Origin of the sequence: Reyranella sp. (assembly GCF_004297405.1) — a bacterium.
Classification (GTDB): domain Bacteria; phylum Pseudomonadota; class Alphaproteobacteria; order Reyranellales; family Reyranellaceae; genus Reyranella.
In genome coordinates this window covers 1-56,275 of the sequence record NZ_SCVC01000033.1, presented here as the reverse complement: position 1 = coordinate 56,275, position 56,275 = coordinate 1, and the positions used below count along the sequence as shown (strand labels likewise).

The following is a 56,275-nucleotide window of genomic DNA, read 5'->3' as shown; positions in this document are numbered from 1 at the left end:
CAGCGATCGTCGTGATGGCGACTTTCTTGGCACCAAGACGTCCGGGCGTCTGTTGGAGATTTCCTGCCGTCACTTCGCCCGGCGCAAAGTCTTCTGCCTGGAAGAGCGTCTGATCAACCTTAAGGCAGTGCCGGAAGCGGAGGCCGAGAGTTTTGCCGAGGTGTCGCCGGGCCGGTGGCTGCTCGACACCGTGCCGTGGACCGAAGCCGAGCACCGCATCCGCGCGACGGCAGCGGGCCGCGCCGAGGCTTTGCGGCTCGGGGTTCCGCAGGGCACGTCCTGCCTCGTCGTCGAGCGCCGGACCTGGCGCGGTAAGATGCCGATCACGAACGTGCGCCTGCTCTATCCGGGCGACGCCCACCAGCTCGTGGCCCACTTCACGCCATCGCAGCGGTAATTTACCGGCGGAGTTTCAGTCATTAGGATGTGCCTCAACTATAAAGCAGTGGAGGCACTTTCAAGATGGCAAAATTGTCTCTTCGTCGCCGGCGCGCGCTCGCCCTGTCGGGCGGTCTGCTCGCAGCACCCATGGTCGCATCCGGCGTCGCACGGGCGGCCGATGATTGGCCCAATCGGCCAGTGCGCTACATCGTGGTCTTCCCACCGGGTGGGCCAACCGACACGCTCTCCCGTATCGTCTGCGCCCAGCTCTCGGAACTGACCGGCCAGCAGTTCATCATCGAGAACCGGGCTGGCTCCGGTGGCAACATCGGCGCCGACGTGATCGCCAAGTCCACGCCCGACGGCTACACGATCGGCCTCTATACAATCGCCGCGCACGCGATCTCGCCGACGCTCTACGCCAAGCTGCCGTTCGACGCGGCCAAGGACTTCACCGGCATTGCCATGCTCTGGTCGGTGCCGAACTTCCTCATGACGCGGCTCGATTTCCCGGCGAACACCATTCCCGAGCTGATCGCGCTCGCGAAGGCCAATCCGGGTAAATACTCCTTCGCCTCCTCGGGCGCCGGCACCAGCCCGCACCTGACCGGCGAGATGTTCAAGCAGATGGCCGGCGTCAATATCCTGCATGTCCCCTACAAGGGCAGCGCACCGGCGCATCAAGACATCCTGGCAGGCCAGGTCGACATGATGTTCGACAACATCCCCGGGCCGCTCGGCCTGATGAAGGGCGGCAAGGTGAAGGGCATCGCCGTGACCTCCAAGACGCGGCACCCCGCCGTGCCCGACAAGCCGACGATTGCCGAGTTCCTGCCGGGCTTCGAGATCAGCTCCTGGGGCGGCGTCTGCGGTCCGGCCAATCTGCCGCCGGCGATGGTCGAGAAACTCTCGGCCCTCACCAAAAAGGCACTCGAAACGCCGACAGTGAAGACGGCGTTCGAGCAACAGGGCGCCACCAACATGTGGCTGTCGCCCAAGGACACCGCCGCCTATCGCGCCAACGATGAGAAGAAGCTGGCGCCGATCATCAAGGCGTCCGGCGCCAAGGTCGAGTAGCCGGTCAGTCGTTCAGCGCCGTACGCCCGAGCACCACGTCTTCATAGACGTGGAGCGAGGGCAGGCCGCCCGTGTGCATGAACAGCACCTTGGCATTCGGCTTGAAGTGACCCTGGCGGGCCAGACCGATCAGGCCCGCCATGATCTTCCCGGTGTAGACCGGGTCGAGCAGGATGCCTTCGGTGCGCGCCAGCATCTGGACGGCTTCCACCATCTTGGCGTTGGGCACAGAGTATTTCGGCTGCCAGTAGCCGCCGAAGCTCTTCACCGCCTCGCGCGGCACCTTGCCGATGCCGAGAAGATCGGCCACGGCCTGCGCTTCCTTGTAGACGAGCGGCTCCTGGTCGGCCGGATCGCGGCTGACACCGATGCCGATCAGCGGGATCTTGATGCTGTTGCCGAAAAAGCCTGCCGCCATGCCGCCGTGTGTGCCGGAGCTGCCAGAGCCCACCACCACGGCATCGAACGCCAGCCCCATGTCGTACCACTGCTGCTGCATCTCCTGCACGCAAGCGACATAGCCCAGTCCGCCGATGGCGTTGGAGCCGCCGCCCGGGATGATGTAGCCCTTGCGGCCCAGCGAGGCGACTTCCTGTGCCACCTTCGACATCGCCGCGCCCATGTCCGAGCCGCCGGGCACCACAGTGATGGCCTCGACGCCCATCAGTTCGAACATGAAGTTGTTGCCGCCGGCTTCCTTCTTGTAGCTGCCGGGCACGCGCTCCTCGATCACGAAGCGGCACTTCAGCCCCTCCTTGACTGCGGCCGAGAGCGTGATGCGGCAATGATTGGACTGCGGGGCGCCGCAGGTGATCAGCGTGTCGGCGCCCTGCGCCAAGGCGTCCGCCGCCAGGAACTCGAGCTTACGGGTCTTGTTGCCGCCGGGGAAGAGGCCCAACAGATCATCGCGCTTGATCCAGATTTCCGGACCGACGCCCCCCGGACAGCTTGCCGCCAGCGCCTTGGTGAAATGCGGCAGCAGCTCGATCGGCGTGGGAGCATGCGTGTAGCGACGACGCGGAAAACGGGCCAAATCCATTCTATCGACTCCAGTCCTGGACTGCGGTGACGTTCAGTTATTCGACAATGACGCCGCAGGCGATGCGATCGCCGGCATTGCCTGTCGGGTCGGTCTTATAGTCGTCGGCGCCGGCATGAATGATGATGGCCGAACCATCCGCATCGAACACCGAGTTCGGTTGCCCCTTGGCCAAAGTGACCATGTGATTGGCCACGTCGACCGTCAGCTCGCCATTGGCCGGCACATAGAGGTTCGGCATGTCACCGGCGTGCGAGCCCTCTTTGGCTTCCATGCCGTGCTTCTTGTCGGCCGGATTGAAGTGGCCACCGGCGCTGGTGAAGGGCGGTTCGCACTTGCCGACCGCGTGGATGTGGAAGGCATGCTCGCCGGGGGCAACGCCCTTCAGGGCCATCTTAAGCAGCACACCATGCGGCGTCTGGATGAGCTGGACCGTGCCCACGTCCTTGCCGCTGGCGTCCTTCAACGCCGCCTTGGCGGTCTGGGCGTGTGCCGGAAGCGACGCAGCGATGCCCAAGGTGCAGGCGACAGACAAGGCAGCGAAAAATCGGCCAATACGCATCGTGTCCTCCGGTTGTTCAGGCCAGGTAAGGTGAAAAGGAGACTACTCCAGCATCTTCGGGGGCCGGTAGAGCGGAAAGCCGTTGAACGGCTTGGACCGGTTGTGATCCGGCACTTCGTAGAAGCTCGACTTGCCGGCATTGTGCAGGCCGCCATCCACGCGCAGCGACGTGCCGGTGACGTAGGCCGCGGCATCGCTCAGCAGGTAGACGATGGCAGCTGCGATCTCCGACTCAGTGCCGTGCCGTTTCAGCGGCACCCGGGTCTTCACACCGCGCAGCACATCGTGGGCACGTTCGGGATAGCGGTCGAAGCCCGAGGACGCGATGAAACCCGGCAGCACGGAATTCACGCGCACGCCCGAATGCGCCCATTCGACCGAGGCGGTGTAAGTGAAGTTGGTCTGGCCGGCGCGCGCGGCCCCGTTGTGACCCATGCCGGGATTACCGAGTTCGAAATCGGCGCCGACATTCACGATGGCGCCACCGTGCTTTTCCATCGAGCCGAGATAGACCGCCTTGGAGACCAGGAAGGTCGCAGTCATGTTGTTGTTCACGACGGCATTCCAGCCGTTCAGCGAGATGTCCTTGAGCTGGGCTGGGAACTGGCCGCCGGCGTTGTTCACCAGCCCGTCGATGCGCCCTCCACTCCAGGCCAGCACGCCATCGACCATGGCCTTGACCTCCTCCTCGCGCCTGAGATCGGCGGCGAAGGTGAAGGTATCGAGATCGCCCAGCTCCTCTTTCACCTGGTCGAGCTTCTCCTGGGTGCGGCCCGCGATCGCCAGCCGCGCGCCGAGTGATTTCAGCTCGTGTGCAGTGCACCGCCCCAGCCCGGAGCCGCCACCGGTGACGAGGATAGTGCGGCCAGCGAACAGGCCGGGACGAAAGACGGACGCGTACTGCAGATCATTACTCATCCCGACAGCCTAGAGCGGCTTTCGATCAAGTGGAACCGCGCAAGCGGTTCCACTTGATCGGAAACGCACTGTTTCAAACATCTTTGCTTCAGGCATTTTACGTCCGGCCGAGTCCGGCCGAACGCAAAATGCTCTAGCCCTGACGGCTGCGCAACGCGAGGCGGCCGAGCCGATGCTGCAACAGCCGCATCAAGGCAAAGCCTGCCTGCAGGGTGATGCCGAAACAGACGATGCCAATGGCGAACAGCACCATCTTGTCGCCAAGCGTCGGCATCCGCTCGGCCTCGCGCAGGATCACTGCAATGCCCTCGCTGACACCAATGGCCGCCCCCGCACTGGACGACATCACCAGCACGAAATAAGCGCGCGTGACGTTGGGCAGGAAGAGCAATGCGCCGAGCGGCGAGCCGTCGCGAAGCTGCTTCAGGGCCTCGCTGCCATTGTCAGCGACATAGGCCGCTGCATAGGGCACCAGCGACAGGGCGACCGTCATGACGCCGGACGGCGCGACATTGACGCCGAATAGAGTCGCATCGGATGGGATGATGTTCAGCAGGAAGAACATCACGACGAAGGTCGGCGCCGCCCGCATCAAGCCGATGAGCGTCACGGCGATCGCTCCCACCACACCACCAACCAGCTTTGCCCAGGTGAGCAGGCCGCCGACGGCGAGACCGACAAGAAGCGCAATCGCTGCGATCTCGAAGTTCACCACCATGCCAGCGAGGAGCTGCGGCAGGAAATCGGGGGAGACGCGGCTCATGCTGTCACCTGACGGCGTTCGAGCCATATTTGCAGCTTGCCGCAGAGCCAGACCACGACGATCACGACCGCGATATAGAACACGAGCAGCAGCGAATAGGTGCTGGCGCGCCCGCTGGCAAAGGAAGTGATGTCGGTCAACGCGCTGAGCAGCTCTGGTGCGCCGATGAAGCTCGCGATGGGTGTGCCCTTCGCCGCATTGATCAGGAAGGACACGATCTGTGTAGCCGACCGGCTGACGGCGCGGCCGTACAGCTCGGTCGTGGGCGCGGGTGGCCCGCCCCTCTCCGTCCGAAGCGAATGCAGGGCTTCGGCGATCGCCTGACCGGCATTGCTGCCATTCATCAGACCAAGCGCCACGATGGCCGCACCGATCGCCACAGCGGAGGAGTACGGGAAGAGAGCGTGTGCGACCGCAGCGGAGATGACCAGGGTCAGGACGACTGGCGAGGATTGCAGAACGACGATGAGAAGCCGAGCCGGCCAGCGCAGTACGAAGGAGCGCGAGCTCTGCACCGCACCCAGCGCCAGGGCGAAGATCAGCGTCGCCGCCAGCGCGCCGACCACCAGTATCAGCGAATTGATAATGCCGGCCTTGAAGAGTTGCCACGCCGGCATGGTCTTGAACATCGGGAGCTGCAGGGCGATGCCGGTATGCTGCTCCATCCAGGCTTCGAAAGCCGCGACGCGCCCAGCGAACGGCGTCGGCTCCAGCACCGCGGTGAGCGCGGGAAGAACACAGGCCGGATCGGTGTTGCCGCTCGCCGTGTTGCAGTCAGGCCGATTCCAGACGATGCGTTGGCGTTCGAGGAAGCCGGTGCCAACGTGATTCTCCTTCGCGATCTTCAGGAACTCGCCGTCGCGATGGAAGATCTGGCTGATCAGATCGAGCGCCTTTGCCAATCGATCAGTGCCAGACTGGGCAACAGCCACTCCCCAGGGCACCTGGGCAAAACCGAACTTCTGGTCGAAGCGCGCGGTGAAAGCCGGGTCGGTGAAATAGTAGGCGAAGAAGCTGTCGTCCTGCGCCGCCAAGGTGCAGACCTCATCGCGTAGTCTGTCCGGCAACACACCGGCTTCGTCGAACAGCATCAGGCGCGCATTGTGCGAGACGATCTGCGCGTTGGAGCCATTGCCGATCGTGACGCAGATCGTGCGGTTGGAGACGTCGGGCCAATCCTTGATGTCCAGCGACTTCGGACCAACGATCGTCGTTTCGGACTGGTAATAGTGCGGACGGATGAACCGCACCTGACTGTCACGCTGGGCATTGTGGCCCATCGTGGCGATGGTGAGATCGATCTTGTCGTCTGCCAGCAGCGGAATACGGCTGGCGGCGTTGACGCGTGTGAATTCGGGCGTGAGGCCCAGACGTTCGGCCATGGCTCGGCCGACATCCACGTCATAGCCGAGACGCTCCCGGCCCTCGCGCGTGCCGAACAGCGGATAGTATTCGCGCACACCGATGCGAATCTTACCGGTGCAATAGAGCCGGACGAGCCGATCCAGACCGGATTGGCTGCAGGCGCCGGGCACTGCCGCGGCAGCACGCGCCTCGGTGAGCAGCGTGGTGAGCGCGGCGTCCGGCGTTTCCGCCTGGACGACCGGAGCCACGAGCAAAACAAGCCACGCCAAAAAGACGAACAGACCACGCCGGATGGACATCTCAGCTCTGTGTTCCGACGGGAGCGATCTCCACGATGTGAAGGTCGGCGAAGACATGGGGGCCGTAGCGATGGATCGACTTGCCGTCCTCCGCCAGCAGCACCGACGGCGTCATCAGCGCGAGCTTCTCGTTGGCAATGTGGACTAGCACCGAGGCAAGAACCGTGAGCGCGAGCCCGTGACGCGCGGCAAGGACACGTGAGCGCTCGACATCGACAAAAGCATTATGGGTGAGAACCGCCCGCGCCTTTGCGGTGAAGTGGTCTGCCAGGCCCTCGAGGAAAGAATCGAGAAACTCCCGGCCGTCGACACCGCCCGAGCTCCAAGTCGGCAGACGACCCGCGACTTCGACATGCTCCATCGGGAAGTGCGGGAGGTTGGCGACGATCAGGTCGAAGCGGCGACCCGCCACGGGTTGCCACATGTCGCCACGGAAAAGCTGGGCATCGTGGCCAAGCTCACGCAGCAACAACCGCCCCGTGGACACGGCCTCGTCCTCGATGTCGACGCCACTCAACGAGGTTGCCCCCATCGCGCCCAAAGCCGCCAGCACGACGCCGCTGCCGCATCCCATTTCGAGGACCTTCGCGCCCTGCACGCACTCGGGGCGACGCCGCAGGACATGGATCAGGGCTGCCGTGTATTCGCTTGGTCGTAAGGCCGCTGTGGCAGGGGAAGGCTTGGCGATATCCAGCATGGTTGGCGATCTATCTGTCGGTCAGCGCGACATCTGGCGCTGGACGCGTGGCGTGGTTTCCGTAGCAACGAGACGCTTGGCCATCTCGTTGGCTACCGTATCTTCGGGATACTCGATCAGGATCTCGCGATAGCGCTCGAGTGCCAGTGCGAAATCTTCGGACATCAGTGCCTCGTAGGCCACGCGCGTCATGCGGCAGAGTTTCTCGGTGGCGGCATCGGGCTCGAACTCCTCGCCGATCCCATAGGCGCCAACCAGTTCGTAGATCGGCACCTTCGAGCGGCGCCCTTTGACCACGACATCGTCGACCGGCCGGACACAGAGCCGCTCGCCAGCTTCCTTGAACACCGAATGGCTGATGCAGATGCGCGTGCCGTACTCCTTGTTGATGCCTTCGAGGCGCGCAGCGACGTTCACACCGTCACCCATCACCGTGTAGCTCATGCGTTCCTTGGAACCAATGTTGCCGACGAGGACGGCGTCGCTGTGGATGCCGACTCGGATGCGCATCGGCTTGCTGCCTTCGGCTTCCCAGCGCGCATTGAGGGCGGCCATGCTCTTGCGAATGCGTAAGGCCGCGAAGCAGGCGCGCAGCGCATGGTCGTCGAGTAACGCCGGAGCGCCCCAAAAAGCCATGACGCCATCGCCGATGAACTTGTCGATGGTGCCGTGCTCTTCGTTCACGGCCTTGGTCACGATCTCAAGATAGGCCGAGACGCGCAACAGCAGCTCTTGCGACGGCAACTCCTCGGACAGCGACGAGAAGGCTTCGAGATCGGAGAAGAAGATGGTGAGGAAACGGCTGTGGCCGCCCAGTTCGAGTTTCTGGTCGGACTCGAGCAGCTCACGGACGAGCCCTACGGGCACGAAGGCAGAAAAGGACTTCACTGCGGTGTCGAGCGTATCGATAGCACGCGACAGCAACGCCACCTCGCGAATGGGCGAATGCAGTGGAGGCAGGTTCTCGCCCCCGAGATCCTGGATCCGCGTCACCTTGCGCGCGAGATTCTCCAAGGGAGAAGAGATGACGCTCGATAGGAAATAGATAATCAGGATCTGCAAGGCGATGGCGATCAGACCGAAGATGAACAGCTTGTTGTTGTGCTCGGCAAAGATGCTGGTGAAATCGGCGAGCGGCGTGACGACGAAGAGTTGCCACTTCTTGCCGAATGAAGCTGGCAAGGTCGTGAGACTCGCGACGTATTCCTTGCCGCCATGGGAGAAGGAAAACATCTTCTCGTCGCCACGCGGACGAAAGCCGAAGGCGACCGCCGGCAGTTCATTGCCCAGCGAGGTGACGTGCTGCAGCTCGACGCGACCGGCGTGGCTGGCATAGGTCTTGCTGCGCTCCGAATTGGCGATGACCCTGCCCTGGTGGTCGAGAATGTAGGAGAGCGTGCCCGGGCTCACCTTGTGGTCGGCGAGATAGCTGGAAAGATCGTCGAGGGTAATATCGGCAGCGGCTACGCCCTGCAGCTTGCCGTCCTGGTAGAACGGCGCACCAACCGTGAACCCGACCAAGCCGAGCGTCGCGAAGACATCGACGTCGCTCACGGAAATAGCACCCGTCTGCTGGGCCGTGCGATACCACAAACGCGCCCGCGGATCGTAAGACGTGGTCTGCTCGGAGCTGCCCAGTTCCCGACGCTCGGCGTCGAGGAATATATAGTGGTCGATGGGCGCGGCCCGTAGCGACGGATCGATCCAACGTTCGGCATAGCGCGTGCCCGGCGGTGGCAGCTTGCCTTGAATCTCGACCGCCGGATCGATCTGGCGGGCCTGGCGGAACGCACCATCGGTCAGGCCGACATAGGCACTGATGATCCGTTCGCTGTGCTGGAGAATACTGAAGAGATAGGCAACCGATCGCTTGCTGGCGAAGAACTCGGGCTGCTCGCTGCCGACGGCAGCTGCGCTACGGACCAAGGACTTGATGGGCTCGAAAACGTTCTGGATGTTCTCGACGGCCTCGACATTGAAGCGCTTCAGGAGGCTTTCGGCGTTGTCGCGCGCGATTCGCTCATTCGAAACGTAATTCACCGCCACGATCGCGATGAAAACAGGCACCGTCAGAAGGACGAACAGCGTCAGGATGCTGGGACGCAGGCGCAGATTTGTATCGTGAAGAAGTCTCATGCACCCACTGCCCCTGCCCACCTCCCCCAAGGCGATTCATTCACTATAATTGAAAGGAGATTCAGCGTCCAACGGGTGCAGAGAGTCTTCTCAGAAGACCGTCTCAGGAGGGAGGGCGCTTCAGATGCCAGTCAGTGACCTGCTGATAGGCATGGCCTGCCGCCAGAATGGACCCTTCGTCGAAGGCACGGCCGGCGATCTGGAAGCCAGCGGGCACACCATGGCGTGTCATTCCGCCCGGCAAGGTGAGCGTAGGATGACCGCTCATGTCGATCGGAGCCGTGTAACGCAGCCGCCCAGCCACGGCCTCGACATCGCGACCGCCCTCCGCCAAGGCCTCGAGTGACCAGACGGCCCGACTCATCACCGGCAAAAGGAGCAGATCGACCGAGGCCAGGAGCTTGTCGAGTTCGCCTTTCAGTGCCGCGCGCCGCAACAGCAGCTTTTGGAGATCGACTCCTGAAAGCTTCAAGCCGGCGTCGAGGAGACCTGCGAGCACGGGCCCATACTCACTGGCGTGCTTCGGATAGGTTTCGGCATGCGCCACGGCAGCCTCGACCGCGCACAGTGGCACCCAGTCGTAGGACGCCTCGAAGAAGCTCGCCGGCAAGGTCGTGTCGACAATCGTGCCCCCTGCCTTCTTGAAGACCTCGACGGCACCGGCGAGCGCGCGTTCGGAATCCTCATCGAGGTCGCGAAAGTTCGTCGGCAGGCCGATGCTCTTGCCCTTCACGCCCGATGAAATGGTGGCTGCGTAGTCAGGCACCGGCATGCCAGCCGCTGTCGCGTCGTCTGGATCGGCGCCAGCAATGACGCCCAGGACGAGCGCTGAATCGAGAGCGCTGCGCGCCATCGGGCCGATATGGTCGAGGGACTCGCCCAGCGGGAAGACGCCGGCGCGACTCACCCTGCCCCAGGTCGGTTTGAGACCGCTCAACCCGTTCATCGTCGAAGGAAAGCGGATCGAACCTCCCGTATCGGAGCCCAGCGAGGCAAAGCAGAGACCGGCCGCCGTCGCGGCGCCGGATCCCGACGAGGAGGAACCCGTCCAATAGGCAGCGTTCCAGGGATTGAGCGGCGCCGGGATGCTGGGATGGTGTGCGCCATAGGCGCCCTCCGTCATCTGCAGCTTGCCAAGGATGACGGCGCCCGCTTCCTTGAGGCGCGTCACGACCGTTGCATCCTTTGCAGGCACGTTCGCACGGTGGATGGCCATGCCGGCGGCCGTCGCAACACCTGCCGTGTTGCAAAGATCCTTCACCGCGATCGGCACGCCATGCAGCGCACCGCGCGACTTGCCCGCCGCTGTCTCGGCATCGAGGCGCGCCGCATCGGCCAACGCGCGCTCGGCGGTCAGCGTCGCGTAGCTCTTGAGTTTGGGGTCGACCTTGGCGATGCGATCGAGCATCGACTGTGTCACTTCGACGGACGACAGCTTGCGCGCCTTCAGGCGCCGCGCGACCTCGTCGAGCGACAGGTAATGCAAATCGGCCGGCATGCGTACTCCTTCACAACGACTTATCCATCACCTGGATATGTTCGCCGCGATAGTCGCGCTGCTCAAGCGCTCTCCAGCCGAGACCGGTATAAAGCGCTGGGGCCGAAGACGTAAAAAGATAGAGACGCGAGTACCCGAACCGGCGTGCAGCATCCTCGACGGTGCGCACGAGCGCCGACGCGATGCCCTTCTTGCGATGTTCGGGAGGGACGAAGACGCTCGCAAGCCACGGATTGCGAGGATCGCCGTCGAGGTCGTCGAAGATAAGAGAGGCGGTACCGACGATGCGGTCTTCCTCGTCGAGGGCGACGAACGCGACCGGGACACGATCGACGTTCATCTTTCCCCGGATCCTGGCCGTGCGCTGTTCGAGCGTCTGATCAGGATTGAGATGGCCCCACTCGGCGAAACCCCAGGCCGAGACTTGTTCGACCAGATCGGGACGTTCGACGAGCGGGGCTACTCTCATGCCGTTAGTCGGCGGCCTTCAGGTTGACCGCTGCCGAACGACCACGCTCGGTGGCGATCTCGTAGCTGATCTTCTGGCCTTCGTTGAGGCCGTTCATGCCCGAACGCTCCACCGCGCTGATGTGGACGAACACGTCCTTGCCGCCATCGCTCGGCTGAATGAAGCCGAAGCCCTTGGTGGCATTGAACCACTTGACGGTGCCTGTAGCCATCTCTCTCTCCTAGGCTGGTAGACGAGCACATACATATGCGCGCAAACGGAGCGCTCGCTGCAACCGTCTGCGACAACCGTGGAATTTGGGGAAAAGCTCGTGGTGGAAAGTCCGTGGCCGCTGTGGGCTGGGCCGCCAAAGCAAGGCCAAGTTCGTGAGTCGTAGGGCCGCATATGGGTGAGTAACGTTTGGAAGTCAAGTTGGCTCCCAAGGAACCTTCACATTGTAGCCCCGATCTTCCATGGCTCGAATTCGTCGTCACCAATACCCAAAATTTCCGACTTGGTTTTCTGGCCCGACGCCGTGGCGAGAATAAGGTCGAAGATGCGCCGGCCGCTCTCCTGAATTGTTTCTTCACCGTCGACGATAGTTCCGCAGTTGATGTCCATGTCGTCAGTCATGCGTCGATAGAGGGAGGTATTCGTTGCAAGCTTGAGCGATGGCGTTGGCTTACAGCCAAAGACGCTGCCGCGCCCCGTCGTGAAGCACAAAACATTGGCACCACCGGCGACTTGCCCTGTAGCGGACACCGGGTCGTAGCCGGGCGAGTCCATATAGACGAACCCCTTTGCGGTGATCAGCTCTGCATATTTGTACACGTCGACCAGATTCGTCGTGCCGCCCTTCGCGACTGCACCCAGCGACTTTTCGAGAATGGTTGTCAGGCCACCGGCCTTGTTACCCGGTGACGGATTGTTGTTCATCTCACCGCCAGTGCGAGCACAGTGCTCCTCCCACCAGCGGATGCGCTCGACGATTTTCTCGCCGACCTCCTTGGTGACGGCACGGCGTGTCAGCAGATGCTCTGCACCATAAATCTCGGGCGTCTCGGACAGCACCGCGGTGCCGCCATTGCGCACCAGAAGATCAACGGCCGCACCCAGCGCCGGATTGGCGGAGATGCCCGAATAGCCGTCGGAGCCGCCACACTGCAGCGCCAGGATCAGCTCACTGGCCGGCAGCGGTTCGCGCTTCACGTCGTTGGCTTCGGGCAACACTTCCTTCAGGAAGCCGACCGCACGGCCCACAGTCTTCGCGACGCCGCCTTCATCCTGAATCGCCATCGGAATGAGCTTAGGGCCTTCTTTCAGTCCCTCCGCATTCATCAGGCCGGAGATCTGGTTGGTCTCGCAGCCCAATCCCAGAACGACGACCGCCGACATGTTGGGATGTCTTGTGTAACCGGCGAGGGTGCGGCGCAGCACATCCATCTCGAGGCCCGACGCCGCCATGCCGCACCCGCCGCCATGCGTCAGCGGCACTACGCCATCGATGTTGGGATACTCGGCAAGCAACGGCTCGAGCTTCGCGGCGATCATGCGGCTGGTCGCGGCAGAGCAGTTCACCGTCGTCACGATGCCGATGTAGTTGCGCGTCGCCGCCCGGCCATCGGCGCGGCGATAGCCCATGAACGTCGCGGGCGGCGCGATGTAGTCGGTCGGGTGCGCATCGGCGCAGAAGGCATAGTCACGCTCGAAGTCGCCCATCACGCAGTTATGCGTATGGATGTGCGTCCCCGGCGCCAGATCCTCGGTCGCGAAGCCGATGATCTGATTGTACTTGCGCAGCGGCTCACCCTTCCTGATGGCCCTGGTCAGGATCTTGTGGCCAGGCGGCACACGCGTCGCGGCGGCAACCTCGCCCTCGACCTTGGTGCCGGGCAAGATGTCCATGCGCGCCACGACAACGTTGTCAGCCGGATGCAACCGGATGGTAAGCGGTGCTGTCATTGTCGTTTCCTCCAGAACTGACAAGCACGCTACGCGGCGCGCTTGCTTCTTATCGCGTCGATGGTCGCAAACAGGTCCACGCACTCGGCCTGGCCAAGCGACCTCAGCGGCGCCCGCATGCGCGACCAGGCCGCCGCATCGTTGCGGCGATGCCCCACCAGCGCTTTGACAGCCGCCGTCACGGCGAAGGGCAGCACGGCTTCGACCATCGCATTGACACGTGGTTCTTCGATGCCGTCGAGCAGCGCTTGCATCAAATCGGGGGCAACGTTTGCTAGTCCCGTGATCGCGCCCGAGGCGCCCAGCTTCATCGCGCGCGCCAGCAGGCGTTCGTCGCCGATCAGGATGTGCAGGTCGCCATGCTGTTTCAGGAGTGCCTGAGCATTGTCCCAATCACCAGAAGAATCCTTCACGCCCTTGATCTGCGCAGGGAAGGCTTTCTTCAGTTGGCCGATCAGGTCCATCGACAACCCGACCGCCGTAACCTGCGGGATGTGATAGAGGATGACGTTGCTCGCCTTCGGGCCGAGCCCCATCAACACCGCGGAGATCCAGTCGAACAGGCCTTCATCGTCGGGGTTCTTGAAATAGAACGGCGGCGCCAGAAGGAAGCTCGAGCACCCCAGCATCAGGCCGGCGCGGCCCTGAGCGATCGCATCCTCGACCGAGCTGGCAGCAATGCCGACGACGAGCTGAGTCCTGGGATCGATACCGGCGCCGACCAGAGCACCCAGTGCCCGTTGCCGTTCGTTCAGCCCAAGCGAGGCGCCCTCGCCTGTCGTGCCGAACGCCGTGATGCTGTTGCAGCCATCCGCCAGCGACTGTCGCGCGTGTGCGACGAGCCGTGGCAGGTCGATCGACCGGTCTTCGGCAAAGGGTGTGGCAAGGGCGACGGAAAGGCCAAATCGATCGGTGCGCATGGCGGCATGATAGGCCGCCCCCTTGGAAAGGAAAGCGGAGGAAAGAAAGCGGGGCGCCGAAGCGCCCCGCCATAGTTAGTCAATTCACCTAATCGTGGCCCCAACCCCAGCCGCGATTCCAAGCGGGCTGCGGCTGCCAGGGGTTCGGCGTCCAATAGGCGGCCGGCGGCGGTCCACCCCGCCAGCGGCCGTCGACCCAGACCTGACGGCCATGATGCCAACGCCAATAGCCTGGCACCCAGACTCGCTGGACGGGTGGCGCGTAGTAACGCGGCGGCGCCGGCCTGCCGATATAGATGCCGAACGACTGGGCGCTGGCCGGTGTGACGGCCGCGGTACCGAGCGCCACCGTCAAGAAACTGGCGGCGGCGATCGTGGTGAGAGCGATACGCTTCATCATAGTCAGCCTCCGTTCCCGGCGGCATCACACCGCCTCAAAGGGAGATACGCATCGACCCCTGTGAAAGTGTCTCCCCATCTGGGGAATTCGCGCGCCCATTCCGCCGTCTTTTGGACACGCTCATTTCCCGCCGAGCAGCAGAAGAATGACACCGGCCACGCTGACCAAGATTCCCAGCAGGCCGATCGCGTGCAGCTTCTCGTCGCGCAGGAAGAAATAGCTCAGCACGACTGCGATGAGCGGAAACAGCGCGACCAGCGGCGCCACCAGGGCGATCGAGCCGAGCCCCAGCGCTGCATAAAGAAGAAAGGTCGCCGTGCCGTTGGCAAAGCCGACGCACAGGAACCAAAGAACGCCTTCGCGAATCGCAGGGCCTTCGCGAAAGGCGCGACGGCCAACCAGGAGGAGGATCACAGCGGAGGAAAGCGTGTAGCCGATGGCCGCCGCCGCCAAGGGTTCATGCCAGATCGCGAGACCCGCCTTGATCGCGGGCTGGATCGAGCCGCGCACCAACGCCGCCGCCAAGGGCAAGCCGAGCACCCAGACCGACCACTGCCGGCCACCAGCCCCACCACGCAGCGCCAGCAAGGCGACACCGCCCACCACCATCGCGAGTCCGGCGAGTTGCGCGAACAGCAAGTGCTCGCCCAGGAACAGCACGGCCCCCAACACGGCAAAGAGCGGCGTGACATTGCCGACCGCGCCGGCCACGGCTGGCCCCAGTTTCTCGTTGGAGCGCACCGAGAGGATCGACACGACCACGGGGAAGATGCAGCCCACTCCGGCGAAGATCGCCACGGCACGCCAATCGAGCGCATCCCAATCGACCAGAGGTAGCGCCAGCAACCACGCCACCACCGCCGAACCGATGATCGAATAGAGCGGCGAGCGCCAGGACGGCATGGTCCGGAGCCCGAATTGCGTCAGGATAAGTGCCAGGGCGAAGCAAAACGCCGCGCCGAGGGCCAGAAGGGCTGCCCCGCTCATGGGAATCTGCTATTCCCGCCGGCTTCCAAGAACGAGGAAAACTATGGACACGCTCACCTACTGGAACGGCACCTGGCACGAGGGCAACCCGGCTATCCTGGGCCCACGCGACCACGCCTTCTGGCTGGGCTCCATGGTATTCGACGGCGGCCGCGCCTTCGAGGGCTGCGGACCGGATCTGGACCTCCATGCGGAACGCGTCGTGCGGTCGGCCCGCGCCATCGGGCTGAACCCCACCCAGACACCGCAGGACATACTTAAGCTGATGCACGAGAGCGTGCGCCGCTTTGGTCCCAAGGCCGAGCTCTACGTGCGGCCGATGTTCTGGGCCGGCAAGGGTGGCGCCGGGCCGATCTCGGTCGATCCCGACTCAGCGCAGTTCCTGCTCTGCACCTATGTCTCGCCGATGCGCGCCGGCACACCGCTGACCCTGGGCCTCTGCCGCTCGATCCGTCGGCCGACGCCGGAGAGCGCACCGACCGATGCCAAGGCGAGCTGCCTCTATCCCAATTCTTCGCGTGGCGTCGCCGAGATGATGAAGCGCGGCTTCAACAACGGCATCGTGCTCGACGCAATCGGCAATGTGGCGGAGACCTGCAGCTCCAACATCTTCCTCGCCAAGAACGGCACGGTGTCGACGCCGGTGCCAAATGGTTCATTCCTGGCCGGCATCACGCGCAATCGCACGGTGAAGCTGCTGCGCTCGGCCGGCATCACAGTTGAGGAGCGCACCGTCACGACGGCCGATCTCGAAGATGCTGACGAGCTTTTCACCACCGGCAATGCCGGCAAGGTCCAGCCGGTCAGCCGCTACGAAGATCGCGACCTGCAGCCCGGCCCGATCGCCGCCCGCGCACATGAACTCTACATGGCGTTCTCGCGCACGCAGCGAGTGATCTAGCGACCAGAACAGGGAAGGTGTTGGTCCAGCCAGCACTGGACCTGCACATCCGTGTCTGGCGACCAGTCCGAACCGCGCGGGATGCGCTCCAGGTAAAGAAACTGGATCGTCTTGATTCCCAAGGTCGCCAGGACCGCCTTTAGATACGGCGTCAGGAAGTCTGGTTGCCGGGCGCGTTCGCCGGTGATGAACCCGCCCGTCGCGACGACCACATAGGTCGGTCGATCCGTCAGCAGACCGACCTTTCCGGTCGGCGTCGACCGGAATGTACGTTCCAGGCGAAGCACCTGGTCGATCCAGGCCTTCAGCACGGCGGGCACGGTGAAGTTGTTCATCGGTGTGCTGATGACGAGACCGCCTGTTTGTTCGAGCTCGCTAATCATCGTCTCCGACTCCGCAAGTGCCTGACGCTGTCCCTCGTCCTGCTTGGCCGCAGGCACATACATGGCCTCGGTGAAGGCCTCGTCGATCAACGCCGGTGGTACTGCCGCCAGATCACGCTGAAGAACACGCAGCGCCGGCTCACGCACCTTCAGACGACAGATGACGTGCTCCGCTGCGGCGCGACTCTGCGAGCGGCCGAAGCGCGGGCTGGCCTCGAGCAGCAGCACCGTATTCATCGCAGAGGTTTTCCAAAGTGCAGTGCCGTCGAAAGCATGCCCCACCGGAAATAGAACCTCTGCCCCAATGAATTGTTGAGCGCGGTATCCAACGTCAACCAGTCGTAGCCAGCGCCCTTGGCGATCCGCGAGACCTCGTCCAACACGAGCGCGCCGATTCCGCACCGGCGTTCACTGTCGAGCACGACGAGGTCGTCGACATAGACGAAGCGGCCCCGGACCAGGTTCTCCTGGAACCGATAGCCGGCTGCACCGACGGGATTGCCGTCTCGCCAGGCCGCAAGCAGCCGGTAACTCTCCTTCTCCTGCCGGCGCACCCGTGCAAGCAGCTCCACACCATCAGCAAGATGCGGCCGCAACTGCTGCATCAGCGGAAAGCACGCCCCGAGATCTTCGTCGGTATCGGCGTGACGCAACTCAAGCGCGCTCACGGACCGCCTCCACTCTGGCGACCGGATGCTGGTTGCGCATGCCAATCGCGACCCGGTTCCAGAGATTGATCATCCCGATCAGGATTGTGAGATCGGCGATCTCCTTGGCCGAAAAGTGCTTTTGCAGGAGTTCGTAGTCAGCATCGGGTGCATGAGTCTCGGCGATCAGTGTCAGAGACTCGGTCCAGGCCAGCGCAGCACGCTCGGCCGGCGTGTAGATTGGCGACTCTCGCCAAGCGTTGAGGAGATAGAGCCGCTGCTCCGTTTCCCCCAGCTTGCGGGCGTCCTTGCTGTGCATGTCGAGACAGAAGGCGCAGCCGTTGATCTGTGACGCGCGCATCTTCACCAGGTCGACCAGGCTTACCGGCAGACCGCTGCGCTGGATGTAAGTTTCGACGGCGGTGAGAGCCGCGTATCCCTCGGGCGAGGCTTTCGGGATCGAAAGGCGCTGAACGGACATGTGTTACTCCTAAAAGTGACGTCCGTTAGATGGCACTCTTATGGCCTATATAAATGGTCCAAGATTTGAGAAAATCACTAGGCCATGCCTCGCCATACCGAACGCCTCGTTTCCACTCCCCTGGCGCGGTCCGCGCTCCCTTTGCAGGAGCAGCTTTACCAGCGGATCCGGACGGCAATCGCCAAGCGGCAGCTCACGCCCGGAGAAAAGCTGCCTTCGGTCCGCACTCTGGCGAGTGAGCTGGGCGTAGCGCGCGGCACCGTGGACATGACCTACGCGCGGCTCGTCGGCGAAGGCTACCTCCTCTCGCGTGGACCCGCCGGAACGATCGTCTCGCCCGATCTGCAGATCGGCGCTCTGCCCGCGCGCTCGGTCCGCGAGAAACTGCAGCCAGCGCCCGAGGAGGAATCAGGCACCGAGCCGCGACCGTTCCAGTTGGGCCTGCCCGCCCTGGACGCGTTCCCGCGCGCTCTTTGGGCGCGATTGACCGCACGCACCGCCAAGCGACTAAGCGGCGGCGCCCTCTCCTATCCCGCCTATGCAGGCCTGCCCGATCTCCGCGAGGCAATCGCGTCGTACCTCGCCGTCTCGCGCGGCGTGCCGTGCCACGCGTCGCAGGTGGTCATCACCAGCGGCTATCAGGACGCCCTCAGCCTGATGGCTCGTCTGCTCCTGCGGCCGGGCGACGGGGTGTGGTTCGAGGAACCCGGCTATTTCCTTGCACGCCATGCCCTGGAAGCGGCATCGGCCCGGCTGCTGACCATCCCTGTCGACGATCAGGGACTGAACGTGGAGTTCGCGCAAGAGAACGCGCCCCGCGCCCGGCTCGTAGTGGTGACGCCCGCCCATCAGAGCGCGCTCGGCGTCGCCCTCTCACTCGCCCGCCGACAGAGGCTCCTTGCCTGGGCCACCGAGACGAAAGGCTGGATCGTCGAGGACGACTACGATGGCGAGTTCCACTATGTCGGGCGAAAGCTCCCGGCACTGAAGAGTCTCGATCTCGCCGACCGCGTGATCTACGCCGGCAGCTTCAGCAAGACCCTCTTCCCCGGCCTCTGCCTCGGCTATCTCGTCGTGCCTCATTCCCTGATTCAGCAGGTCATCGAGGCGAAGCGCGCCACCACCCATGGCGAACCTGTGCTGGGTCAACGCGTCGTTGCTGACTTTCTTTCCGGAGGACACTTCGGCCGGCATCTCAAGCGCATGCGCGGCCTCTATGCGGCCCGACGCGACGCTCTCGCCTCGGCACTGCGCAGCACCTTTGGCGATCGGCTGGAGATGACGCTGCGGCCAGGCGGCATGCATCTGCTCGCCCGTTTTCCCGAACAGGGCGACGACGTCGAACTCGCACGCCGCGCCCTCCGGCATGGTCTCCTGCCTACCGCGCTTTCCGCCCAGTACCTCGGACGGACACGCGATTCCGGCCTGATGCTGAGCTTCACCAACATTCCGGAGGAACAGGCTCTCGCGCGAGCGAAGGCCCTGGCACGCGCCATCGCCTAGGTCGCAGCCTAGGTCAGCGCGAAGCCTTCGTAGCCGTTCGCCACGATCTCCTCGCACTTCTGGCGATACTTCGGCGCGCCGCCGGCATAGGCCATGAAGGTGCGCTTCTGACGGCCGGCGACATTCTTGTTCACGCCAGTCATCCACGAATCGACTTTCGTCAGCAGCAATCGTGACGCGGTGTCATGGACATGCGCCGTCCAGGTCTCCTCGGCATCCGGCGTCGCCTCGATGCGCGTCAGCCCCTTGTCGCGCATGTGCTCCAGAAGATCGCTCACGAATTCGACGTTCTGCTCGATGCAGCGCGGCAGGTTGCAGAAGGTCGCGGCATTGTGCGGACCGACCAGGGTCAGCATGTTGGGGAAGCCCGCGACGTTCATGCCGAGATAGGTGTGCGGGCCGTCGGCCCACTTGTCCCGGAGCTTCTCGCCATTGCGGCCGCGGAAGTCGATGCGATCGAACGCGCCGGTGATGGCATCGAAGCCGGTCGCGTAGATGATCATGTCGAACTCGTACTCGGCATCACTCGTCTTGAGCCCCTTTTCCGTGATGCGCTCGATCGGCGTCTCGCGCAGATCGACGAGCTTCACGTTGGGCTGGTTGTAGACCTCGAAGTAGCCGCTCTCGAGCGGCACGCGGCGGGTGCCGTAGCCGTGGTTGGTCGGGATCAGCTTGTCGGCGAGCTTCTGATCCTTTAACCGGGCCCGGATCTTCTTGATCACGAACTGGGTGAGCGCGTCGTTGGCCTTCTGGTCCATCAGCACGTCACGGAAGTTGCCCTGCCAGAAGGCGAAACCCGGCATGTTGTAAAGTTCCTCGAAGAACGCATCGCGCTCCTCGGGCGTAACCTCAGTGGCATGGCGTGGGTCGGCGGTGTGAATGAAGCAGCCCCAGTTGTCGCGGCACTGCGCGAAGATCTCATCGTAGCGGCCGCGGATCTTCTCCATCTCCTCCGGCGCGATGGCGCTGTTGCGCAGCGGCGTGCACCAGTTGGGCGTACGCTGAAATACGGTGAGATGGCCCACCGTCTTGGCGATCTCTGTGATGGCCTGCACACCCGAAGCGCCGGTGCCGATCACCGCCACGCGCTTGCCGGCGAAGGTCACGGGACGATGCGGCCACAGGCCGGTGTGCCAGGACTCGCCCTTGAAATCCTCGACGCCGGGGATCACCGGCATGGTCGGCGACGAGAGCGGCCCGATGGCCGTCACCAGGAAGCGGGCGCGGGCGCGCTTGCCGTCCTCGAACGTGGCTTCCCACTCGTTGGCGGCCTCGTCCCAGTGCGCGGACTTCACGCGCGTGTTGAAGGTGATGTCGCGACGCAGGTCGAACTTGTCGGCAACGAACTCGCAGTAGCGCAGGTTCTCGGGCTGGCCGGAGAAATGCTCCTTCCAGTTCCACTCTTTCAGCACCTCGGATGAGAAAGAGTAGCCATAGGTCCAGCTCTCCGAGTCGAAGCGCGCACCTGGATAGCGGTTCCAGTACCAGGTGCCACCGACACCGCCGCCGGCCTCGTAGACATGCGCCTTGAAGCCGAGCTGGCGCAGCTTCAGGAGCTGGTACATGCCTGAAAGGCCCGCGCCGATGATGATGACGTCCCAGCGCTCGATGTCGGCGGTCATGGGGGCTTCCTCCTTAGATTTGGCCCCAGCATACAGGCCGCCATGGCGACAGGGCAGAACCCACTGAGCGTTCCCTGCCGACCTGCAAAAGGGCAGAACATTGCCAAATGGCGGGCAACCGGACGATGGCGGGCGGCGTTTGTCGAGCAGAGGAGGGTTTTCCCCATGTTCCTCCGCGTTCTTACATCCCTCGGCGTGCTGGTTATGCTCGTGAATGCCTGCGATCCGGTGATCCAGATCGCCCCGTCCAGCAACTATGAGGTCGTTGCCCTGACTGCCGAGTAAGGGCCGGCTCTCAGCCGTGGTGCCAGAATGCCCAGGCCGCAACACACGCGATGCCAAGGGCAGTTAGCCCGAAGAAGATAAAGAAGCTCAGGAAAGCCCGCTTGAGGTGGTGCCGACCGTCGTCGGTCAATTCGTGCCACTGCAGCCTGCGAGTCAGCGAGAATTTGGGAACGTGGCCTGCAGCATGGGCACGGGCGTGCACCACGACAAATCGCAGGCCATGCCAGAGGGCCGCCAGGATTGCGACCGTTCCCAGCAGCCAGAATGGCAGAAACATCAACCAGACTTCGAGATCCTGATTCACCGGCTTCTCCCCCCGAGGGCGGGAGCAGTGCCACATCCTGAACCTGTGGCCAAGCTGCCCTAACGGCCAAACCGGGGGTCGAAGGGGAAGCGGCGCCAGCGCCGGTCGTCGAACAGAACGAGAAAGAGTTGGGCAAACAGTGGACCCAGCCGCGGATCGTCAGGCCCCGCCGCCTGGGTCCAGGCGGTCGTTTGCGACAAAGCGAGATCGTCGCGGCAATAGACGCCGAAGACATAGAAGCGGCCCGGCGTCGGCGGTTTCAGGAAAGTCTGGCCGGAACAGACGCGCGCGGCCGTCAGATCGTTGGCCGGGTCGAACACGAGCGCCAGCCGATAGCTCGGCCTGACCTCCTCGGGTGGCGTCTCGTAGGTGAAGGTAAGGTTGGGACGGGGCTTGTTCGCCTGCATCACCGGCAGCAGGTGGTGTTTCACCTCCCCTATTGGCAGCGCCGGGAAGGGATTCCCGGCCATGACGACCTGAAACCGCCGGCCGTCCGTGGCGGCCCAGAACTCCGAAAAATCGTATTGCGGCGCATAATCGGCGCCGCCGACGGTCTGCGCCTGCCCGGGAAGGGCGGCCGCAAGCATCAGGGTCACAGGAAGGACACAGCGCCAGGACCGCATTTGTGAAACTTTCCACCCTGAAGGTCGTTAGCGTGTCTAATCGAACGCGAAGCGGTGGGGCCATGTTCCCGCCAAGTCACGTCACTGGGAGTTTGAGAGTATGCTGAAATTCATCGCCCTTTCCGCCATGGCCTTTGGCCTTGCCGCCTGCGGTGAGACTTGGGGCCAACGAGCCGTCACCGGCGGCGGAATTGGCGCAGGTACGGGTGCCCTCATCGGCGCCTTGACGCCCATCGGCCTACTGCCAGGCGCACTGGTCGGCGGCGCCGTTGGCGCTGGCGTCGGTGCCGCGACGGCACCCCGGCGATAATTCAGGAGCAAGTCTAGGCGCGCGCCCGGTCCTCCCACCCACCCACCACACGGCCCGATTGCGTGCTTAGGCGAGCGAGAGGGGCGCGGATCGCAAGGTCCGCGCCCCTTCTTTTTTGCCCACCCCTCTGCACCACCCAGTCTCCAGGCATGCCGGCACCGCGTGCCTAGGCCGGTGAAAGCGTGCTTTGCCCAGCCGCCAAATCCGCTCGCTTCTTGATCTCGGCCGTTGTCAGGCCTTTGCCGTCGGGCCGCCAGCCGGGCGGACCAAACAGATACATCCAAGCCTCGTTGGGTGAGCGCGCGGAGGCGAGATCCTGTGCAAGCCCGATCCACGGATGCACGTTGATCAGGAAGGGATTGCGCGAAGACACCGCGGGCGAAACCAGGCCGAAGTCGCAGGGCAGATCCTTGCGCTCCGCGACGTAGGTGCCGAACAGCCGATCGAAGACGATCAGCACACCACCGTAGTTGGCATCGAGATACTCGGGATTGCGGGCGTGATGGACGCGGTGGCTGGACGGCGTGTTCAGCACATATTCCAGCCAGCCGAGCCGCGGGACCCAGTCGGCATGCAGCCAGAACTGGTAGAGCAGATTGAGGAACAGCGCCGTCAACACCGTGACCGGCGTGAAGCCCAGCAGGACCAGCGGCGTGAAGAAGAGCGACGTCCCCGTGAACTTGCCGAACCAGCCTAGACGGTAAGCTGCGGAAAGGTTGAGCTGGTTCGGTGAGTGATGCACCGAGTGAGACGTCCAGAACCATCGCACGGTGTGACTGGTGCGGTGATACCAGTAGTAGAAGAATTCCAGCCCGAGGAAGAGCAGCAGCACCGACCCTATGTCGTCGAGCGACTGCGTGAACAGGCGATGCTCCCAGACCCAGTCGAGCCAGGGTGCCGCGAAGGTATAGGGAATAAGCGCCAGCAGTCGACGGCCGCCAAGGTCGGCCAGCGAGCAGGCCCAGCTCTTCCAGTCGTAGCGTTCTGCCCGCCTCTTCGACAGGACCAGCCCTTCGACCAGAGCAGCGCCAATCACCACCGGCAGAATGACGAAATAGAGCGAAGCGAGCTGATCCATGAAGCGCTCCAGAGGCTTTGCAGTCCCAAGAATATGAGCAATGCTCACATTCTTAGACTCGCCTTTTCTGTCGGAGCAACGCCATGGCCACACGCCGCCAATCCGTTGGAAACAAACGCCGAATTCCGCGTCAGGCACGCGCGACCGAGACAGTGGCTGCAATTCTGGAGGCAGCGGCTCAGGTTTTGGAAGCCGGCGGGCTCAGCGCCTTTACGACCAACGCCGTCGCTGAGCGCGCAGGCGTCAGTGTCGGCACGCTCTACCAGTATTTCGGCGACAAGACCGCGATCCTGCTCGCCCTGGCTCAGCAGGAACTCGAACTGGCGTTGAGCGATGTCGGCCGTGCGCTCCAGGCCGAAGCCCATCCCTTAGTCGAGGGCCGTGTACGCGCCATGGTGCGTGCGATCGTGAATGCCTTTCGCGGACGCCAGCGCGCCCGCAAGGCCGTGCTGCAGGCAATCCTGGCGCAAGGACGCGGCTTGGAGACGATGGCGCCTCTGGCAGCCTTTATCGCCCACGCCAGTGAGCAGGTCGGCCGCGGACCGAAGCCGATGCTGGCCACGCTTTCGCCAGAGCAGGTGTTCGTGCTGTCACGCAGCATGATGGGCACCATCCGCGCCGCGGTGCTTGAAGAGCAGCCCTTTTTCAGAAGCCGCGCGTTCGAGGATGAAATCGTGCGTCTGGTGACGGCCTACCTCGATGCCGTCACGCGGTCGGCGGTGGAGCGTGAGGCCTGAGCCACGCCGCGGGCGAAGTCGGCCACCTCGTCCTGCCAGTCGACGCGATGGGAATCGGGAGAACTCGACGTCGCGGCCAGCGTGAAGTCGAGATGGACACCCGTCTCGTGCGCGAAGACGCGACCGGTCAAGAGCTGGGCGTAGGCGGCGGCCGAACGGTGCGGCGTGCTGGCGCCCGGCATGACGTGCGCCAGCAGCGGCATCAGGTTCGACCAGGCCCAGCGCTCGACGGTCGACCGCTCGCGCGCCAGGCCCGTGCCTGGCATGAGACCGGGATCGAAGGCAAAGAAGCGCGGCCCTTCCGGCAGCCCGCGTCGGGCCAGCGCGTAGACGTCGAGAATCGCGCAGAGCTTGGAGGTGGCATAGCGGTCCATGCCTTGCTGCTTGACCGGCACTGCCGCATCGAGATCGCCGTGCGCGACGCGATCGATGCCGACATAGATGCCACCGCGAAAGCCGAAGCGGCGGGCGCCGACATCCGCTGGATCGTGCGTGCCGCTGGCGGTGATCGCCACTGGCGCCCGAGGCGCCATCGACGGTCGCAGCCGGTCGATCAGCACGGCGTGCGCGAGCCAGTTGGCCTGAAAGGTTTCCTCGTAGCCATCCGTGGTCAGGCGTCGCGGGCCCACGATCTGCAGGCCTGCATTGGCAGCGAGCGACGCCAGCGGCGTATCGGCGAGCCGGGCTTCGACGAGATCGGCAAAGGCATGGGTCGAGGCCAGCGAAGCGAGGTCCAGTGGCAATATGGCGAGCCGGTCCGGGCCGGCCAGTGCGCGCAGCGTCGTTGCAGCCGCCGGACGGCGAGCCCCGACGATCAGGCGATGCGAGGAGTCGGCGAGCAGCGCCCGGGCGAGCTCGAGGCCAACGCCCGAGGTAGCGCCGGTAACAAGATGGACGATCGACGACATGGCTTTGACTCCGGCTGATCTCAGTCGAAGATGGGAGCAGCCCCTACCATCGTCCATTCGCATGGGAGCCGCCGCCGTGCCGAGCGCGTTGAAGCCGCGCAAGAAGCCATCGCAGGATCGTTCCACCGCGACCGTGGACGCCATCGTCGAGGCCGCGATTCGCATTTTGCGCGAGGGCGGATGGACCGCTTGCACCACCACGAAGGTGGCGGAGCTGGCGGGCGTATCGGTCGGCTCGCTCTACCAGTACTTCCCCAACCGCGCCGCAGTCGCCGTCGAGATCGTGCGCCGCCGCACGCGCAAGCTCATGTCGGCCGCGATCGGTGTCGACCTTGCGGGCGCAGCGAATCTCAAGGAAGCGATCGGTCGTGCCATGGCCGCGTTCCTCACCGAGAAGCGTACCAGCCTCGATCTGTCGCTGGCGCTGCGCGATGCGCTGCCCGAGGTACAGGGCCGCCAGGCCATCATTGAGGAGGCGCGGAGCTATGCGCCGGCGTTCCGGGCCAAGCTGGCGCCCCTGGCCGAGGGCGTGCCGGATGTCGCACGTCTTGCCGTCGCGATGGCCGCCGTCGAAGGCACTGTCTGGGAGATGCTGGCGCAGGACGCCGCAGCGCTCGAGCAACCCGAGGCCGCGTCGGCGCTGGCCGGCGTCTTCATGGCCGCGGCTGGTCTCGATCCCGGTCGAACCAGATCTTGAGGCGGTCGAGCATCGCAAACAGCGTACGCTGGTCCTTCTCCGACCAGTCCGCGAAGGCACGCTGGGTCCACGGTGTCAGCGCCGCCACTGCGGCGCGATGCTTGGCAAGCCCGGCCGGTGTAAGAACCAAAAACTTGGAGCGTCCGTCAGCGCCGTTGCTGCGTTCGCGCAGGAAGCCCAGCGCCACCATCTTCTGCACCGTCTTGGTGACGCCCGGCTGCGGTTGTTGCAGCGCGCGGGCGATCGACGTCACGGTCTTGGCTTCGTCCGGGCGATGGCTGAAGTGGTTCAGCACCACGAGCTGCGGCAGCGGCAAACCGAGCGGCTTCAGGAGGCGGTTGCCCTCGGTCGTGGTCAACTGGTCGATGATGGCGATCCAGTTGACGATGCGAAAGGCAAGCGGCGGTTCTGTCATGCGGCCAGGAAGCTCTGCAGCGCCCGTCTTGGCGACGGGCCGGGATCGGCAGCATAGCCCAGCCGGAAGAGCATCTGCAGCGTGGCGTCGCCTGCTACATCGGTTTCTTTGTGCATGGCCCTGCGTAGCTCGGCCATCTCGGGATATTCCTGCAGGGTCTGGCTGTGCGGTTGCAATGCCACGCCGAGCGACGTCGCCTTGAGCTGCAGACGCACGAAGGCGCGGCCGACGGCGATTTGCGTAGCGCGCGTATTGTCGGCGCTGGCGATCCATCCGAAGGCCCGCGCGCTGGCATAGCCTGCCAGGGCATAGTCGCGGCCGCCGCTCCAGGCGAGTGTGCCGGGAGTCATCGCCTTCTCGGGCGTCATTTGCCCGGCTTGGCGCAGCGCCCAGATCATCGGTCCCTTCAGCGCAATGCCATCGCGGTGGGCCGCGATCTCGGCAGCGCCGATGCGCACAACGTCGATGCTCTCCTTGTGGGTGAGATACGTGTTCATCTCGAGCTCAGAACCAGCGATGGCGAGCGCCCGCAGGCGCTCGACCTTGTCTGCCTCGTCGACGATCGACAGCGGCAGTGCGGTCGCGGTGTGAGCCGCAAGCAGCGCAGCGCGATGCGCGGGATCGAGCGGCCTTGCCTCGAACTTGGTCTTCACGGTGCGCCGGCGCGGCACCTCGGCAAACAGCGGATCGACCGCAATGCCGTATTGCCGCGTGAAGACGATGCGCGCGACCGGCCTGTCCAGCGACCACTCGCCCGCAGGGAAGATCGAAACGTCGGCGCGCCAGCCCTCGGCCGCCGCTGCCATCGTCAGGATCTCGAGGAAACAACCATGGCCGATCAGGATCTGGCGCGAGAACGGGTCGGTCGCGGGCAGCAGTCGCCTGCCGTCGACATGGAGCAGGATCGTATCGGGCTGAGAGAGGTCGACCGCCCAGGATTGCAGATTGTGCGGATTGGGCGCCAGCAGCGCCCAAGCCAAAGCGCGCCGCCGCGGGTCGGTATCCGACGGTCCGGGACCAGCCCAGCCTTCGATCGCGCTGGCCGGCATGGCGTCCAGCCGTGGGATCCCCACGACGGCTCCCGCCGCGACCACGACACCACCGCCCAGCACTCGGAGGAGAGCCTTGCGTGAAAGAGCCATGAAAAACCCTCTAAATATTCCAAGGAATATTAATATATTCCTTGGAATATAAATAGACAAGCACAAAAGAAGCGCCGATGGCTGTCGTTCTAGAGGCTGTGGGGAAGCGGCACGGCCAACAGCACGCCGAACTCACGGGCGAGGTCGCAGCTCACGCGCGCATGCACCTTGCCCTGCTTGTCGAAGAAGCGGCCTGTCGGGTTCACCGGAAACACGCCTTCGTGCCAGACGCCGGGATTGATGTAGATGCCGAAGCTGCCATCCGACCAGAAGGCCTTGAACGCTTCGGGCTTCAGATCGTCGCCCGGCAGCGACACCGGCACCACGAACGGCCGGCCATCGAGCGGCCAGAAGAGCTGGCCGCCGTCCGGATGATAGTTGCAATGCCACAGGAGCACGCGCCCTTCGCTCAGCTTCACGCCGGGCCGCGCCGTTTCCGGTAGATCGCGGAAGCCAATGACATAATGGCCACCCACCGCCTCGTTGCGGCCGATCAGCTCGTTGCCCCGCCATTCGCAGGCGAAGGTGCCTTCGGTCGTACCGCCTTCTATGCCAGTGCCGGCATCGAGCCGCCGCCAGCCAGTCAGCGGCCAGGGTACGATCTCGATCCGGTGCTTCTTAGGATCGCGCACGACCTCGCCATACCCTTTGAGCGACTTCGCATCGGCACGCACCAGCGGCACATCGAGGAGACGCAGCCCTGATGGAACATCCGGATTGAGGTAGTCGATGACGACGGTATCGGACACGCTCAGGCCGCCTTGCCCAGATCCTCGCCGGCGAGCGCGCGTTCGATCAGCTTCACGACATTGTCGCGACCGTAGAGCTTGATGAACGCGCCCATGCGCGGCCCCTGCTCGCTGCCCAGCAGCACCTCGTAGAGGGCCTTGAACCACTGACGCAGCTCTTCCTTGGCGAAGTGCCGCTTGCCTGCCTCGTAGACCTCGTCCTGGATGACCTCGGCTGTCGCCGTCTCATCGATCTTCCGTAGAGTCGCGGCAAGATCCTGCAGCGCCGCGCGCTCCTTGTCGTTGGGCAGGCGGAACTTCTTCGAAGCCTTGACGAAGTCCTGGTAGTAGGCGACCGCACCGGCCAACAGCCGGTCGAGATACGGCGCATTCTCCGGCGTCGCGCCCGGCACATAACGGCGCAGGTATTGCCACAGCACGTTCTTGTCTTCGGTATTCGCCACACCGGCAAGATTCAGCAGCATGCCGAAGGTAACGCCGGCGGCCGAATTGGTCGGCGCCGTGCCGTTGTGAATGTGCCAGGCGGGATTCTCCAGCGCCTTGGCGGGTTCATCGGCCGGCAACTTCTCGACGGCGGAAAGGTAGTCGTCGACGGCACGCGGGATCACGTCGAAGTAGAGGCGCTTGGCGCGTCGCGGCTGCTGCTGCATGTAGAGCGCCAGCGATTCCGGCGGCGCATAGCGCAGCCACTCCTCGACCGAGAGCCCGTTGCCCTTGGACTTGGAGATCTTCTTGCCCTCTTCGTCGAGGAAGAGCTCGTAATTGAAACCTTCCGGCGGCTTGCCGCCCAGGATCTTCACGATCTTGGCCGAGAGCTCAGCCGAGGGGATGAGATCCTTGCCGAACATCTCGTAGTCGACGTCGAGCGCAAACCAGCGGCCGGCCCAATCGGCCTTCCACTGCAGCTTGACGTTGCCGCCGGTGACCGGCGTCTCGACCAAGGAACCGTCCTCGTCGTGGTAGACGATCGTGCCGGCATCGGCATCGACCTTGACTAACGGCACCTGCAGGACGCGGCCGGTCTTGGGCGAGATCGGCAGGAAGATCGAGTAGGTCGCGCGACGCTCCTCGCCGAGTGTCGGCAGCATCACCGCCTGCACCTCGTCGTAATGCTGCAGCATGGTCAGCAGCATCTTGTCGAAGCGGCCGGACTTGTACCAATCGGTGGCCGACTGGAACTCGTATTCGAAGCCGAAGGAATCGAGGAAGGCGCGCAGGCGCGCGTTATTGGCCGCGCCGAAGCTCGGATGCTCGTTGCTGAACGGATCCGGCACCGCCGTGAGCGGCTTACCGAGATGCTGCGCCAACATCTCCTTGTTCGGCACGTTGTCGGGCACCTTGCGCAGCCCGTCCATGTCGTCGGAGAAGCAGAACAGCCGCGCCGGCACGTCGCTGAGGCGCCGGAACGCCTGGCGCACCATCGTGGTGCGCACGACCTCGCCGAACGTGCCGATATGCGGGAGCCCCGACGGACCGTAGCCGGTCTCGAGCAGCACGTAGCCTTTCGCCGGCGTTTTGCCGCCAACGCGGGCGACGAGCTTGCGGGCTTCTTCAAACGGCCACGCGCGCGCGGCCTCGGCGAGGGTACGATCAATCTGAGACATGGATTGGTCAAACTAGGTGCGGGGGCCATTTGCGTCAATCGCGCGAAGCGCCCAAAGTGCCGCGCCTGCAATGAAAAAACGCCCTCTCCTGCTCGCAATCGGCGGCCTTCTGGCGATGGCGGCCGGCCTCGGCATCGGACGCTTCGTCTACACGCCGATCCTGCCGCCGATGGTCGAAGCGCTGCAGCTCACCAAGGGCCAGGCCGGCCTGATCGCCTCGGCCAACTTCATCGGCTATCTCGCAGGCGCCCTGCTGGGAGCGTTGCGGCTTCCCGGTTCGCGCCGGACCTGGCTGCTGGCGGCACTCGCCGTCAACGCGATCTGCCTCGCCGGTATGGGCGCGGCCACGACCATGCCGCCCTTCATCGCGCTGCGGCTGATCGCCGGTGCCGCCAGCGCCTTTGTCCTGATCTTCAGCTCGGCCCTGGTGCTCGATCGGCTCGCGGCCGCCGGCCGCGCCTCGCTCTCCGCCGTGCACTTCGCGGGCGTCGGCAGCGGCATTGCGCTTTCTGCAATCCTGGTAGCAACGCTGCTAATGGCGCACGCCTCCTGGCAGATGCTGTGGTTTGCCAGCGCCGTTCTTTGTTTCGCCGCGGTCATCGCTGTTGCCGCTTTGGTACCACCCGACGAGGCGGTGCCGCGGACCGTACGGACCCAGAGCGTGACTGGGGTCTCTCCGGGGTTCATCGCGCTGATCGTGGCGTATGGTCTGTTCGGTTTCGGCTACGTGATCACGGCCACCTTCATCGTCGATCTGGTGCGTGGCGCACCGGCAATCGCCCATCTCGAACCGTATATCTGGCTGGTCGTGGGCCTGAGCGCCGTGCCGTCTGTGGCGCTCTGGACCGCCCTCGGCACCCGGTGGGGCGTGATGCGCGCCTATGTCGTGGCCAACCTCGTCGAAGCCATCGGCGTGGCGGCCAGTGCGCTTTGGGTGCAAACGGCCGGTGTGGTCGTCGCGGCGATCTTCCTGGGCGGCACGTTCGTGGGCCTGACGGCGCTCGGCCTGGTCGCGGCCCGCGAGGGCAGCACGGGTGATCCCCGCCGCAGCATCGCGTTGATGACTGTCTCCTTCAGCCTCGGCCAGATCCTGGGCCCGATCTTCGCGGGCTATGTCTACGACGCCACCGGCAGTCTCTCGACGCCATCGCTCGTTGCGGCGGCGGCGCTGGTGGTAGCGGCGCTGCTCTCGCTGCTTGCCGAACGGCAGCGCCGCCTCAGCCCTTCCCAGCTCAACCTTTCCAAGTGAAGGGGAAGAGCTGCTGGCGCACGAAGCCCGGCGGCATGTAGTCACCCAGCACGCCGTATTTGCCAGGGAAGCGGCGCTCCGACTTCACCGCGGTGCCGAAGATATAATCGATGAAGGCGAAGTGGGCGGCATAGTTGCGGTCGATCGCCTCGCGCTCCGAACTGTGATGCCAGTGATGGAAATCGGGTGTCACGATCAGCCATTTAAGCGGCGCCTTGGCGAAGATTATCGGCACCCGCACGTTGGCGTGGTTGAACACCGCCTGGAAGCCAACGATCACGATATAGATGTCGGTCGTGGTCTGGTTGAAACCCAGGACATAGAGCACGCCCAGGATCGAGACGCGCGTCGTCAGCAGTTCGAAGAGATGCAGCCGCGACCCCGCCATCCAGTCCATGTACTCGGCACTGTGATGCACGGCATGGAAGCGCCAGAGGAAGGGAATCTCGTGATAGGCGCGGTGCGTCCAGTATTGCACCAGGTCGGCTACCAGAATGACCAGGAACAGCTCGGCGAAGAACGGCAGCCCGCCCACCCACTTCTGCAGGGGTGGCCATACCATCCAGCCGAACAGCCGATGGATGGCAAAATTCACGATCAGCAGCGCCAGCCCGACCAGCAGATGGTTCACGATGAAATGCGTGAAGTCGGTCTGCCACCCCGGCCGGAACACCGGCTGGTCGCGATGCAGAGGAAACAGCTTCTCGATCAGGATGAAGATCATGCTCGAGCCGAGCAGGTCGAGGATGAACCAATCCAGGCCGACATAGGGCGTGTTGTCGGGGAAGTCGTCGACCGGCACGCGATGCCCGCCCAGCGCCGCGGCGAGCAGGATCAGCGCCAGCGCCGTGCCGTTCAGCCAGCGATTGCGCAACCGGATCAGGTTGGCGAGCGCCATGCCGCCTGCGATCACCATGCCGACCAGCATGATCTCGCGCAGGATGGCGACGTCGTACTTCTTCCGGAGGTCGGGCGTCGTCAGGTACTGCGGGAAATGGAATGCCAGCACTGCCAGCACGGCAAGGCCGCCCAAGGTCAGGGCGATCACCCCGGTGACCTTGCCCTTCCCTTTGTCCATGGCGCCGGATTGACGGAAGACGGCAGTGATCCTGCCGAGGAGAGCGGGAGACTTCATGAGCCGGGATTCTAGGGGCAACCGACGGTCGCTGCATCGGACAATTGGGCTGTGCTATGCACCGCCCAGTGACTTCCTCCGCGCTCCCTCCCTGGCCGGCCCTGGTCGCCACGGCGCGCGGCGCGCTCTGGCGCACACCCGACGGCACGATCGAACGCCTGTCGGGCAGAGACGCCAATCTGCGCGCCATCGGCACCTTGCCCCTGGTCTGCCATGCCCCCGCCGTCGCGGCCCGGCTCGGGCTCGAGGACATCCAGGCCCGTGATCTGCTGGCACTTTTCGCCTTCGTCCGGCCCGCGCATTTCTGCCTGCCGACGGTGCGCGGCCTGTGCGAGGCGCTCGACCTCAACGTCCCGACAACGCCGGAAGAAGAGGTTACGGCCCTCCCCGAGGTAGCGCGTAGCCTGATCGACGAACTCGAAGATATGGCAGCCCTCGCCTCACCCGAGATGAAGGATACCGCACTCGCCATGGCGCGAGGCCAGTGGGAGTGGGGCGATATCGTCCTGGCAGCTCTTGGCGTCAGCCAAAGCGCGGGCACGAAGAGACCGCGACCCGGCGCTGGCCTCGATGTCTGGAAAAGCCTCCCGGTATGGGAGGAGCCGCCGCCGGCACCACCGCCCGGCAGCGAGCCGGTCGAGCCGCGCGAAGCACGGCTGCGTCTCGCCCAGCTCGTCTCGGCCGGCAGCAACATCGCCGAAGCGCGGCCGACGCAGAGCGACTACGCTTCTGCTGCCAGCCAGGCCTTTGCGCCACGCACGGAAGAGGACAAGCCGAACGTCGTGCTGGTCGAAGCCGGCACCGGTGTCGGCAAAACTTTGGGCTATGTCGCGCCCGCGAGCCTCTGGGCGGAGAAGAACGGCGCGCCGGTCTGGATCGCGACCTACACGCGCAACCTCCAGCGCCAGATCGACAACGAACTCGACCGCCTGCATCGCGACAGCGCCGAGAAGCGCCGCCGCGTGGTGATCCGCAAGGGCCGCGAGAACTATCTCTGCCTGCTGAACTTTCAGGAAGCGGTGATGCGTACCGGCCTGGTGCCCGAGAACGCCGTCGGCCTCGGCCTGCTGGCGCGCTGGGCGCTGGCCAGCCGCGATGGCGACATGATCGGCGGCGACTTGCCTGCCTGGTTGCTCGATCTCGTGGGCCGCAGCCGCGTGCAGCGGCTCGCCGACCGGCGCGGCGAATGCATCTATTCTGCGTGCGAGCACTATCGGAAGTGCTTCGTCGAACGCACCATCCGCCGCGCCCGCCAGGCCGATATCGTGATCGCCAACCATGCGCTGGTGATGATCCAGGCGGCGATGGGTGGGCTCGACGATGGCACGCGGCCGCTGCGCTACGTATTCGACGAAGGTCATCACCTGTTCGATGCGGCCGATGGCGCGTTCGGCGCGCATCTTAGTGGTGTCGAGGCCTCCGATCTCCGACGCTGGTTGTTGGGGGCCGAGGGCCGTCGCGGCAGCCGTGCGCGCGGATTGGAACGCCGGCTGAGCGACCTGATCGGCGAGGATGTCGAAGCGCAACAAGCGCTGCGCCGCCTGCTCGATCTTACCCAGCAACTGCCCTCGCCCAACTGGCAGACGCGGCTGGCCGACGGCACGGTGCTGGGCCCAGCCGAAGAGTTCCTGGCACTTGTACGCCAGCAGGTTCGCGCACGCGCAGCTGGCGACGATCAAGGTTTTGGCCAGGAATGCGACGTGCGGCCGCTCAATCCCGGCCTCATTGAGGCCGCGGATCAACTGGCAGATGCGCTCGACAAGATGCTGGTGCCGGTCCGCAAGCTGCGGCAGGCGCTGCGCGCCAAGCTCGAAGGCGAGGCCGACAAGCTCGACTCTGGCCAGCGTGCCCGAATCGAAGGTGTCGCGAGGTCACTCACCAATCGTTGCGAACTGACTCTCGAAGCCTGGCGCGCCATGCTGCGCGGTCTGCACAACGATCCCGATCCGGCCTTCGTCGACTGGTTCGCCGTCGAGCGCAGCCAGAGTCGCGAAATCGATGTCGGCATGTATCGCCACTATCTCGACCCGACCGAGCCGTTCGTGAATTCTGTGATTCGGCCATCGCATGGTGCGGTCATCACCTCGGCGACCCTGCGCGATTCGCTGGGCGTGCCCGCTGCCGCCAACGACGAAGACCCACGCGGTCTGGCCGATTGGACAGTGGCGGAGGCACGCACCGGTACGAAGCATCTCGCCGCACCGGCGATGCGCGCCGCGATGGCCTCGCCCTTCGACTATGCAAATGCCACCAAGGTCCTGATCGTGAAGGACGTGAAGCGCGACGATTCCGATCAAGTGGCTGCAGCCTATCGCGAACTCTTCCTGGCGGCAGGCGGCGGCGCCCTTGGCCTCTTCACGGCGATCGGCCGGTTGCGCGCTGTCCATCAGCGCATTGCACCGGCACTCGAAGAAGCGGGCCTGCCTCTCTACGCCCAGCATGTCGGTGGTATGGATGCAGCCACCCTGGTCGATATCTTTCGTGCCGAGGAGCATTCCTGCCTGCTCGGGACCGATGCCGTGCGCGACGGCGTCGACGTGCCGGGCCGTTCGCTGCGCCTGATCGTGTTCGATCGCGTGCCGTGGCCACGGCCCGATATCCTGCATCGCGCCCGCAAGGCTTACTGGAAGGCGGCGGGTGCAGGCGCCAACGCCTACGACGACATGCTGGCCCGATTGCGCCTCAAGCAGGCCTACGGCCGCCTGATCCGTCGTGCGGATGATCGCGGCGTGTTCGTGATGCTCGACTCGCGCTTGCCCAGTCGCCTACTGAGTGCCTTCCCGCCTGGCGTCGCCGTCGAGCGCATAGGCCTTGCGGAAGCCGTGGAGCAAACAAAGGCGTTTCTTGAGAGGAGTTGACGCTTGTCCATCTTCAAGATTCTCATCGTCTCGGCCGCCGGCGTGGTAGCGGCAGGTGTCGTTACCGTCCTCACTGTCGGATACCTCAATTCTCCCAGTCGACTGGAGGCCGACAAGCCAGCGACGCCTGCGCCAACCACGACGCCGGCACTGTCCCCCGCCGAGGTCAAGGTGGCCTATGGCGATTGCACGCAACGGAAGCCTCCTTCCATCGCCGATGCTGCGCAGCGTGCAGCGGCTTGCTCCAGGGCGCTTCAGAGCCATCAGCTCCAGCCTCAAGAAGTGGCGATGGCACGGTTCATGCGCGGTGTCGCCCGTACGATGCTCGGCGACAAGGTGCTGGCCAGCGAAGACTATCTCGACGCGATCCAGCGCTACGACCAGCTCATCAGCTCGACCAATCCCGACGCCCTGAACCTCTATCGGCGTGCCGCGGCATTGGACGCGGTTGGACAAACCGACAAGGCGCTCACCGACTATAGCGAAGCGATCAAGCTCGACCCCAGTGCCTCGCTCGCCTTCCTCAACCGGGGCGTCCTGCTGGCGACCCGCAAGCGCGCCTATGACCGGGCAATCCAGGACTTCGACAGGGTTCTCGTCCTCGAACCGGACAATGTCGACGCCCTGATCCGCCGGGGCGACGCCTTCACCCAGCTCGGCGACTTCGGCCGCGGCATGAGCGATCTCGACCGCGCCGTGAGCCTCGCCCCCGAAAATGCTTTGGCCTATCTGATGCGCGGGCTGGCCTATGGGCGGCGCGGCAATTCGTTGGCGGCGCTGCAAAACTACGATGTCGCCCTGAAACATGACCCTCGCAATGCCGACGCCTTGAGCAACCGCGCCGCGATCTACCTGGGCGAAGGCAAGCTCGACATGGCGATTCGCGATTTGGATCTTTCCATTTCGATCGATCAAAGCAATCCGCTTGCCTTCTACAATCGCGGCTATGCTCATTTCGCGAAGAAAGAGTACGAAAAGGCGATCGCCGACTACAGCTCCGCCATCGCGTTGAACCCTCAACTGGGCCTCGCCTACAACAATCGCGGCCTGACACGCGCCATTGCCGGCCAGGATCTCGTGCAGGCCCTCGCCGATTGCGACACGGCGCTGAAGTTGATGCCGATCAATCTCGACGTCCGCGATACCCGCGGCTTCATCTATCTCAAGCTCGGCGATCCGGCCTTGGCCTTGAACGAGTACAATGCAGCGCTCGACATCGATCCTAACCGGGCGCTGTCGCTCTATGGTCGTGGCCTCGCCAGGATCAAGAATGGCAACCAGGCCGGTGGCGAGGCAGACCAGCGAGCCGCAGAAACAATCAATCCCGAGGTCGCCCGGCAATTCTCCGTCTACGGCCTCAACTAAGGCGGGATGAGGCCCATGAATTCAGTCAAAAGTGTCGTCTATGTTCGGGAAACCGACCTCGACCCGGCCGAATTCAGGTGCGTTCTGCTCGAGTCGGGCCTCGCGCGCCCGACGGATGACTTGCCGCGTTTGGGGGAGATGTTGCGGGGCGCCGATCTGGTCGTGACGGCCCGGTTCGACCGAGCCGACCGTAAGCTGATCGGGATCGCGCGCTGCATCACCGATTTTTCCTGGTGCTGCTATCTCTCCGAACTCGCCGTCTCGAAAGAGGCGCAAGGGCTCGGCGTCGGCAAAGGCCTGATCGACGAGACGCGCCGCCAGCTTGGGCCACGGGTCAGCCTGATCCTGGCCTCCATGCCGGATGCTGTCGGTTTCTACGATCGCATCGGCATGCCACGGATGCCCGACGCCTATTACTTCAAACGCGAGCGGTAGGACTCCGCCTTCTCAGCCACCGAACCCACCTGAAACTTCTGCAATCCAGCGGCGGGCCTCGTGAATGCTGCGGAACAGCTTCACAGGCCGGTCACCCTGCGTGGCATCGGCGAAAGTTTGTGCCGCCTGTCCGCGTTCGGGATCGACCACGAACGCCATGGCTCCACGCGTCGTATCGCCACCACGCAACCACGATGCAATGCGCTCCATCTGCTCCGCCGTCACGTCGGAGGTCGATGTCGAAACATCGATGATCTTGGCGAACTGCCGTACGTTCCCATCGACGATCTCCCGGGCACAGCGGTCGACGTCCTCGGCGGTGATCTGGCCACGTGCGACGATGATGATCGTTCGGGACAGTCGGTGAATTTCCACGTGCAAGGGCATGCCGCCTCCTGACCCTGAGAGTAGGTCAGGCCGGCTGCGGATTTCTATGACAGATCGATCAACGCCAATCCCAGTTCCGGCCGCTGGCGGCGGCGCAGCCGTGCCGGTGTCTCGTTGATCGTGACTTCGAGCGTCGGTCGCACGATGCCTTTCAGGAAATGGCCGCCGCGGGTCGTGCCATCGCTCAGGCCTATCACGGCATGCATATGGACGCTGGGTTTGCTGTCATCACCCAGCGCAATGTCGCCCAGGAGGCTCAGCCCTTCGCACTGACTTTCGATATGGATCGGCTTGTAGGTCTTGTTTGCGAGATCGAACCAGCCGAGGGTGGTGCGCTCGAAAGCCCCGATCGCCGTCAATGACGCCGCCGACAGGCTCTCCTTGATCGCAAAATCGCTGATCGCGGCAAAGGCCTCTTCGCCGGCGGCCAGAACGAGGACGAATGTGCGCTCACCTGCTTCCTCGAAGACGAGTTTGGATTGCATCGGGAATGCTCCTGTCACGAGACAACGGTCGCGACTCAACCCGCCAACCCGCCGGTCGTTGCAGGACAACCGTGGAAGGGGATTGACATGAATTGAATCTAGGTTCATTTCTTTACCAAGAATTGAACCGGAATTCACATCATGGCCTATCGCCATACCGAGCGGGTCCAGGAACAGCTCCAGGACAAGCGGGATCGCATCCTGCAGGCGGTTCGCGCTGTCGTGGGCGAAGTCGGCTTCCGGGGCGCCCAGGTCGCCACTGTGGCCGAAGCGGCCGGCGTGGCGACCGGCACGGTCTATCGGCACTTCCCCTCCAAGGGAGAGCTCTTCGCCGAAGCCTTGGCCTTGAACGCAGGTCACGAGCTCGCGGTGCTCGCCGCCGTGGCGCGCTCCGAAGGCACAGCGATGGATCGGCTCGCTGATGCGGTGCGGGTCTTCGCGCTGCGCGCCGTGCGGGCGCGGCGGCTTGCCTGGGCAATGATCGCCGAGCCGGCCGAGCCGGAAGTCGATGCCGCCCGCCTCATTTCCCGCCGCGCTTTCGCCGATGTGTTCGAGGGCCTGATCACCGACGGCATCGCGGCCGGTGACTTCCCGCCGCAGAACGCCCGCCTCGCCGCCGCCGGCCTGATCGGCGCGCTGACCGAAGGGCTGATCGGTCCGCTGGCGCAAGACGCCGACCACCAACCCAACGCCGCCACGCTGGCGCGCGACGTGACTGCCTTTTGCCTGCAGGCCGTTTCGGCCCGCCCTTACAAGGAGTCCTGACCATGACGACGATGGCGGCAGAACCTTACTGGCAGAACATCTTCCAGCGCCTGCTGGGCGAGATGGACCGGCGTACCAGCCCGGACTGGCAGGCCGATGAAGCCAGCCTCGATCCCGCGATCTACATCGACCGCAACCGCTTCGAGCAGGAGCAGGCGCGCCTTTTCCGCCGCTTGCCTTTGTGCCTCGGCCCCGCCGACCAGTTGCGCGAGCCGGGCAGCGTGATGGCGCGCGAGATCTGCGGCGTGCCACTGCTGGTGACGCGGACGCGCGAGGGCGCCATCAAGGTCCTGCTCAATGTCTGCCGTCATCGCGGCGCACGACTGGTCGTCGAGGAGGGCGAGCCATGCCGCCGCCAGAGCCTGGTCTGCCCCTACCACGGCTGGGCCTACCGCCTCGACGGGACGCTCGCCGGCGTGCCGCGCGCCGAGGCCTTCCCGACCCTGGACAAGCACCTGACGGGCCTGCGCGAGCTTCCCTCCGTCGTGCGCCACGGCATGATCTGGGCGATGCTCGATCCAGCGGCCAGCCTGCCCGACATGGCGTCGTTCCTGAACGGCGTCGACGATGATCTCGACGCGGCCGCTCTCGGCAGCCACTGCTTCTATCGTCAGAGCACCAGTCGGCGTGCCACCAATTGGAAACTGATCGTCGAGGCCTTCCTCGAGATCTACCATGTGACCCGGCTGCATGCCGGCACCATCGGTCCGTTCTTCACCGACTCGGTGTCGGTGAGCGATCCGCTGGGCCCGCACATCCGCTTTCTCGCGGCGCGCGACCGCACCAAGGAAATACGCGACCTGCCGCCCGAGCGCTGGACGCTCAGCGAGCATGGCACGCTGGTGCACTACGTGTTTCCCAACACGATCGTCATCCACCACCCGGACTATGTCAGCCATCTCGGGCTGTTCCCCATCGCGCCTGACGAGACGTTGTTCGTGCATTCGATGCTGACGCCGCATCTTCCCGGCGACGACAAGGCCGACGCGCATTGGGCGCGGTCCTTCGACCTGATCGACCGCGGCGTGTTCAACAGCGAGGATCTGCCGATCTGCGAGCAGATCCAGCGCGGGCTGGCCAGCGGCGCCAACGACCGGCTGATCGTCGGCCGGCTGGAACAGAATCTGAAGCGCTTCCATACCAGCCTCGACCGCGCGCTGAACTGACGGCTCGACCGGCGGAACGCACAGCCTTTGCCCGCGCCAAGAGCGTGCTAGGCTGACAGCGTCCCATGCCGAGCAAAAAAGTCCTGATCGCCGGCGCTACCGGCCTCGTCGGTTACGCCGCCATGAAACACTTCGCGGCCGAACCTGGTTGCGAGGTGGTCGCCCTCTCCCGCCGCCGCCCCGATGAAACTTATGGTGCGCGCTGGCTGCCACTCGACCTCACCGACCAAGCCGCCTGCGTTAAGCTCGCCCCCGAGTTCGCCGGGGTGACACATCTCGTCTATGCTGCGCTCTACGAGCAACCGGGCTTGGTCGCGGGCTGGCGCGAGGATGAGCAGATCCGCACCAACGATCAGATGCTGCGCAACCTGTTCGGCCCTCTGGAGCAAGCCGCACCGGGACTACGCCATGTCGCGCTGCTGCAGGGCACCAAGGCCTATGGCGTGCATGTCCGCCCGCTCACAGTGCCGGCGCGCGAGAACCGCTCGGAGATGCACGAGCAGCCGAACTTCTATTGGAACCAGGAGCGCTATCTCAGCGCCCAGCAGAAAGGCAAGGACTGGACCTGGTCGATCCTGCGGCCGGTGCTGATCGTGGGCGATTCGGTCGGCAGCGCCATGAACGTCATCCCGGCCCTTGGCGTCTATGCGGCCATGATGCGCCGCGCCGGCAAGACCAATCTCGACTATCCCGGTGGCGTCGGACGGGTCGCCCAGGCGGTCGATGGCGACCTGCTGGCGCGCGCCATTGCCTGGTCCGGAGAGGCCGCCACCGCGCGCAACGAGATCTTCAACGTCACCAACGGCGACGTGTTCGTCTGGCCGAACGTCTGGCCCGCCATCGCCGACGCCCTGGGATTTGCACCGGGCGAGCATGTACCCCTGGAACTCGACCAGGAGATCCGCCCGCATGAAACCGAATGGGCCGAAATCCGCGCCGCCCACGGTCTCGTATCCGGGACTCTCAGGGAGTTTGTCGGCCTCTCCTTCGAGTACGCCGACTATACGATGGGCTTTGGCCGCACCGAACCCGGGCCGGCCGCCCTCGTCTCGACCATCAAGCTGATGCAGGCCGGCTTCACCGAAGTGATGGACACCGAGGCGATGTTTCGCAAATGCTTCGCCGAAATGCAGGCGAAACGACTGCTGCCCAAGCCCTAGAGACTCCTTCCAGCTGTCGCGAAACTGTCACGGGCAGCGCTCACCTTCCGCTCGCGTTATACGACGGAACGTGACGGAGGGCCTGCCATGGACAGTAAACTGAACAGAGACACGCTCGAAGACCGCGTCCGCCGCGAGCTGGCCGACAGCCTCGACGAGGAGCTCGAACTGGAGCTTGGCGACGAGCTGCTGTCGCACCTGCCCGATCAACCCGATCTGACGCGACACAACGAAATCGACCGCAGGTTCTATTTCACCGAGCTGCTGCGCCTGCAGCGCGAGCTGATCAAGCTGCAGGCCTGGGTGATCAACCACAAACTCAAGGTCGTGGTGCTGTTCGAGGGCCGCGATGCCGCCGGCAAGGGCGGCGTGATCAAGCGCGTGACGCAGCGGCTCAATCCGCGTATCTGCCGTACCGTGGCCCTCTCGGCGCCGAGCGAACGCGAACGGACGCAATGGTACTTCCAGCGCTACGCGGCGCACCTGCCGGCCGCCGGTGAAATCGTGCTGTTCGACCGCAGCTGGTACAACCGCGCCGGCGTCGAGCGCGTCATGGGCTTCTGCAGCGAGACCGAGGTCGAGGAGTTCTTTCGGACCGTGCCGGAGTTCGAACGCATGCTGGTCCGCTCCGGCATCATCCTGGTGAAGTACTGGTTCTCGATCACCGACGAGGAGCAGAACCTCCGCTTCCTGATGCGCATCCATGACCCGATGAAGCAGTGGAAGCTCTCTCCCATGGATCTCGAATCCCGGCGCCGCTGGGAAGAGTACACCAAGGCCAAGGAGGAGATGCTGGCGCGCACCCATATCCCCGAGGCGCGCTGGTGGGTGATCGAGGGCAACAACAAGCGGCGGGCGCGGCTCAACTGCATCCACCACCTCCTGCAGCAGGTGCCCTATCAGGAGGTGACGCAGGACGCTATCGTGCTGCCGCAGCGCGAGCACAAGCCCGACTATTTGCGCACGCCCGTCGCGCCCGAACTCTATGTCCCTGCAGTCTATTGACGGATCTCAACTGATGGATTTCTTCAGGCGCTTCACCTTCCTCTTCTGCACACCGGCCTTCGACACCGACGACCTCGAAGGCCACCGGCTGGGGGAGATCACCGCTGCCATCGACAGGCTCGGCTTCCAGGTCGTGCGCGCCCGGCGCATCGAGGATGCCGAGATCGCGGTCCAGACCGACGCCGCCGTCGGCTGCATGGTCGTCGACTGGGGCAAGAAGGGCCTCGAAGGCAAGGCCGTTGCGCTGATTAACTTGATGCGGCGGCGCGGCCTCGAAATGCCGATCGTCATCCTGGTCCGCCGCAAGCGGCTCGAGGATATCCCGGTCGAAGTGCTCGACTATATCGACGGCTACATCTTCCTCTCCGAGGAAACGCCGGAGTTCATCGCCAAGAACCTGGTGAGCCGGCTGAAGCAGTATGCCGAGACCCTGAAGACGCCATTCTTCGGCGCGCTCGTCGACTACGCCGAGGAAGGCAACCAGCTCTGGACCTGCCCCGGCCACAATGGCGGCATCTTCTACAACAGGAGCCCGATCGGCCGAATCTTCGTCGAGCATCTGGGCGAAGCGGTGTTCCGCGACGACCTCGACAACTCGGTGCTCGATCTCGGCGACCTGCTGGTCCACGAGGGCCCGGCGCTGAAGGCCCAGCAGGAAGCGGCGGCGATCTTCGGGGCCGAGAAGACCTACTTCGTGCTGAACGGCACGTCGTCATCCAACAAGATCGTGCTGCAGGCGCTGGTCGCCGAAGGCGATCTGGTGCTGTTCGACCGCAACAACCACAAGGCGGCGCACCATGGGGCATTGTTCCTGGGTGGTGGCATTCCCGTTTTCCTCGAGACCGACCGCAATACTCATGGCCTGATCGGCCCGATCTTCCATGAAGCCTTCGACGAAACCCGCATCCGCGAGAAGATCCGCACCCATCCGCTGATCGAGGACAAGGACGCCTGGAAGCGTGAGCGCCCGTTCCGCGTTGCCGTGATCGAACAGTGCACCTACGACGGCACGATCTACGACGCCCGCATGATCGTCGAGAAGATCGGACACCTTTGCGATTACATCCTGTTCGACGAAGCCTGGGCGGGATTCATGAAGTTCCACCCGATCTATGCCGGCCGCTTCGCCATGGGCCTCGCCGGCCTCGGCCCCGATGCGCCTGGCATCATCGCCACGCAATCGGCGCACAAGCAGCTCGCGAGCTTCAGCCAGGCCTCGCAGATCCACGTCAAGGACAGCCACATCGAGGGACAGCGCCGCCGCATCGAACATCGACGGTTCAACGAGTTTTTCATGCTGCACGCCTCGACGTCGCCCTTCTATCCGTTGTTCGCCTCGCTCGACGTCGGCGCGCAGATGATGAAGGGCCGTTCGGGCGAAGTGCTGTGGGACGACACGATTCGCCTCGGCATCGAACTGCGCAAGAAGGTTCGCGCCGTCCGACGTGAGTTCGAGGAAAAGGAGCGCGATCCGGTACGTCGCTGGTTCTTCGAAGCCTTCGTACCCGATCGTGTATCGGTCGACGGCCGTAATTCGGCATGGGAGGAAGTGCCGACCGACGACCTGGCCACGGATGCGCGTTACTGGGAGCTTACTCCTGGTGAACGCTGGCACGGCTTCAGCCATGTCGCACCGGGCTATGCGATCACCGATCCCAACAAGCTGATCCTGCTGACGCCGGGCTTCGACCGCGAAAGCGGCCTCTACGCCGCGCATGGGATTCCCGCGCCCGTGGTTGCTCAGTATCTGCGCGAAAACCAGGTCGTGCCGGAGAAAAACGACCTGAACTCCCTGCTCTTCCTGCTAACGCCGGGCGTCGAATCGAGCAAGGCCGGTACGCTGCTGTCGAGCCTCGTGGCCTTCAAACGGTTGCACGACGACAATGCACGGCTCGAAGATGTCATCACCGAGTTCGTGCGGCGGCGTCCAGCTCGCTACTCTGGCCTCCGGCTGCGCGACCTCTGCTCGGAGATGCATGCCTTCTTTCGCGACAGCGCCGTCAGCACATTGCAAAAGGCGCAGTTCGCGCCCGAGCACATGCCGACGCCGGCGATGCCGCCACACGAAGCGGTGCGCCAGCTCGTGCGCAACAATGTCGACTACGTACCGATCGATCAGGCTGCCGGCCGCATCGCCACGACCATGTTCGTGGTCTATCCGCCCGGCATCGCCAGCATCGTTCCCGGCGAACGGCTCGACGAACGGGCCAAGCCGATGCTCGACTATCTCGGCATGTTCGAGAAGGCGGCCAACCTCTTCCCCGGTTTCGAGGTCGAGATCCAGGGCATCTATCGCGAAGTCGACAGAGACGGTGCTGTCCGTTTCCACACCTATGTGGTGCGGGAATAGGCCAGTTCGGTTGGAGGTGTGGTCGCGCCGTCGCCGATGGCGCGCTGCATCAGCAGGCTGTCGGTCCAGGTGCCGTACTTGAACCCCACGCCTTCGAGCAGGCCGACCCGCCGAAAGCCATGAACCTCGTGCAGCTTCTGTGAGGCCGTGTTGTCGGCGTCGATATAGGCGAACATCTGACGGAAGCCGGCGCTCGTGCAGGCATCGATCAGGGCTGGCAGGAGAAGCCGGCCAATACCCGAATGCAGATGCTCGGAGTGCACATAGATCGAGTGCTTCACGGCGTAGCGATAGGCTGGCCGCTTGCGGAACGGCACGGCATAGGCATAGCCCACGACAGCGCCGCCGCGCTCGGCGACGAGATGCGGCAGCCGGCGGCGCAGCATGTTCTTACGGCGGCGCTTGATGTCGTCGGCGTGCATGGGTTCGGGGTCGAACTCGCCCAAGCCACGCGTGATGTGGTGGGTATAGATCGCCACCATCGCCGGCACGTCGGTCTCGGTCGAAGGCCGCACGCTGACGTCGCGCGACGTCTCTCGAACTGCGTCACTCATTGCACCGTCCACTGTGCCCTCCACCGAACCACATGCCCGTGGTCCGGATCAAACATGGGTCGGTGACGGTTTGATGTCGCTGGAGGGCGTGACCGGAAAAAACAAGGGGCCTGGAAAGCGAACTCCCCAGGCCCCTTGGACGCCCCCTCTTGAACTCTTATCTCACCCTGTCGACGATCGTCTTGGCGCTGGACTGCGCCTTGTCGGTCAACTCATTGAGACCGTTGGCACGCTCGGCCCACTGGTGCGCCTCACGCGGCACCTCGTAGCCCAGCACGGTCTGCGGCAGCTTGAGCGACAGGCCGCCGGTCAACGCCAGATAGGCGATGGCGAGCAGACCCAGTTTGAAGCCCCAGCCGAGGAGAAATCTCATGCGCGCGAGGATAGGCGGCAGGCAGCCATCTCAACAGATGTCGCTTGGTATCAATTGTTGGGCATCTGGTTCCCGCGCGGACGGCCGGAGAAGCTTGCGCGCACATGATCTGCGAGATCGCGCGCGGCAGGACTGAGGCCCGGCGGCGCATAGAGATTGATGCGGAACTCCGGCAGCGACGGCAGCTTTGCGGCACGCGCAGCCGCACCGGCAAAGATTTCAAAGCGCTCAGGCACTGAGGAACGCAACAACGGTGCAACGGCAAGGCCAGCTTCGAGGACCGCATAGACAGGCTCCAGCCGGCTCACCTCGCAGACCGCGCGCCAGTCACGTCGCGTCTTGCCCAAGGCCTCGATGGCAATGGGCCGGAAGACACATGTCGGCGCACCGAGAGACACCGGCAGCGGATCCTTGAGATGCGCATCGCCTCCTGGCGTACCCACCCAAACCAGACGATCGGTGCGCAAGGTTTCGCCATGGCGGCCGCATTCCGTCTCTGTCGTGAGCGCGAGATCGACGCCTCCCGACTTCAACTGCTCGCGTACGATCTTCGAGTCTTCGCAGACCAGCGAGACGCGGACGCGCGGCTGCGCCTTGGCAAAGCCGCGCAGTATCGGCGGCACGAAACTGCCAATGATGTCGTAGGGCACGCCGAAGCGAACCTCGCCCTCGAACTGCGGCGTGCGCATTGACGACCAGACTTCGTCGTTCATCGCCACCAGCCGGCGCGCCTGCGCGAGCAATCTCTCGCCGGCCGGCGCCAGGACAAGACCGCGACCCTGGCGTTCGAACAGGCGGCAGTCCAATGCCTCTTCCAACCGCTTGATCTGCTGGCTGGCCGCCGCCTGGCTCATGCCGAGGACGGCGGCCGCGCGCGTAACGCCGCCCGATTCGACGACCGTCAAGAAGGCACGCACCAGCGCCAGATCGAGATCCCTACGCATCGGGATATATAACGTTAAGTGAACGATATTATCAAAAACATTCGATTTTCTTATTTTACAGCCAGGCATAGCGTGACGCCATGACAACCCGCATTTCCGGCCTCTGGGTGCCGCTGATCACGCCGTTCAAGGACGGTGCCGTCGATTTCGAGAGCTACGACCGCCTGGTCGAGCATTACATCAAGGCTGGCGCCGACGGTCTGTTCCCGCTCGGCACCACCGGTGAATCCCCTACCCTCGACGAAGCGGAGATCGACGCAGTGGTCGAGCGCACTGCGGCCGTGGTGCGCGGCCGCGTTCCGATCTTGGTCGGGGTGGGTGGCAATGCCACGCGCAAGGTCGAGAAGACACTGAAGCGACTTGAGCGCATTCCCTTCGAGGGCATCGTGTCGGTCTGCCCGTACTACAACCGGCCGAGCCAGGACGGGCTGATTGCCCACTTCCGCCAAATTGCGGCAGCGACCGATCGCGACGTGCTGATCTACAACATCCCCTATCGCACGGCCGTGAACCTCTCCAACGATTCGCTGCTGGAATTGGCTCAGGTTCCGAACATCGTCGGCGCCAAGGACAGTTCCGGCAGCATCGCGCAATCGCTCGAGCTACTAGCGCGCAAGCCGGCAGACTTCTCCATACTGACCGGCGAGGACGCGCTCTACTTCACCATGATGGCGCACGGCGCCGAGGGCGGCATCCTGGCAGCCAGCCATCTGATGACCGAACGCTTCATCGAGGTCGGCCGTCGCTTTGCGGCCAACGATGTGGTGGGCGCGCGCGCTGCCTGGGTGCCGCTTGCCCAATTCGTGCCGCTGCTCTTCGCCGAAGCCAATCCAATGCCGATCAAGTATCTGCTGTGGCGGCAGGGCCTGATCGCCTCGCCCGAATGCCGGCTGCCGCTGACGCGGATTTCCGACGGCCTGGCCAAGCGGCTCGACGCCTACTTCGACCAGCGCGCAGCAGCCTAGGGCGAGGCCTCGCGCAGGAAGAGCGCAACGGCGCGCCGGTAGATGATGTCGGCGATGCTGCGTGGCGGCGCATCGATCACGACGGTGCCGACGGTGCGCGACGTGGTCGTACCCAGCGGCCGCTCGCCGACCAGCAGGACACGATAGAGCGCGTGTTCGGGTATCAGCGTGTTCTGCGGTCCGCGGCGCACCGAGATCGGCCCTTCATGCGTCGAGGCGAGCTCGATCACCTCGAGCGCCCGCGTGGAGGCATGCGCCACCTCCGCGACCTTGAGCGAGAGCGTATCACCGTCGACCTGGATGAAGCGCGCGGCAGCGCCCGGCTGGACGCGATCGAGATCGGCTTCCGACACGAAGGCCTCGACCACCGAGGTCTCGGCCGCGACCAGAACGCCCAGCCGCTCCAGCCGGCGGATCTGCGCTCCGACGCGCAGGTCGGACGGGATGTCTCGTATTTCGCCGGCAAAGGGCGCCGTAACTTCGAGGCTGCCGGCGCGACTTTCCGAGCGGGCCAGAGCTGCGCCTGCCTCCGAGGTGCGCGCCAGGGTCGCCTGCTGAGCGCGGCGGCGTTCGGGATTGTAGGTGCCGGCTGTCTGCTCGGCCTGCGCCGCTTCGAGCTGCGCGCGGGCGGCAGCGATATCGTGATCGATCTCGACCGAGTCCATGCGGAACAGGACCTGCCCCTCGGTGACCCGCGCCTTCTCGCTAATCATCGAGACGAGCCGGCCCGGCTCAGCCGCCAAGAGCACCGCCTGACGTTCGGCCCGCAGCAACGCCGGTGCATCAACCCGGCCACGCCACGGCACCAGCAGGGCCAACAGCAGCAACGCAAAGACCGCCAGCGTGCCCCAGGTGTAACGATTGGGCTTGCGGACCGTCGGCAGCTTGGCCCACACGCCCAGCTCCTTCACGATCGGCCGGGCGACGAAGAACCAGATCTCGATCACCATCAGCACCACGCCCAGGACCTTGAAGGTGAGGTGGTAGACCAGCACCGCAATGCCCATGAACAGGAAGAAGCGGTAGATCCAGGTCGCGATCGACCAGGTGACGATTACCCGGACGAGATGCGGCGGCAGTTGCTCCGGCGGTGCGACATTGGGCCGGAACAGCATCTCGCGCAGCAGCCAGCGCGTATAGGCGAAGCCGCGCTCCTGCAGGTTGGGAAAATCCAGCAGGTCCGAAAGGATGTAGTAGCCGTCGAAGCGCATCAGCGGGCTGATGTTGACCAACAGCGTCAGCAGCCATGTCGAACTCGAGAGCACAAACATGGCACTGCGTGTCGGCCCGTCCGGCAGCACCGCCCAGGCGATCGACGCCACGGCGGCGATCAGGATTTCCGCGCCCATCCCAGCGGAATCGATCACCAACCGTTGCCGACGATCCGTGAGCCGCCAGGCGTCGGTCGTGTCGGTCCACAGCACCGGCCACATCACCAGGAACGCGATGCCCATCGAAGGCACACGGCAGCCGTAGAGCTTGGTCGCGAAGCCATGCCCCAGTTCGTGGAACACCTTGGCAAAGGAGATGGCGATGCCCATCTGGATCAGCCCGTCGACCGTGGTCTGCTCGATCAGGCTGTGGCTGTAGCGTTCCCAGTCACGCGAGATCAGGAACAGCGCCAACACACCCAAGGTGGCGATGCCGATCATGCCGGCCCGCGTGAATATCCAGCGGACCAACGGCAGGGCGGCTGTCAGGAAGCGGTCGGGATTGACCAGCCGCAGGCGCAGGAAGAGATAATTGTGCACCAACCAGGAGGCCGCGGACTTGCGCTCGAATGCCCGCTCAGCGGCCATCTGCGCCGTCTCGGCCGCCGTGGTCGCCTGCAGAAGGCCCGCGCCGCGTGCGAACTTGGCGAAGCGCACGATATCGTCGGTGCTCGGCCGCAAGGTCGTTTCGGCGGCGATCGCAGCCAGGATCGCGTCGGGTGCGCGCAGGCCCCAGCGGCTCAGGATCTCGAAGTCGAGCCAGCCCAACCGCACGAAGCGATGGCGCGCCGGATCGTAGATCGACCAGGTGGGTTGACCTTCCGACAGCGGCCCCGGCGAGAGGGTGAGGTCCTCTCGCAGCGGCGGCAGGACGGCGGCGGCAGTCACGCCACGAGCTGGCGCAGATAGGCCAGCGGGCGGCGCAGCAGCCAGACCGCGAGCGGTCGCGGCGGCCCGAAGATCTTGGCGGTGCCCTTCAACCCCAGTCGCAGGTCCGCCCCCGCCGCGAGATCGGCGCGCGCGGTGTAGGCCAGCACGCCGCTCGGCGTCACCGTCGTGGCATAGCTCACGAACACGACCTTGCCGGTCACCGGCTGATCCGGCGTGAGGTTGCTGAAGAAGGTCACCTCGGCGCCCTCTTGCAGACTAGTCGCTTCGGTCACCGGCAGCTCGATCTCGATCCGCGAGGACGTCGGTGGTGAGACCTGGAGAATGCGCTCGCCGACTTCGACCGGTTTGCCGATCCATTCCGCCGGATCGTTGAACACGGCAATGCCGTCGGCCGGCGACAGGATATCGGCACGCGCCAGCCGTGCCTGGCGGTAGTCGAAGTCGGCACGCGCCTCATCGAGTCGCGCGCGCAGAGTAGCGAGCTGTTCACGCGCCCGCGGATCCGTGATGGCTTCCTGCGAAGTTTGGCGGAACTGAGCGGTTGCCGTTTCCAGGACCTTGCCCGCGACTTTGTATTCAGCATCGAGCTGACGGCGCTCCAGGCGCACGATGAGCTGCCCCGCCTTGACGGCGGCATTGGGCGCCACCTCGATGGCATCGACCACGCCCGCGAAAGGCGCGCGCACGAAGGCCGGCGTCTCGGCCACGACTTCGGCCGGCGCGATCGCGCTCGAACGTACGGGCACCAAACCCGCGCCGACCAGCAGTGCGATGGCTGCGGCAATGGCGATGCGCTTGATCTTGCGGCGGCCCCCCAGCTTCACGGGCGCCAGCCGCGCGCGCGCAAGTTCCCAGGCCTGGCCATAGCTGCCGCAGAGCACGTTCAGGAGCGGCTGTTCATTGTCCTGCCAGGCCGTGCGTCGGCCGAGCATCAGGATCGCCACGGTGTTGCCGCGTACGCGAAGCGGCCACCATAGAAGATGCGGTGCCAGCCAGGTCTTGGCCCCTTCTTCATCGCCCTTCACCGCCTCAGGGCCGAGTTTCTGAACCTCATCTCGCTTGCCGGACGAGACAACGCCGCGATAGAGCCGGTCGAGCAGCAGCACATAGGGCGCACCCGCCTCGAGGCGCGCCGCGCCCGACAGCGCGACCACGCGCTCGGTCCGGGCATCCCACAGCACAGCCTGGTCGTAGGCCACGGCGCGCACCGTCTCGTTGACGATGACGAAGGGCAGCTCCTCGCGGCCGGCATCACGCGCCCGCGCGGCAAGCTGCAGTACCTCCGTCATGCGCAGGAGCTGCTGGTTCAGGCGGCCCACTTGAGCAGGCGCCGAAAGTGGCGCCTGAGGTGGAACCTGGGCGGCAGCCGGACGTGCCGGCTGCGGCGCCGGTTGAGGGGCCGGACTGCTCAAGGCGTACCTAGCGCGATACGCCGGCGAACTGCGCGGTGCCGCTCATGCCCGGCAGCAACGCCCCGGTGTCGCCCTCGATGCGACCGTAGATCTTGATCGTCTGGCTGGCCGCGTCGACCTTGCCCGAGATGCGCGTGATCTTGGCGTCGTAATCCTGCTGCGTCTCGCTCACATGCAGCCGCGCGGCGGCACCAGGCTTCAGCCAGGCCAGCCACAGCGAGGGCACGATGAACTCGAGTTCGAGGTCACGGTCATCCACGACGTCGAGCAATGGCGCACCGGCCTGGACGAACTGGTAGTTTCGCACCGAGGTGGCGGCGACCCGGCCGCTGAACGGCGCCTTGATCACACAGTTCTCAACCGCGGTCTGGGCAACGGCGACATCGGCCGTGGCCACGCCGACGTCGTTCTGTGCCGTCGCAAAGTCGGCCTTGGAATAGGCATTGAGCGCCTTCAGTGCCTGTTGCGTCTTCAAGAGGTCCTGGCGCTTCGTCAACTCAGCCTTGGCGCGGGCGAGCATCGCATCCTGCTGGGAGCAGTTGAAGCGGACCAGTACCTGGCCCTCCTTGACACCGTCGCCATCGGCCGCGGGGAACTCCACGAGCTGACCGGCCATCGGCGCGGCGATCACGGCCGTCGCACGGGCCGTGACTTGCGCACCGATCGGCTGCGCAGCGGAAGAGGCCCCATTGGAAGCCAGATTGGCCGCTCCATTGCCTGCGCCGTTCTGGCCGGCAGCACCGGTGGCCAGGCCAATGGACAACGCACCGAGGGCAACGGCGGAGAGTGCAGATTTGATCATGATCAGTCGGCCTTCGCAGTATGGAGAGGCGCCACCGGAGCAGCCGATGTCGAGGGCGCGGGCTCAGGAGCCGGCGCCACTGCGGGCAACTCTGGCAACTGGCCAGCCTGCCAACGGATGATCGCCTGCTCGACCTGGCCCGTGAGCGTCGGCAGATCCTGCAACTCGGCGCCGGCGGGCACGAGGTCCATGCCAGTTGCCGAGTAGACCGACGCCAGCGAAGCCAACACGCGAACCTGCGCGCGGTCGCGGGCGATGCGCGTTGTCAGCACGGTGAGCTGGCGACGGATGCGGTCGGCTTCCGATTGTGCACCGGCTTCCGACACGCTGTCGGCGACGCGGCCGATCTGCACGCCAACGCGGTCGACGTCCTTGGCCGTCTTGAAGGTGTCGAGCGAGTTGGCGTACTCGTTGATGGCGAGGTTGATCTGGCTCAGGATCGCCACGCTCAGTGCAACTCGCCGCTCTTCCGACAGATCCACCGCCTGCTTGGCCACGGCGATGGCGCGCGGCCCCTGGATCATGCTCATCAGGTTGAAGGTGGCGCGGATGCCGATCTCGCCCCAGGTGTTGGTGTAGAGCAGGTTGTTTGAGTTGAAATTGAAGCCACCGATCATCCCTATGCCTGGCAGCATCTTCAGGATCTCCTTGTAGATATCCTGCTGATCGATCTTCTTCTGGTAGGCCTCGATACGCAGCTCCGGACGCAAGGTCAGGCCGATATCCTCGAGCCGATGGTTGTTCAGACCGAACTGCGGTTCGATATTGTCTGCCAGCCCACCCGCGAAAACCACGTTGGTGCTCGACGGAATGTTGATCAAGGTCGCGAGCTCGATACGCGCAGCCGAGAGTTCGTTGCGGATACGCTCCAGCTCGCTCAGCACGATCACCATGTTCTGCTGGAAGTCGAGCAGCGCCAGCGGTGACTGCAGATTCTGCGCGCTCGCCGCACGCGACGCCTCGAGGATCTGCCGCGCCGTTTTCAGCATCGGGTCGATGCGCGGCAGCAGCTCCGACGCCGTCTTGGCGCGCCAGTAGGCGGTTGCCGTGCTGCGCACGATGTTATCGATCACCTTGCGGCGGCGTTCGATGGCGATCAGCACGCGATAGCCCTGCTGGCGGGCCTGGAAGAAGCTCAGCCCCAGATCCAGCGCATTCCAGGTCAGCGTCAGATCGGTGGTCGAGAACTGCGGCTGCTGTGAGTACGAATAGGTCAGGCTCTGCTGCTGCGTGAAGACGTCGATGCTCTGCGCGGCATTGTAATTGGTGCGCCCATCGTACCCGGCACCGGCCGCCAGCCTCGGCAGCATCTGCGCCAAAGCGAGATCGAGCTGCTTCTCCTGCATGTTGATCTCGGTCTTGGCGAGCTGACCGTCGTAGTTGTACTTCAACGAACGCGCGATCGCCTCGGAGAGGCTGAGCGACCCGCTCAGCGGCACATAGGCCTGGTCGATCTTCTTGCGATCGGCCTGGGCCCGCTGGACGTTCTCCTCCAACGTCATCGCATCGGGCTTCAGATTGCCGCAGCCGGCAACTAGCAAGGCCGCAAGCGAAGCGGCCATGGAAACAACAGCAGTTCTCATTCCCAAATCTCCCCAAATTGAAAGCGTGGCCGCCCCCAGCGGCCACGCAAAACACAGATCGATTTCGCAGATCAGGCCGCCAGGGCGTCGAGCAGGGCTCGTGCGCGGGCGAGGCGACCAGCCTGGGTCTGCTCGCGCAGCTGCGGCGAGAGACCAAAGCCCTGGATCGCCTGCCCACCTGCCTGCCCATTCGCCGGATCAGTTCCCGGCGGCAGCAGAAGCTGCACGCCGTCTCCCGATGGAGCGGACGGTGAGGCCGGAGTCGCACCATCACCTGTCGGTGTTGCCGGCGGCTCTGGATCGACAGCCGGCGGAGCGTCGGGCGGCGTGACCGCCTCGGGTGGCGGTGGCGGTGTGGCAGCTGGCGTCCGCATGACGTCATCGACGACAACGGTGGGACGCAGCAGCCCCAGGACATCCTTCGGCTCGCGCAGCACGACGATATGCACGTCGGCCGTGGCTTGCCGGCCGTGACGGTCGGTCGCGACGACGCGCAGGTCGTAGGCACCTTCTGACCCTTCCGGCGGCGTGCCGGAAAAGGTCAGCATCGTCGGATCGAAGTACAGCCAGGGGGGGATCGGACCGCCGCTGATCGACGCTGCCTCGTAGCGCAGCGTCTGGCGCGGCGCGGTACCGTAGAAGACGTCGGTCGAGACCGCCGCTGTACCGGGCTGGTTGGCCAGCATCGTGCGATAGACGTTGGAGCCCACCAGCCAGTCGGACGGCATGCCGCCAATGTCGCGCCGGTAGAAGCCGAACACGTCCCTCGACAGATAATCCGACGGCACCACCACATTCGGCAGCACCGATGGACCCGTCGGAGGCACCGGAGTGATGCTCGTGGAAAGCGGAACGACCGAGTTGCTGAACGGCGTGGTGCCGCCGTTGATCGTCACATCCGTGCTGGCCGAGAAGGTTACTGGCCCCGAGGAGCTGTCGATCAGCCGGACCGAGAGCGCACCGGGCGTACCGGAGAACCCGCTGTTCGGCACGAAGTGCAGCATCGCCGTCGACGGCAGGATGATGGCCTTTCCGTCGCCGAGATCCGTCGGGATCGCGGTCCAGGTCGAACCGCCATCGAGAGAGTAACGCCACGTGCCCTGCGTTGGGTTCGACGCATTGCCGGTGATGGCAATGCCCGCCAACTCATGCGCCGACGAGCCACCCGGCACCGTATCGCGCGAGTCGTCGAAGTTGTCCTTGAATAGGTCCTTCACCGAGGCGCCCGGCGGATTGCCCGTGCCCTGGTTGACCGGCGGCAACTTCGTCTCGCCTGTGGCCACTGGAGCATCGTTGACCGGCGGCGTCGTCGTGCCGATCGAGATCGTGCCGGTCGACCACTGGCCGGTGCCGCCGATACCCGTCGAGATGTCGCCGGCGCCAGTCGGCGGTAGACCGCCTGTGCCGTCCGAGATACGTGCGGTCAACGAACCCGGCGTGCCGTTCCAATCCGGCTGCGGCACGAAGCGCACGCCCGCCGTTGCCGGGATTACGATCGCACTGTTGTCGCCAAGACCGGTGCGCGGGATGTCGACCCAGGTTGTCCCACCATCGGTCGTGTACTGCCAGGTGCCCTGCTCCGGCGTCGAGGCATTGCCGGTGATGGCAATGCCCGCCGCCGGCGTTCCGGTCGAACCGCCCGGCACCGTGTCGGTGCCGTCGGTGTAGTTGACCGTGCCCTGACCCAACAGGTTGGTGACCGGCGTGCCCGTCGGGCTCGGCGTGTCTTCGTTGCTCGGCGGCACCGTTGCCGTACCGCTGACCACCGGCGCATCGTTGACCGGCGGAGTCGTCGTGCCGATCGAGATCGTGCCGGTCGACCACTGGCCCGTACCGCCGATGCTCGTCGAGATATCACCTGTGCCGGTCGGCGGCAGGCCGGTGTCACCGTCCGAGACGCGTGCCGTCAGGCTGCCCGGCGTGCCGTTCCAGTTCGGCGTCGGCTCGAAGCGCAGGGTCGCCGTGTTCGGCAGCACCAAGGCATTCGTGTCGCTGAGACCCGTACGCGGAACATCGACCCAGGTTGTGCCGCCGTCAGTCGAGTACTGCCAGTTACCCTGTGCCGGCGTCGAGGCATTACCGGTGATGGCGATGCCCGCTGAGGGAGTGCCCGTCGAACCGCCCGGCACCGTGTCCGTGCCGTCCGTGTAGTTGATCGTGCCCTGGCCCAGCAGCGTGCCCACCGGTGTACCTGTCGGGCTCGGCGTGTCCTCGTTGCTCGGCGGCAGAGTCGCAGAACCGCTGACCACCGGCGCATCGTTGACCGGCGGAGCCGTGGTGCCGATCGAGATCGTGCCGGCCGACCACTGGCCGGTGCCGCCGATACCCGTCGAGATATCACCCGCGCCGGTCGGCGGCAGGCCGGTGTCGCCGTCCGAGACGCGTGCCGTCAGGCTGCCCGGCGTGCCATTCCAGTTCGGCGCCGGCTCGAAGCGGATCGCGGCCGTGTTTGGCAGAACGATCGCGTTGGTGTCGCTGAGGCCCGTCCGCGGAATGTCGACCCATGTCGTGCCGCCGTCGGTCGAGTACTGCCAGGTACCCTGCGCCGGCGTCGAGGCATTGCCCGTGATCGCAATACCTGCCGACGGGGTGCCCGTCGAACCGCCCGGCACCGTGTCGGTGCCGTCCGTGTAGTTGATCGTGCCCTGGCCCAGCAGCATACCCACCGGCGTGCCGGTCGGACTCGGCGTGTCCTCATTGCTCGGCGGCACCGTCGCGGTACCGCTGACTACCGGCGCATCGTTGACCGGCGGCGTCGTCGTGCCGATCGAGATCGTGCCGGCCGACCACTGGCCCGTGCCACCAACGCTCGTCGAAATGTCGCCCGTGCCGGTCGCCGGCAGGCCGGTGTCGCCATCGGAGACGCGTGCCGTCAGGCTGCCCGGTGTGCCGTTCCAGTTCGGCGCCGGCTCGAAGCGCAGGGTTGCCGTGTTCGGCAGCACCAAGGCATTCGTGTCGCTGAGGCCCGTGGTTGGGATATTGACCCAGGTCGTGCCGCCATCGGTCGAGTACTGCCAATTGCCCTGCGCCGGCGTCGAAGCATTGCCGGTGATGGCGATGCCGACCGACGGCGTGCCGGTTGAACCGCCCGGCACCGTGTCGGTGCCGTCCGTGTAGTTGATCGTGCCCTGGCCCAGCAGCGTGCCCACCGGCGTGCCCGTCGGGCTCGGGGTGTCTTCGTTGCTCGGCGGCACCGTTGCCGTACCGCTCACCACCGGCGCATCGTTGACCGGTGCGGTGACCGTGCCGATGGTGATCGTGTCGTTCGACCACTGGCTGGTGCCACCGACGGCGCCGAGGTTCTGCGCGCCCGTCGCTGGCAGGCCGGTCGTGCCATCG

At 64.7% G+C, this 56,275-nt stretch carries 54 protein-coding genes (1 of these 54 cut by a window edge); 17 read left to right on the top strand and 37 right to left on the bottom strand.

Going from position 1 to position 56,275, the window contains the following annotated elements; translation table 11 throughout:
* Positions 1-397, top strand: the 3' portion of a protein-coding gene (gene hutC / locus EPO50_RS21990) for a histidine utilization repressor (RefSeq protein WP_296347507.1). Its footprint begins 341 nt before the window's first position; only the last 397 of its 738 coding nucleotides appear in the window; its start codon lies beyond the left edge, outside the window; its stop codon occupies positions 395-397.
* A 65-nt stretch (positions 398-462) separates the two neighbouring features.
* Complete coding sequence (locus tag EPO50_RS21985; RefSeq protein ID WP_296347505.1) at positions 463-1,458, top strand: tripartite tricarboxylate transporter substrate binding protein; 996 nt, start codon at positions 463-465, stop codon at positions 1,456-1,458.
* Positions 1,459-1,462: 4 nt separating this feature from the next.
* Here the strand turns inward: EPO50_RS21985 and EPO50_RS21980 are convergent, their stop codons facing one another.
* From EPO50_RS21980 to EPO50_RS21915, 14 genes are all read right to left on the bottom strand, one after another.
* Positions 1,463-2,497: a D-cysteine desulfhydrase gene (locus EPO50_RS21980; protein ID WP_296347503.1), complete on the bottom strand. Its 1,035-nt coding sequence runs from the start codon at positions 2,495-2,497 to the stop codon at positions 1,463-1,465.
* A gap of 37 nt (positions 2,498-2,534) precedes the next feature.
* The gene (locus EPO50_RS21975; RefSeq protein ID WP_296347502.1) at positions 2,535-3,059 is read right to left on the bottom strand and encodes a superoxide dismutase family protein; all 525 of its coding nucleotides are present in this window, start codon (positions 3,057-3,059) and stop codon (positions 2,535-2,537) included.
* A gap of 42 nt (positions 3,060-3,101) precedes the next feature.
* Entirely contained in the window at positions 3,102-3,977 is an 876-nt protein-coding gene (locus EPO50_RS21970; protein WP_296347499.1) for an SDR family oxidoreductase, read from the bottom strand.
* 133 nt (positions 3,978-4,110) lie between these two features.
* Positions 4,111-4,740: a hypothetical protein gene (locus EPO50_RS21965; protein WP_296347497.1), complete on the bottom strand. Its 630-nt coding sequence runs from the start codon at positions 4,738-4,740 to the stop codon at positions 4,111-4,113.
* A complete protein-coding gene (locus EPO50_RS21960; protein WP_296347495.1) occupies positions 4,737-6,404 on the bottom strand; it encodes a transporter substrate-binding domain-containing protein in 1,668 nt (555 codons plus the stop codon). The genes EPO50_RS21965 and EPO50_RS21960 overlap by 4 nt, the downstream gene beginning before the upstream one ends.
* Position 6,405: 1 nt before the next feature.
* Positions 6,406-7,101 carry a methyltransferase domain-containing protein gene (locus EPO50_RS21955; RefSeq protein WP_296347494.1) on the bottom strand — a complete coding sequence of 232 codons (696 nt, stop codon included), beginning with the start codon at positions 7,099-7,101 and terminating at the stop codon, positions 6,406-6,408.
* A 21-nt stretch (positions 7,102-7,122) separates the two neighbouring features.
* Complete coding sequence (locus EPO50_RS21950; RefSeq protein WP_296347491.1) at positions 7,123-9,237, bottom strand: adenylate/guanylate cyclase domain-containing protein; 2,115 nt, start codon at positions 9,235-9,237, stop codon at positions 7,123-7,125.
* A gap of 103 nt (positions 9,238-9,340) precedes the next feature.
* Entirely contained in the window at positions 9,341-10,735 is a 1,395-nt protein-coding gene (locus EPO50_RS21945; RefSeq protein ID WP_296347489.1) for an amidase, read from the bottom strand.
* 10 nt (positions 10,736-10,745) lie between these two features.
* Positions 10,746-11,204: a GNAT family N-acetyltransferase gene (locus tag EPO50_RS21940; RefSeq protein WP_296347487.1), complete on the bottom strand. Its 459-nt coding sequence runs from the start codon at positions 11,202-11,204 to the stop codon at positions 10,746-10,748.
* A gap of 4 nt (positions 11,205-11,208) precedes the next feature.
* Entirely contained in the window at positions 11,209-11,415 is a 207-nt protein-coding gene (locus EPO50_RS21935; RefSeq protein WP_296347485.1) for a cold-shock protein, read from the bottom strand.
* 218 nt (positions 11,416-11,633) lie between these two features.
* A complete protein-coding gene (locus EPO50_RS21930) occupies positions 11,634-13,145 on the bottom strand; it encodes a UxaA family hydrolase (protein ID WP_296347482.1) in 1,512 nt (503 codons plus the stop codon).
* Positions 13,146-13,174: 29 nt separating this feature from the next.
* Positions 13,175-14,065 (bottom strand): dihydrodipicolinate synthase family protein, encoded by an 891-nt coding sequence (locus EPO50_RS21925; protein WP_296347480.1) that lies wholly within the window; start codon positions 14,063-14,065, stop codon positions 13,175-13,177.
* Positions 14,066-14,153: 88 nt separating this feature from the next.
* The gene (locus tag EPO50_RS21920; RefSeq protein ID WP_296347478.1) at positions 14,154-14,465 is read right to left on the bottom strand and encodes a hypothetical protein; all 312 of its coding nucleotides are present in this window, start codon (positions 14,463-14,465) and stop codon (positions 14,154-14,156) included.
* 120 nt (positions 14,466-14,585) lie between these two features.
* Positions 14,586-15,452 carry a DMT family transporter gene (locus tag EPO50_RS21915; protein WP_296347476.1) on the bottom strand — a complete coding sequence of 289 codons (867 nt, stop codon included), beginning with the start codon at positions 15,450-15,452 and terminating at the stop codon, positions 14,586-14,588.
* A 43-nt stretch (positions 15,453-15,495) separates the two neighbouring features.
* Between EPO50_RS21915 and EPO50_RS21910 the strand changes: the two genes are divergently transcribed.
* Positions 15,496-16,353, top strand: coding sequence for a branched-chain amino acid aminotransferase (locus tag EPO50_RS21910; protein WP_296347475.1), 858 nt, complete (start codon positions 15,496-15,498; stop codon positions 16,351-16,353).
* Here EPO50_RS21910 and EPO50_RS21905 read toward each other — a convergent pair.
* The 3 genes from EPO50_RS21905 to EPO50_RS21895 are packed head-to-tail and all read right to left on the bottom strand — an operon-like array spanning position 16,350 to position 17,864.
* On the bottom strand, positions 16,350-16,964 hold the full coding sequence (locus tag EPO50_RS21905; RefSeq protein ID WP_296347473.1) for an NAD(P)H-dependent oxidoreductase: 615 nt from the start codon (positions 16,962-16,964) through the stop codon (positions 16,350-16,352). The genes EPO50_RS21910 and EPO50_RS21905 overlap by 4 nt on opposite strands.
* Positions 16,965-16,969: 5 nt before the next feature.
* Positions 16,970-17,404: a GNAT family N-acetyltransferase gene (locus tag EPO50_RS21900; RefSeq protein WP_296347472.1), complete on the bottom strand. Its 435-nt coding sequence runs from the start codon at positions 17,402-17,404 to the stop codon at positions 16,970-16,972.
* Positions 17,391-17,864 (bottom strand): carboxymuconolactone decarboxylase family protein, encoded by a 474-nt coding sequence (locus tag EPO50_RS21895; protein ID WP_296347470.1) that lies wholly within the window; start codon positions 17,862-17,864, stop codon positions 17,391-17,393. Before EPO50_RS21895 ends, EPO50_RS21900 begins: the two co-directional genes overlap by 14 nt.
* A gap of 84 nt (positions 17,865-17,948) precedes the next feature.
* On the opposite strand from EPO50_RS21895, the gene EPO50_RS21890 reads away from it, so the two are divergent.
* The gene (locus tag EPO50_RS21890; RefSeq protein ID WP_296347468.1) at positions 17,949-19,367 is read left to right on the top strand and encodes a PLP-dependent aminotransferase family protein; all 1,419 of its coding nucleotides are present in this window, start codon (positions 17,949-17,951) and stop codon (positions 19,365-19,367) included.
* Positions 19,368-19,375: 8 nt separating this feature from the next.
* Here EPO50_RS21890 and EPO50_RS21885 read toward each other — a convergent pair whose 3' ends face one another.
* The 3 genes from EPO50_RS21885 to EPO50_RS21875 form a co-directional block, all read right to left on the bottom strand.
* The gene (locus tag EPO50_RS21885) at positions 19,376-20,989 is read right to left on the bottom strand and encodes an NAD(P)/FAD-dependent oxidoreductase (RefSeq protein ID WP_296347466.1); all 1,614 of its coding nucleotides are present in this window, start codon (positions 20,987-20,989) and stop codon (positions 19,376-19,378) included.
* 295 nt (positions 20,990-21,284) lie between these two features.
* Complete coding sequence (locus tag EPO50_RS21880; protein WP_296347464.1) at positions 21,285-21,578, bottom strand: hypothetical protein; 294 nt, start codon at positions 21,576-21,578, stop codon at positions 21,285-21,287.
* Between the two features lie 59 nt (positions 21,579-21,637).
* Positions 21,638-22,201, bottom strand: a complete 564-nt coding sequence (locus EPO50_RS21875; RefSeq protein ID WP_296347462.1) for a hypothetical protein — start codon at positions 22,199-22,201, stop codon at positions 21,638-21,640.
* Between the two features lie 100 nt (positions 22,202-22,301).
* Between EPO50_RS21875 and EPO50_RS21870 the strand changes: the two genes are divergently transcribed.
* Positions 22,302-22,511, top strand: a complete 210-nt coding sequence (locus EPO50_RS21870; RefSeq protein WP_296347461.1) for a bacteriocin — start codon at positions 22,302-22,304, stop codon at positions 22,509-22,511.
* Between the two features lie 166 nt (positions 22,512-22,677).
* On the opposite strand, the gene EPO50_RS21865 is transcribed toward EPO50_RS21870, so the two are convergent.
* Complete coding sequence (locus EPO50_RS21865) at positions 22,678-23,589, bottom strand: sterol desaturase family protein (protein WP_296347459.1); 912 nt, start codon at positions 23,587-23,589, stop codon at positions 22,678-22,680.
* 83 nt (positions 23,590-23,672) lie between these two features.
* Between EPO50_RS21865 and EPO50_RS21860 the strand changes: the two genes are divergently transcribed.
* Positions 23,673-24,326, top strand: a complete 654-nt coding sequence (locus EPO50_RS21860; RefSeq protein ID WP_296347457.1) for a TetR/AcrR family transcriptional regulator — start codon at positions 23,673-23,675, stop codon at positions 24,324-24,326.
* On the opposite strand, the gene EPO50_RS21855 is transcribed toward EPO50_RS21860, so the two are convergent.
* On the bottom strand, positions 24,281-25,234 hold the full coding sequence (locus EPO50_RS21855) for an SDR family NAD(P)-dependent oxidoreductase (protein ID WP_296347455.1): 954 nt from the start codon (positions 25,232-25,234) through the stop codon (positions 24,281-24,283). The genes EPO50_RS21860 and EPO50_RS21855 overlap by 46 nt on opposite strands.
* 61 nt (positions 25,235-25,295) lie before the next feature.
* Between EPO50_RS21855 and EPO50_RS21850 the strand changes: the two genes are divergently transcribed.
* The gene (locus EPO50_RS21850) at positions 25,296-25,931 is read left to right on the top strand and encodes a TetR/AcrR family transcriptional regulator (RefSeq protein WP_296347454.1); all 636 of its coding nucleotides are present in this window, start codon (positions 25,296-25,298) and stop codon (positions 25,929-25,931) included.
* Here the strand turns inward: EPO50_RS21850 and EPO50_RS21845 are convergent.
* The 4 genes from EPO50_RS21845 to EPO50_RS21830 form a co-directional block, all read right to left on the bottom strand.
* Positions 25,888-26,346 (bottom strand): MarR family winged helix-turn-helix transcriptional regulator, encoded by a 459-nt coding sequence (locus EPO50_RS21845; protein ID WP_296347451.1) that lies wholly within the window; start codon positions 26,344-26,346, stop codon positions 25,888-25,890. The two genes, EPO50_RS21850 and EPO50_RS21845, sit on opposite strands and share 44 nt — an antisense overlap.
* Positions 26,343-27,488, bottom strand: coding sequence for a twin-arginine translocation pathway signal protein (locus EPO50_RS21840; protein ID WP_296347449.1), 1,146 nt, complete (start codon positions 27,486-27,488; stop codon positions 26,343-26,345). The genes EPO50_RS21845 and EPO50_RS21840 overlap by 4 nt, the downstream gene beginning before the upstream one ends.
* 89 nt (positions 27,489-27,577) lie before the next feature.
* A complete protein-coding gene (locus tag EPO50_RS21835; RefSeq protein WP_296347447.1) occupies positions 27,578-28,237 on the bottom strand; it encodes an ureidoglycolate lyase in 660 nt (219 codons plus the stop codon).
* A 2-nt stretch (positions 28,238-28,239) separates the two neighbouring features.
* On the bottom strand, positions 28,240-29,841 hold the full coding sequence (locus tag EPO50_RS21830; RefSeq protein ID WP_296347446.1) for a lysine--tRNA ligase: 1,602 nt from the start codon (positions 29,839-29,841) through the stop codon (positions 28,240-28,242).
* Positions 29,842-29,911: 70 nt separating this feature from the next.
* On the opposite strand from EPO50_RS21830, the gene EPO50_RS21825 reads away from it, so the two are divergent.
* Positions 29,912-31,090, top strand: coding sequence for a YbfB/YjiJ family MFS transporter (locus EPO50_RS21825; RefSeq protein WP_296347444.1), 1,179 nt, complete (start codon positions 29,912-29,914; stop codon positions 31,088-31,090).
* Here the strand turns inward: EPO50_RS21825 and EPO50_RS21820 are convergent.
* Positions 31,074-32,225, bottom strand: coding sequence for a sterol desaturase family protein (locus EPO50_RS21820; protein ID WP_296347441.1), 1,152 nt, complete (start codon positions 32,223-32,225; stop codon positions 31,074-31,076). The two genes, EPO50_RS21825 and EPO50_RS21820, sit on opposite strands and share 17 nt — an antisense overlap.
* Positions 32,226-32,293: 68 nt before the next feature.
* Between EPO50_RS21820 and EPO50_RS21815 the strand changes: the two genes are divergently transcribed.
* From EPO50_RS21815 to EPO50_RS21805, 3 genes are read left to right on the top strand one after another with little or no spacing between them, the layout of a single operon-like run.
* Complete coding sequence (locus tag EPO50_RS21815) at positions 32,294-35,083, top strand: ATP-dependent DNA helicase (protein ID WP_296347439.1); 2,790 nt, start codon at positions 32,294-32,296, stop codon at positions 35,081-35,083.
* Positions 35,084-35,086: 3 nt separating this feature from the next.
* Complete coding sequence (locus EPO50_RS21810; RefSeq protein WP_296347437.1) at positions 35,087-36,448, top strand: tetratricopeptide repeat protein; 1,362 nt, start codon at positions 35,087-35,089, stop codon at positions 36,446-36,448.
* 15 nt (positions 36,449-36,463) lie between these two features.
* On the top strand, positions 36,464-36,883 hold the full coding sequence (locus EPO50_RS21805; RefSeq protein ID WP_296347436.1) for a GNAT family N-acetyltransferase: 420 nt from the start codon (positions 36,464-36,466) through the stop codon (positions 36,881-36,883).
* 12 nt (positions 36,884-36,895) lie between these two features.
* Here the strand turns inward: EPO50_RS21805 and EPO50_RS21800 are convergent, their stop codons facing one another.
* Entirely contained in the window at positions 36,896-37,270 is a 375-nt protein-coding gene (locus EPO50_RS21800; protein ID WP_296347434.1) for an STAS/SEC14 domain-containing protein, read from the bottom strand.
* Between the two features lie 44 nt (positions 37,271-37,314).
* Positions 37,315-37,755: a PPC domain-containing DNA-binding protein gene (locus EPO50_RS21795; RefSeq protein WP_296347432.1), complete on the bottom strand. Its 441-nt coding sequence runs from the start codon at positions 37,753-37,755 to the stop codon at positions 37,315-37,317.
* Positions 37,756-37,896: 141 nt separating this feature from the next.
* Here EPO50_RS21795 and EPO50_RS21790 point away from each other — a divergent pair, with 141 nt between their 5' ends.
* The 5 genes from EPO50_RS21790 to EPO50_RS21770 all read left to right on the top strand — a co-directional run bounded on the left by EPO50_RS21790 (position 37,897) and on the right by EPO50_RS21770 (position 44,201).
* Entirely contained in the window at positions 37,897-38,520 is a 624-nt protein-coding gene (locus EPO50_RS21790; protein ID WP_296347430.1) for a TetR/AcrR family transcriptional regulator, read from the top strand.
* A gap of 2 nt (positions 38,521-38,522) precedes the next feature.
* Positions 38,523-39,686, top strand: coding sequence for an aromatic ring-hydroxylating dioxygenase subunit alpha (locus EPO50_RS21785; protein ID WP_296347428.1), 1,164 nt, complete (start codon positions 38,523-38,525; stop codon positions 39,684-39,686).
* Between the two features lie 65 nt (positions 39,687-39,751).
* On the top strand, positions 39,752-40,846 hold the full coding sequence (locus tag EPO50_RS21780; RefSeq protein WP_296347426.1) for an NAD-dependent epimerase/dehydratase family protein: 1,095 nt from the start codon (positions 39,752-39,754) through the stop codon (positions 40,844-40,846).
* Positions 40,847-40,933: 87 nt separating this feature from the next.
* Positions 40,934-41,851: a polyphosphate kinase 2 gene (gene ppk2 / locus EPO50_RS21775; RefSeq protein WP_296347424.1), complete on the top strand. Its 918-nt coding sequence runs from the start codon at positions 40,934-40,936 to the stop codon at positions 41,849-41,851.
* Positions 41,852-41,864: 13 nt separating this feature from the next.
* Positions 41,865-44,201, top strand: coding sequence for an Orn/Lys/Arg decarboxylase N-terminal domain-containing protein (locus EPO50_RS21770; RefSeq protein ID WP_296347422.1), 2,337 nt, complete (start codon positions 41,865-41,867; stop codon positions 44,199-44,201).
* Here the strand turns inward: EPO50_RS21770 and EPO50_RS21765 are convergent.
* The 3 genes from EPO50_RS21765 to EPO50_RS21755 form a co-directional block, all read right to left on the bottom strand.
* Entirely contained in the window at positions 44,183-44,755 is a 573-nt protein-coding gene (locus tag EPO50_RS21765) for a GNAT family N-acetyltransferase (RefSeq protein ID WP_296347420.1), read from the bottom strand. The two genes, EPO50_RS21770 and EPO50_RS21765, sit on opposite strands and share 19 nt — an antisense overlap.
* Before the next feature lie 157 nt (positions 44,756-44,912).
* Positions 44,913-45,128 (bottom strand): hypothetical protein, encoded by a 216-nt coding sequence (locus tag EPO50_RS21760; RefSeq protein ID WP_296347418.1) that lies wholly within the window; start codon positions 45,126-45,128, stop codon positions 44,913-44,915.
* Between the two features lie 50 nt (positions 45,129-45,178).
* On the bottom strand, positions 45,179-46,072 hold the full coding sequence (locus EPO50_RS21755; protein ID WP_296347416.1) for a LysR family transcriptional regulator: 894 nt from the start codon (positions 46,070-46,072) through the stop codon (positions 45,179-45,181).
* A gap of 80 nt (positions 46,073-46,152) precedes the next feature.
* Between EPO50_RS21755 and dapA the strand changes: the two genes are divergently transcribed.
* Complete coding sequence (dapA, locus tag EPO50_RS21750; RefSeq protein WP_296347414.1) at positions 46,153-47,037, top strand: 4-hydroxy-tetrahydrodipicolinate synthase; 885 nt, start codon at positions 46,153-46,155, stop codon at positions 47,035-47,037.
* Here dapA and EPO50_RS21745 read toward each other — a convergent pair.
* From EPO50_RS21745 to EPO50_RS21725, 5 genes are all read right to left on the bottom strand, one after another.
* Complete coding sequence (locus tag EPO50_RS21745) at positions 47,034-49,136, bottom strand: HlyD family efflux transporter periplasmic adaptor subunit (RefSeq protein ID WP_296347413.1); 2,103 nt, start codon at positions 49,134-49,136, stop codon at positions 47,034-47,036. The genes dapA and EPO50_RS21745 overlap by 4 nt on opposite strands.
* A complete protein-coding gene (locus EPO50_RS21740) occupies positions 49,133-50,551 on the bottom strand; it encodes an HlyD family efflux transporter periplasmic adaptor subunit (protein WP_296347411.1) in 1,419 nt (472 codons plus the stop codon). Before EPO50_RS21740 ends, EPO50_RS21745 begins: the two co-directional genes overlap by 4 nt.
* A gap of 7 nt (positions 50,552-50,558) precedes the next feature.
* Entirely contained in the window at positions 50,559-51,353 is a 795-nt protein-coding gene (locus EPO50_RS21735; RefSeq protein WP_296347409.1) for an efflux RND transporter periplasmic adaptor subunit, read from the bottom strand.
* Positions 51,354-51,355: 2 nt separating this feature from the next.
* Complete coding sequence (locus tag EPO50_RS21730; protein WP_296347407.1) at positions 51,356-52,936, bottom strand: TolC family protein; 1,581 nt, start codon at positions 52,934-52,936, stop codon at positions 51,356-51,358.
* A 71-nt stretch (positions 52,937-53,007) separates the two neighbouring features.
* On the bottom strand, positions 53,008-56,275 hold a 3,268-nt coding region (locus EPO50_RS21725), incomplete at its 5' end, for a hypothetical protein (RefSeq protein WP_296347404.1).

What these genes read in the sequence shown, in the direction of transcription:
- EPO50_RS21765 (WP_296347420.1), bottom strand. Translation starts at nt 44,755, where the DNA reads ATGAGTGACGCAGTTCGAGAGACGTCGCGCGACGTCAGCGTGCGGCCT.
- EPO50_RS21825 (WP_296347444.1), top strand. Translation starts at nt 29,912, where the DNA reads ATGAAAAAACGCCCTCTCCTGCTCGCAATCGGCGGCCTTCTGGCGATG.
- EPO50_RS21805 (WP_296347436.1), top strand. Translation starts at nt 36,464, where the DNA reads ATGAATTCAGTCAAAAGTGTCGTCTATGTTCGGGAAACCGACCTCGAC.
- dapA (WP_296347414.1), top strand. Translation starts at nt 46,153, where the DNA reads ATGACAACCCGCATTTCCGGCCTCTGGGTGCCGCTGATCACGCCGTTC.
- EPO50_RS21960 (WP_296347495.1), bottom strand. Translation starts at nt 6,404, where the DNA reads ATGTCCATCCGGCGTGGTCTGTTCGTCTTTTTGGCGTGGCTTGTTTTG.
- EPO50_RS21730 (WP_296347407.1), bottom strand. Translation starts at nt 52,936, where the DNA reads ATGAGAACTGCTGTTGTTTCCATGGCCGCTTCGCTTGCGGCCTTGCTA.
- EPO50_RS21870 (WP_296347461.1), top strand. Translation starts at nt 22,302, where the DNA reads ATGCTGAAATTCATCGCCCTTTCCGCCATGGCCTTTGGCCTTGCCGCC.
- EPO50_RS21770 (WP_296347422.1), top strand. Translation starts at nt 41,865, where the DNA reads ATGGATTTCTTCAGGCGCTTCACCTTCCTCTTCTGCACACCGGCCTTC.
- EPO50_RS21935 (WP_296347485.1), bottom strand. Translation starts at nt 11,415, where the DNA reads ATGGCTACAGGCACCGTCAAGTGGTTCAATGCCACCAAGGGCTTCGGC.
- EPO50_RS21820 (WP_296347441.1), bottom strand. Translation starts at nt 32,225, where the DNA reads ATGAAGTCTCCCGCTCTCCTCGGCAGGATCACTGCCGTCTTCCGTCAA.
- EPO50_RS21865 (WP_296347459.1), bottom strand. Translation starts at nt 23,589, where the DNA reads ATGGATCAGCTCGCTTCGCTCTATTTCGTCATTCTGCCGGTGGTGATT.
- EPO50_RS21755 (WP_296347416.1), bottom strand. Translation starts at nt 46,072, where the DNA reads ATGCGTAGGGATCTCGATCTGGCGCTGGTGCGTGCCTTCTTGACGGTC.
- EPO50_RS21735 (WP_296347409.1), bottom strand. Translation starts at nt 51,353, where the DNA reads ATGATCAAATCTGCACTCTCCGCCGTTGCCCTCGGTGCGTTGTCCATT.
- EPO50_RS21925 (WP_296347480.1), bottom strand. Translation starts at nt 14,065, where the DNA reads ATGCGCACCGATCGATTTGGCCTTTCCGTCGCCCTTGCCACACCCTTT.
- EPO50_RS21930 (WP_296347482.1), bottom strand. Translation starts at nt 13,145, where the DNA reads ATGACAGCACCGCTTACCATCCGGTTGCATCCGGCTGACAACGTTGTC.
- EPO50_RS21855 (WP_296347455.1), bottom strand. Translation starts at nt 25,234, where the DNA reads ATGTCGTCGATCGTCCATCTTGTTACCGGCGCTACCTCGGGCGTTGGC.
- EPO50_RS21955 (WP_296347494.1), bottom strand. Translation starts at nt 7,101, where the DNA reads ATGCTGGATATCGCCAAGCCTTCCCCTGCCACAGCGGCCTTACGACCA.
- EPO50_RS21830 (WP_296347446.1), bottom strand. Translation starts at nt 29,841, where the DNA reads ATGTCTCAGATTGATCGTACCCTCGCCGAGGCCGCGCGCGCGTGGCCG.
- EPO50_RS21965 (WP_296347497.1), bottom strand. Translation starts at nt 4,740, where the DNA reads ATGAGCCGCGTCTCCCCCGATTTCCTGCCGCAGCTCCTCGCTGGCATG.
- EPO50_RS21860 (WP_296347457.1), top strand. Translation starts at nt 23,673, where the DNA reads ATGGCCACACGCCGCCAATCCGTTGGAAACAAACGCCGAATTCCGCGT.
- EPO50_RS21845 (WP_296347451.1), bottom strand. Translation starts at nt 26,346, where the DNA reads ATGACAGAACCGCCGCTTGCCTTTCGCATCGTCAACTGGATCGCCATC.
- EPO50_RS21895 (WP_296347470.1), bottom strand. Translation starts at nt 17,864, where the DNA reads ATGTCCGTTCAGCGCCTTTCGATCCCGAAAGCCTCGCCCGAGGGATAC.
- EPO50_RS21890 (WP_296347468.1), top strand. Translation starts at nt 17,949, where the DNA reads ATGCCTCGCCATACCGAACGCCTCGTTTCCACTCCCCTGGCGCGGTCC.
- EPO50_RS21985 (WP_296347505.1), top strand. Translation starts at nt 463, where the DNA reads ATGGCAAAATTGTCTCTTCGTCGCCGGCGCGCGCTCGCCCTGTCGGGC.
- EPO50_RS21785 (WP_296347428.1), top strand. Translation starts at nt 38,523, where the DNA reads ATGACGACGATGGCGGCAGAACCTTACTGGCAGAACATCTTCCAGCGC.
- EPO50_RS21975 (WP_296347502.1), bottom strand. Translation starts at nt 3,059, where the DNA reads ATGCGTATTGGCCGATTTTTCGCTGCCTTGTCTGTCGCCTGCACCTTG.
- EPO50_RS21970 (WP_296347499.1), bottom strand. Translation starts at nt 3,977, where the DNA reads ATGAGTAATGATCTGCAGTACGCGTCCGTCTTTCGTCCCGGCCTGTTC.
- EPO50_RS21795 (WP_296347432.1), bottom strand. Translation starts at nt 37,755, where the DNA reads ATGCAATCCAAACTCGTCTTCGAGGAAGCAGGTGAGCGCACATTCGTC.
- EPO50_RS21850 (WP_296347454.1), top strand. Translation starts at nt 25,296, where the DNA reads ATGGGAGCCGCCGCCGTGCCGAGCGCGTTGAAGCCGCGCAAGAAGCCA.
- EPO50_RS21915 (WP_296347476.1), bottom strand. Translation starts at nt 15,452, where the DNA reads ATGAGCGGGGCAGCCCTTCTGGCCCTCGGCGCGGCGTTTTGCTTCGCC.
- EPO50_RS21780 (WP_296347426.1), top strand. Translation starts at nt 39,752, where the DNA reads ATGCCGAGCAAAAAAGTCCTGATCGCCGGCGCTACCGGCCTCGTCGGT.
- EPO50_RS21940 (WP_296347487.1), bottom strand. Translation starts at nt 11,204, where the DNA reads ATGAGAGTAGCCCCGCTCGTCGAACGTCCCGATCTGGTCGAACAAGTC.
- EPO50_RS21790 (WP_296347430.1), top strand. Translation starts at nt 37,897, where the DNA reads ATGGCCTATCGCCATACCGAGCGGGTCCAGGAACAGCTCCAGGACAAG.
- EPO50_RS21840 (WP_296347449.1), bottom strand. Translation starts at nt 27,488, where the DNA reads ATGGCTCTTTCACGCAAGGCTCTCCTCCGAGTGCTGGGCGGTGGTGTC.
- EPO50_RS21760 (WP_296347418.1), bottom strand. Translation starts at nt 45,128, where the DNA reads ATGAGATTTCTCCTCGGCTGGGGCTTCAAACTGGGTCTGCTCGCCATC.
- EPO50_RS21980 (WP_296347503.1), bottom strand. Translation starts at nt 2,497, where the DNA reads ATGGATTTGGCCCGTTTTCCGCGTCGTCGCTACACGCATGCTCCCACG.
- EPO50_RS21800 (WP_296347434.1), bottom strand. Translation starts at nt 37,270, where the DNA reads ATGCCCTTGCACGTGGAAATTCACCGACTGTCCCGAACGATCATCATC.
- EPO50_RS21950 (WP_296347491.1), bottom strand. Translation starts at nt 9,237, where the DNA reads ATGAGACTTCTTCACGATACAAATCTGCGCCTGCGTCCCAGCATCCTG.
- ppk2 (WP_296347424.1), top strand. Translation starts at nt 40,934, where the DNA reads ATGGACAGTAAACTGAACAGAGACACGCTCGAAGACCGCGTCCGCCGC.
- EPO50_RS21945 (WP_296347489.1), bottom strand. Translation starts at nt 10,735, where the DNA reads ATGCCGGCCGATTTGCATTACCTGTCGCTCGACGAGGTCGCGCGGCGC.
- EPO50_RS21910 (WP_296347475.1), top strand. Translation starts at nt 15,496, where the DNA reads ATGGACACGCTCACCTACTGGAACGGCACCTGGCACGAGGGCAACCCG.
- EPO50_RS21875 (WP_296347462.1), bottom strand. Translation starts at nt 22,201, where the DNA reads ATGCGGTCCTGGCGCTGTGTCCTTCCTGTGACCCTGATGCTTGCGGCC.
- EPO50_RS21885 (WP_296347466.1), bottom strand. Translation starts at nt 20,989, where the DNA reads ATGACCGCCGACATCGAGCGCTGGGACGTCATCATCATCGGCGCGGGC.
- EPO50_RS21920 (WP_296347478.1), bottom strand. Translation starts at nt 14,465, where the DNA reads ATGATGAAGCGTATCGCTCTCACCACGATCGCCGCCGCCAGTTTCTTG.